Here is a 54,040-nt window from a genome sequence, read left to right on the forward strand (position 1 = left end):
GCTCGAGCCGCGCCGCCTCGGCCTCCTCGTCGGCCAGCGCGGCGCCGAGCTGCGTGGCGCGGTCCTCCGCCGCCTCGGCGCGGGCGCGCTCGCCCGTCAGCACCTCCGAGAGCCCGGCGATGCGTGCCGAGAGGGCCGCGATCTGCTGGCCGCGGCGGTCGATCTCGTCCTCCTGCTGATGCAGGCGCCTGTCCTGCCCGAGAATCGTCTCGCGCAGGCTGAACTGGACGATCATGAAGATCGACACCACGAAGATCAGGATCAGCAGCAGCGCCGTCAGCCCGTCGACAAAGCCGGGCCAGATGCTGGAGTCGAACCGTCCGGTGCCGCGCCGCGCGAGCGCCATGCTCCCTCCCCGTCAGCCGCCGTCGCGGGTGCGCACGTCGATCAGGTTGATCAGCGCACGCAGCTCCGTGCGCAGCGCCGCCGTGGTCTCGTGCCGCCCCACCGCGAGATCGTCGGCCATGGCGCGGAGCTGGTGCTCGATGCCGCGCATCGACTGCACGACCTCGCCGTCCATGCCGCCGCCGCCGGTGCGTTCGAGCCCGTGCGCCACCGCCTGCTGGCTCGCGGCGATCTGGCCCGAGGCCTGCTCCAGCCGCTTCAGCGCATTGAGCAGCGCATGGTCGCGGCTCGCGGCCCGGTCGCGCGCGGTGCGCATCTCGTTGAAGAGCTCGGAGACCATCTGCCGCTCGTGGTCGATCTGCCCCGCCATGGCGGCGACGACATCCGCCGCCTGGGCCAGCCGGTTCTCCGCCTCGACACGTGCATTCTCCGCCTTCGCGGCGAACTCGGAGGTCCGCTCCAGCCCCTCGTCGACCCGCTCGAGCAGCGCCACCAGCGCGCCGTCCGGCCCCTCGCCCTCGGAGACCAGCCCGAGGCGGGTGAAACTGGCCAGCCATTCCTCGAGCTCGCGGTAGAAGCGGTTCTGCCCGTGCCCCGCGAAGAGCTCCAGCAGCCCGACGATCAGCGAGCCGGCGAGCCCCATCAGCGACGACGCGAAGGCCGTGCCCATGCCGGAGAGCTGGTCCTCGAGCCCGGCCATCAGCCGCGCGAACACCCCGACGCCGGAAACGTCGCCATCCGCCGGCGCCAGGCTGCGGATCGTGTTGACCACCGCCGGCACGGTGTTCGAGAGCCCCCAGAAGGTGCCGAGCAGCCCGAGAAAGATCAGCAGGTTGGTGATGTAGCGCGTGATGTCGCGCGCCTCGTCGATCCGCACCGCGATCGAATCGAGGATCGACTTGGTGGAGGACGCCGCGAGGCGCTTCTTCATCCGCCCCTCGCGCAGCATCGGCGCCATCGAGGCGACCAGCCGCGGCGGGCGGGAGATGTCGTGGCCCTGCAGCCCGGCCTGCAGGTCGCGCAGCCAGTTCGTCGCGGCGATCAGCTGGCTCACCTGCCAGAAGGTCGCGAAGACCCCGATCACGAAGACCGCGAAGATGAAGCCGTTGAGATAGACATTGGCGAAGAACACGGTCTGGATCTGCGCCGCCAGCACCGTGGCGCCCGTGCTGACCAGGATCAGCACGAGGAGCATCAGGAAGATCTGCCGAGTCGGCTGGGAAAACTCGACCCTGTGCTCCAAGCTCATGCGCGCCTCCCCCCGGAATGCGCCCACAATAGCCGCTGGCGAGGCGAATTCCAGCGGTCATTGCCGCGCCGCGACACCGGCGCGGGCGCCGCGCTGGCACGGGGGAATGCGCGGCGCTGGCTCCCCGGAGGATGCGGACAACCGCCCGCGCGCTTGTTACTCTCCCCTGCCCGCGATGGCGGGTGGGCAATGCGCCGGAAACCGGCCGACAGAGGAGGAGCGCGATGCGGATCGGATGTCCGAAGGAGATCAAGACACGGGAATACCGGGTGGGGCTGACCCCGCAGGCCGCCCGCGAGGCGGTGGCGCGCGGCCATGCGGTGATGGTCGAGGCCGGCGCCGGCGCCGGCGCGGGCTTCCCGGACGACGCCTATCAGGCGGCCGGCTGCGAGATCGCCGACGGGCCGGAGCGGGTCTTCGCCGAGGCCGAGCTGATCGTGAAGGTCAAGGAGCCGCAGGCCGAGGAGCGCAAGCGCCTCTCGGCCGGGCAGGTGCTGTTCACCTATCTCCATCTCGCACCCGACCCGGCGCAGACCCGCGACCTGCTGGAAAGCGGCGTCACCGCGATCGCCTACGAGACCGTCACCGACGATGCCGGGCGGCTGCCGCTGCTGGCGCCGATGTCGGAGGTTGCCGGCCGTCTCGCACCGCAGATGGGCGCCTGGGCGCTGCAGAAGGCCAATGGCGGGCGCGGCGTGCTGATGGGCGGCGTGCCCGGCGTCGGCCCGGCCGAGGTGGTGGTGCTCGGCGGCGGCGTGGTCGGCACTAACGCGGCGCGGGTGGCCGCCGGCATGGGCGCCGAGGTCACCGTGCTCGACCTCTCGATCGACCGGCTGCGCTATCTCGACGATGTCTACCGCGATCTCTTCCGCACCCGATACGCCTCGCAGACCGCCTCGGCCGAGCTGATCCGCCGCGCCGACATGATCGTCGGCGCCGTGCTGATCCCCGGGGCCGCCGCGCCGCGGCTGATCTCCCGCGCCGATCTCGCCGAGCTGCGCCCGGGCGCGGTGCTGGTCGATGTCGCGATCGACCAGGGCGGCTGCTTCGAGACCTCGCGCCCGACCACCCATGACGACCCGGTCTACGAGGTCGACGGCATCGTGCACTACTGCGTCGCCAACATGCCCGGCGCGGTGCCGCGGACCTCGACCATCGCCCTCGGCAACGCCACGCTGCGCCATGTCCTGGCCATCGCCGACAAGGGCTGGGCCGAGGCCTGCCGCGACGACCCGAACCTGCTCGCCGGGCTCAACACCCATGCCGGCAAGCTGACCAACTATGCCGTCGGCCGGGCGCTGGGCATCGACGTGATCTCGCCAAAGCTCGCGCTTTCCATGTGAGGCTTGACCCCTTCCCGGGCGACCGCCATCCTGACGCCTGCGAAGGGGTTTGAACATGTCCGAAGAAGAAGAAGAAGGCCCGAGCGAGGAAGAACTCCAGCAGGCGATGGATGACGCCGCCGCGGATTTCGCCGCAGCATCGCCCCCGGCCGGGGCGCCGCTGCTCGCCGCCCGGATCAGCGACCCGCATGTCTGCCCGATGGTCACCGGGATCGTGCCCCATGTCGGCGGGCCGATCCTGCCGCCCGGCGTGCCGACGGTGCTGATCGCCTGCATACCGGCGGCAAACGTGGGCACCATGGCCACCTGCACCGGCCCGCCCGACACCATCGTGAAGGGCTCGACCTCGGTGCTCACCGGCGGCAAGCCGCAGGCGCGGCTCACCGACATGACCAGCCATGGCGGGATCATCGTGATGGGTGCGCCGACGGTGATGGTCGGCGGCTGAGCCGCCGCCCCCGGGACTAGGCGTCAGGTCTCGGCAAGCAGCTTCATCAGCGGCGCATGCAGCTGCGCATTGGCGGCCAGCACCTCGCCGGTATCGCGCGGCGTCCGCTTGTCCCCCGGCACGGCGCCGAGGGTGGTCACCAGCCCGCCCGCCTCGGCCACCAGGATCTCCCCGGCGGCAAGGTCCCAGGGTTGCAGCTCGCGCTCCCAGAACCCGTCGAACCGGCCCACCGCGACATAGGCCATGTCGAGCGCGGCAGCGCCCCAGCGCCGCACGCCGGCCGAGCGCGGCATCAGCCGGGCGAGGTCCTTCAGCGTCTCCGGCAGGCTGTTCTTCGCACCGAAGGGCACGCCGGTGGCGAACAGCGCCGAGCCCATGTCGCGGCGCTGCGAGACCCGGGCGCGGCGGTCGTTCATCCAGGCGCCCTGGCCCTTCTCGGCGACGAACATCTCGTCCTTCGCCGGGTCGAAGACCACCCCCGCCACGATCTTGCCCTTGTGCTCGAGCGCGATCGACACCGCCCAGTGCGGCAGCCCGTGCAGGAAGTTAGTGGTGCCGTCGAGCGGGTCGACGATCCAGCGCCGGGTCGGGTCGGTGCCGGCTTCCTCGCCGGTCTCCTCGCCGAGCCAGCCATAATTGGGCCGGGCGTTGAGCAGCTCCTCCTTCAGCACCTGCTCGGCCTTGCGGTCGGCATTGCTGACGAAATCGCCGGCGCCCTTGACGCTCACCTGCAGGTTCTCGACCTCGCCGAAATCCCGCACGAGGCCGCGTCCGGCCTTGCGCGCGGCACGGATCATGATGTTCAGCGTCGGCGACGCGGTCGACATATCAGCGCTCCCACTGGGATTGGCGCGGGGGACGGCGGGCGGGGGTGGGCGGGCGGGCCGTCCGCCGTCCCCCGCGCCTCAGGCCTGCCCCGGCTCCAGGAGTTCGGTCTCGACGAAGACGAGCTCGCCCTCGCCGGCATTGATCACGTCATGCGCGACGCCCGCCGGCCGGAAATAGGACCGGCCGGCCACCATCTCCACCCGCGACACCGCACCCGCGGCATCGACGATGTCCACCGGCTGCGAGGTCACCGGGGTGATCACGTAGTCGTGCCCATGCACGTGCCAGCCGGTCGCGGCGCCGGGCGCGAAGCGCCACTCGATCACCCGCACCCGGGCATTCTCCACCATCACGGTGGGCTGCGCCGGGGCGCGCTCAGGCTCGCTCGACATACTCGAAGGTCTCCGTGTTCACGACGATCGCCTCGCCCTCGCCGACGAAGGGCGGCACCATCACCCGCACGCCGTTGTCGAGCACCGCCGGCTTGTAGGAATTGGCCGCCGTCTGCCCCTTCACCACCGGCTCGGTCTCGGCGATCGTGCAGGTCACCTTCTCCGGCAGGGTGACGTTCAGCGCCTCCTCGCCGTAATACTCGATGGTCACGGTCATCCCGTCCTGCAGGAAGGGCCGCGCCTCGCCGAGCAGGTCCGCCGGCAGCTCGATCTGCTCGAAGCTCTCGGTGTCCATGAAGGTGAACATGCCGTCGGTCTCGTAGAGGAACTGCTGGTCCTTCTGCTCGAGCCGCACCCGCTCCACCTTGTCCGCCGAGCGGAACCGCTCGTTCAGCTTGGAGCCGTTGCGCAGGTTCTTCAGCTCGACCTGGGCAAAGGCGCCGCCCTTGCCGGGCTTGACATGGTCGGTCTTGACCGCGACCCAGAGCCCGCCGTTGTGCTCGATGATGTTGCCGCGCCGGATTTCGTTGCCGCTGATCTTGGGCATGGGGACCGCTCCGCTCTCCTCGGGTTGGGGGCGTCTATAGCCGTGCTGCGGCGGGGGGACAAGGCCGCCCGGTCAGCGGCGTCAGGGCCGCGTCACTCCGTGGGCGGCGGCGGGCAGGTGGCAGGGTCGGCCGGCGCGAGACGGTAGGCGGTGCGTTCCGCCCCGGCATCCCGCACCCAGCGTACCTCCGGCATGTCCTCGCCATCCTCCGGCGGCTCGCCGCAGCTGCCCTCGACCAGAAAGCCTCGGGTGCGCAGGATCACGTTGCCGGCAGGCTCCGCCCAGGCCTCGAAGCCGCCGCCATCGCATTCCACGAAGCAGGCCAGCGCGCCCCTGCGCCCGTCGGTGACCTCCGCCCCCTCCGGGCAGATCAGCCAGGCATGGAACAGCTCCGGCGCATCGCGGAATTCGGCCCGCACCTGCGCCGCGCGGTCGGGGCTGCCCGGCTGCATAGGCAGGATCAGCAGCTCGAGCATCCGCACCGACTGCGCCGGCTGCGCCGCGAGATGTTGCGCCGAATAGACCCGGCGATAGCAGGCGCCCGGATCGAGCGCCCCGGCTGCCGCCAGCCCGGGCAGCCCCGCAACGCAGGCCGCCAGAGCCAGGCCCCGGGCCGTTTGCAATCCCGCATGCCGCATGCCAGCCTCCCTCACCTGCGTCGATCCTCGCACGATACGCCCCGCCCGGTCACCACGCGCGCACCGGTCCGCAGCGCCGCGCGGGCGCGACCCCGCCACCGGCGATGCGGCCGACGCGCGGCCCCCGGAGGGTGCTGGAGGCAGGGGCACCGGCATCGACGCGGGGCGCGCCCCGGATCAACCGATCTCGATGCCGAACTGCGCGCCGGTTTCCAGCAGTTGCTCCCAGGCGGTCAGGGCGAAGCTCCGCAGCACCAGGAGATCCAGCGCCTCCTCGCGGCCGAGCACGATCATGCCGACCCCGTGCATCGCCGAGACCGCCACCTGCCCCGCCCCGAACCGTCCGGGCCGCAGATCCAGCGGCAGCAGCCGCGCCATCAGCTCGCCCCGCGCCGAGCCCGCGACCCGGATCACCGTGCGCGCATGGGAGAGCTCGAGCACCGTGCCGTCCTCGCCCGCCACCTCGGGCCGCGCGAGCGCCGGGGCCGGCGCCTCGCTCAGCAGCAGCCATTTCAGCGCCTCGGTGCGCAGCGCGGCCGCCGCACCGCCCGTCGCCGCCCGGCCCGGCTTCGGTGCCGCCTCCGTGCCCGCCGCCGCGGCGACGACCGCCCCAACGGCCCCGACCCGTCCGGGCCAGGCGCCGATCTGCCAGAGGCTCGAGAGCCGCCGTTCGCTCAGGGTCAGCCCCGGCCCGCCCGCGCCGACGATGCCGAGCTGCCGGGGCGCGAGATGCCCCGCAAGCGCCGAGACCCGCTCAACCATGCATCCGCTCCCCCTTGGTATCCAGCCGATGCGCAGGGAACACCCGCGCCCGCACCCGGTAGCCGCGCACCGGATCGGCGATGATCACCTCCCGGTCGGCATATCGCTCCGGCCCGCCGGCGATCATGCCGATGCCGAGCCAGCCGCCGCCGAAGGCCGGGGCCACCGTCACCCCGGTGATCCAGCCGAGCCCGTGGCCCTCGACATGCTCCGGATCGCAGACGATGGCGCCGATCCTGAACCTCTGCGCCGGGTCCACCGGCTCGAAATGCGCTAGCTGCGGGCGATCCTCGCGCGTCAGCTCCGGCCGCCCGGCCAGCACCTTGCCGATGAAGGGCTTCTTCGAGGAGGCCATGCGCCCGAGCCCGGCATCCGCGAGCGTCACGCGCCCGTCGAGCTCGGCATGGGTCACATGCCCCTTCTCGATGCGCAGCGCCCCCAGCGCCTCGACGCCATAGACACAGCCTTCCTCGGCCTTCACCCGCGCCTCGACCGCACGCCAGAGCGCCGGGCCGAAATCCGAGGGCGTGTAGACCTCGTAGGCCATCTCGCCGGAGAAGCTGATCCGCGCGATCAGCACCGGCACGCGGCCGCCCTCGACCGCCACTTCGGTGCGCAGGATGCCCATGAAGGGCAGCGCCTCGTCGCCCATGTCGTCCGCGACGATGGGCGCCAGCGCCTTGCGCGCCCGCGGCCCGGCCACCGCGATGCCGGCCCACTGGTCGGTGGTGGAGGCGACATGCACCCTGAGCTCGGGCCAGCGGGTCTGCAGTAGCAGCTCCAGCCATTGCAGCACCCCGGCGGCCTGCGCCGTGGTCGCGGTCATCAGGAAATCGTCCTCGGCGAGGCGCCAGGTGACGCCGTCGTCATAGACGATGCCGTCGTCGCGCAGCATCACGCCATAGCGGCACTTCATCACCGGCAGCTTGGCGAAGCCGTTGACATAGACCCGGTTGAGCAGCTCCGCCGCATCCGGCCCCTGCACCTGGATCTTGCCGAGGGTGGTGACGTCGACCATGCCGACGGTCTCGCGCACCGCGGTGGCCTCGCGGACATAGGCCTTGCCCAGCTCCTCGCCGTCATGCGCCGGCATGTACCAGCAGCGCTTCCAGAGCCCGGCATCGGTGAACACGGCGCCGGCCTCGGCCTGCACCTGGTGCATCGGGGTGCGCCGCACCGCGCGCCAGTGCTCGCCGCGCGCCCGCCCCGCGATGGCGCCGATCGGCACCGGCGTGAAGGGCGGGCGGAAGGTGGTGATGCCGGTCTCGGGAATGGTCTGGCCCAGCGCCTCGGCGAGGATCGCGAGGCCGAGCACGCCGCCGGTCTTGCCCTGGTCGGTGGCCATGCCATGCGTGGTGTAGCGCTTCATGTGCTCCACCGAGACATAGCCCTCCGCCGCCGCCTGCTTGATGTCGGCGCTGGTGACGTCGTGCTGCAGGTCGACGAAGCTCTTGAGCTTGCGCCCCTCGGCCTTGCTCTCCCAGAGCGGCTGCTGGGGGCCGAGCCCGCCCGGCGCCGGCGCCTCGGGCGCCTGAGGACGGCGGCCGGTCAGCCGCTCCACGGCATCCGCGGCGCTGGCGCGGGCATGGGCGACCGCCTCGGCGGTGCCGAAGACCCCGGCCGCGGCGCCGGTGAGCGTCACCCCTGCCGGCGGCTCGCCGGAGAGGAAGCAGGCCATCTCCTCGTTCCAGACCGGCTTCACCCCGCGATGGCAGACGAGATGGATCGCCGGGGACCAGCCGCCCGCGACGCCCACCGCCTCGCAGGGCAGCCTGCGCCCGGCGGCACTGCCACCGGCCGCGATCTCGAGCTGGTAGCCACCCGGCTTGCCATGCAGCTCCAGCGGCAGATGGCCCATGATGCGCTCGATGCCGGCCTTGTCGGCGGCGGCCGCGACCGCGTCGGAAGCCGCGGCACGGGAATCCACCACCACCGCCTCGAGCCCCGCCTCGGCCAGCGCCAGCGCGGCGCGGTAGCCGTCGTCGCCGCCGGTGGCGATCACCGTGCGCCGCCCCGGCGCCACGGCAAAGCGGCGGGCATAGCGTTCCACCGCGCCGGCCAGCATCACGCCCGGACGGTCGTTGTTGCCGAAGGCGGCCATGCGCTCGATGGCGCCGGTGGCGAGGATCACCGCCCCCGGCCGAACCACCCGCAGCCGCCCGCGCGGCAGCGCCGGGTCGGGGCTCGACAGATGGTCGGTAACCCGCTCGTAGAGGCCCACCACATTGCCGTCATAGAGGCCGAAGGCGGTGGTCCGCGGCATCACCCGCACGCTCTTGAGGCCGGCGAGCCGGGCGGCCACCCAGTCCTTCGCCCAGGCGCCCTCGACCTGCTCGGCCGCGCCGATCAGCCCGCCGCCGAGCGCGAAGTCCTGCTCGACCAGCATCACGTCGAGCCCCTCGGCGGCCGCGAGTTCCGCTGCCGCGAGCCCGGAGGGGCCGGAGCCCACCACCAGGAGGTCGCAATGCTCGTGCACCACCTCATAGGCGTCCGGGTCGGGCTCCCGCGCCGCCGCGCCGAGGCCGGCCGCGCGCCGGATCACCTTCTCGAACTGCATCCAGTGCGCGGTGTCCTTGGTCAGTCCGAAGAAGGTCTTGTAGTAGAAGCCGGCGGCAAAGAACCGGCTCATCAGGCTGTTGACCGCGCCGACATCCATGCGCACCGAGGGCCAGGCATTCTGACCCGAGGCGGCGAGGCCGTCGAAGAGCTCGACCTCCGGCGCCTTGGCGTTCGGCACCCGCCGCGGGCCCTTGCCGAGGGTGACCAGCGCCGAGGGCTCCTCCGGCCCGGCCGCCACGATGCCGCGCGGGCGGTGATACTTGAAGCCGCGGGCGATCACCCGCTCGCCATTCGCGAGCAGCGCCGAGGCGAGGCTGTCGCCGCGATGCCCGGCGAGCTTCTTCCCGTCCCAGGTGAAGGAGAGCTGCGCCGCGCGGTCGATCGCGCCGCCGGTGTTGAGCCTGAGCCCGCTCATGCGTCCTCCTCCAGCGCCGCGGCCATGCCCGGATGGGCCAGCCGCGCGCCCGAGATCTCGTGGGTCAGGGTGTCGCGCTCGACGATCAGCAGCGCCCGGCAGCCCTGGGTGTGGTGCCATATCTCGCTGTGCGGCCCGCGCGGGTTCTCGCGCAGGAACACCGCCTCGAACCATTCCTGCTCCGGCGCGTCGAGCGCCGGATAGGCGACGGTGGCATCGCCCTCGTAGACGAATTCGGTGTGGTCGCGCGGCCCGCAGACCGGGCAGGGGATCCTCAGCATAGCGGTTCTCCTCGCTGCGGGGCGGTGGTGGCGTAAGGCTGGGTCATCCGGCGCTCCCGTCGCTGTGGTCGGAGCGCATCCCGGTGGACCAGGCCACGAAGCCGCGCGACTGCCAGAAGTCGCGGGCATGATCGGCCGATACCTCGAGGCGGATCGGCCTCGCCGGCAGCACCTCCGCGCGTAGCCGCTGCCAGAGCGCCGCGCCCAGCCCGGCGCCGCGCTGCTCCGCCGCGATGGCATAGTTGCGGATGAAGACATGGTCGCCCAGATCGGCCCAGAGCACATAGCCGAGCGGGCGCCCCTCCGCCTCCATCAGCACCGCCTGCTGGGCCGGAACGCCGAGCATCAGCGCGAGCTTGCCCTCGGCCGCCGCAGCGGTCATCGCCGTGCCATGCGATGCCGCCATCCCGACATAGAGCTCGGCCAGCGCTGGCAGGTCGCCGCTCTCCGCCGGGCGCAGCCGCACCGCCCCGGGATCGGTTCCGAGCTGCACCCCCATCAGTGCACCTTGGCCCAGGGGCCGTGGCCCGATTCGTCGATCTGGTAACCGCGGGCATAGCGGTCGAGCGTCAGCCGGCGGTTGGCCTCGTGCGGCTCGTCCTTCGCGATGGTGTGGGCGAACACGTGCCCCGAGCCCGGCGTCGCCTTGAAGCCGCCATAGCACCAGCCGGCATTGAGATAGAGGCCCGGGATATCGGTCTTGGTGATGATCGGCGAGCCGTCCATCGACATGTCCATCACGCCGGCCCATTGCCGCAGCACCCGCACCCGGCCGAGGCAGGGCATGATCGCGAGGCAGTTGGCCATCACGTCCTCGTAGATCGGCAGATTGCCCTTCTGCGCATAGGAGCAGTAGCCGTCGAGATCGCCGCCGAACACCATCGAGCCCTTGTCGGACTGGCTGATGTAGAAGTGACCCGGCCCGCCGAACACCACCACGGTGTCGAGGATCGGCTTCAGCGCCTCGGAGACGAAGGCCTGCAGCTTGTGCGTCTCGATCGGCAGGCGGCCGAGCCCGGCCTTGTGCGCCAGCACCGAGGTGTGGCCCGCCACCGCGAGCCCGACCTTCTCCGCCATGATCTCCCGGCTCTCGCCGCCGCGCCTGACCTCGACGCCGACCACCGCACCGGCCTTCTTGACGAAGCCGGTGACCTCGGTGCCCTGCAGGATATCGACGCCGAGCGCGCTGGCGGCCCGGGCGAAGCCCCAGTTCACCGCATCGTGCCGCGCGGTGCCGGCCCGTGGCTGCACATAGGCACCGAGGATCGGGTAGCGCCCGTCATAGGCGAGATGCGGGATCCGCTTCATCAGCTCGTCGCGGTCCCAGTACTCGCCGTCGATCCCGTTCAGCCGCATGATGTTGTAGCGCCGCGCCATGGCGTCGCGCTGGCCGGGGGTGAACACCAGGTTCACATGCGCCCGCTGGCTGAACATCACGTTGTAGTTGAGCTCGTGACTCAGCGTCTCCCAGAGCTTCAGCGAGTGCTCGTAGAACTCGGTGTTGCCCGGCATCATGTAGTTGGAGCGCACGATCGTGGTGTTGCGCCCGGCATTGCCGCCGCCGAGCCAGCCCTTCTCGATCACCGCGACGTTGCGGATCTTGTGCACCTTGGCGAGGTAGTAGGCGGTGGCCAGCCCGTGCCCGCCGCCGCCGACCACGATCACGTCGTAATAGGGCTTGGGCTCGGGCTGGTCCCAGACCTTGTCCCAGATCCCGGGGCCCTTGAGCCCCGCGCGGATCACCTGCCAGACATTGTATCGCTGCATCAGCCGCGCATCCTCTCGGCATTGGCATCCCAGATGGGCGCATGCTGCACCCGCGCGGGCAGCTTTTCACCGAGCAGCTCGATTTGCCAGGGGCCATCCGCCGCGGCGTGCTCCTTGCCGACATAGCCCATGGCCATCGAGGCGCCGGAATTGTGCGCGAAGCCGCCGGAGGTGACCCAGCCCACGACGTCGCCGTTGAGATAGATCGGCTCGTCGCCGATCACGTCGGCATCCTTCGCCTCGACGACGAAGGTCTTCAGCCGCAGCTTGCCGCCCGCGGCGCGCTCGGCCTGCGCCGCCGTCTTGCCGATGAAGTCGGCCTCCTTCTCATAGGCCACGAAGCGGTCGAGCCCGGCCTCGAGCGGGCCGTAGATCGGGCGGTACTCGCGCGCCCAGCCGCCGAAATTCTTCTCCAGCCGCATGGCGTTGAGCGCACGCAGGCCGAAGAGCCTGAGGTCGAACTCCTCGCCCGCCGCCAGCAGCCGCTCGAAGACCTGGCGCTGGTATTCCGGCTTCATCCAGATCTCGTAGCCGAGATCGCCGGTGAAGCTGACGCGGCCGACCATGCAGGGCGCCATGCCCACCTCCATGCGCTGGAAGCCCATGAAGCGGAACGCCTTCGCCGAGATGTCGGAATGGGTGAGCTTCTCCAGCACCTTGCGCGCATTCGGCCCGGCGATGGAGAGGCCGCAGAGGCCGAGCCCCACCACCTCGAGGCTGACCGAGCCGTCGGTCGGCATATGCGCCTCGAACCAGCGGGCATAGTAGACCTCCGCCATGCCCGAGCCGGCGATGAAGAACTCGTCCTCGGCGAGGCAGGCCAGCGACAGGTCGCCGATCAGCTTGCCGTCCTGCTTCAGCATCGGCGCCAGCGTCATCCGGCCGGGCTTGGGGATCTTGCAGGCCAGCACCCGGTCGAGGAAGGCGCGCGCGCCGCGGCCGCGGACGAAGAACTTCGAGAAGCCCGAGATCTCCATCATGCCGACGCTGTCGCGCACCGCCTTCACCTCGGCCTTCACATGCTCGAAATCGGTCGAGCGGCGCCAGGAGAAGACGTCCTCCGTGCCGTCCGGCGAGAACCAGAGCGGCGCCTCGAGGCCCCAGCTGTCGCCGAACTGCGCGCCCATCTGCGCCAGCCGGTCGTAGATCGGCGTGGTCTTGTGCCGCCGCGCCGCCTGCAGCTCCTCGTTGGGGAACTTGATCGAGAAGCGGCGGGAATAGTTCTCCTGCACCTTGGGGTTGGTGTAGGACATCGTCGCCCAGTCGCCGTAGCGTGCGACATCCATCGCCCAGACATCGAAGCCCGGATCGCCGTCGATCATCCAGTTGGCCAGCGCCAGCCCGACGCCGCCGCCCTGCGAGAAGCCCGCCATCACGCCGCAGGCCGACCAGTAGCCCGGCAGGCCGCGCACCGGGCCGATCACCGGGTTGCCGTCGGGCGCGAAGGTGAAGGGGCCGTTGATGATCTGCTTGATGCCGGCCTTCTGGAAGGCGGGGAAATGCTCGAAGCCGACCTCGAGCGAGGGCGCGATGCGGTCGATGTCGGGCTGCAGCAGCTCGTGGCCGAACTCCCAGGGCGTCACCCGCTCCGACCAGGGCACGCAGGCCTTCTCGTAGGTGCCCATCAGCATGCCGCCGCGCTCCTGGCGGAGATAGAGCTCGCCGTCGAAATCGACCGCGTGCACGACCTCCTTGCCGGTGCTCTCGTTGATCTCGGCGACCTCCGGCATATCCTCGGTGATGAGATACATGTGCTCCATGGCGAGGATCGGGATCTCGAGGCCGACCATGCGGCCGAGCTCGCGCGCCCAGAGCCCGCCCGCATTGACGATGTGCTCGGCGCGCACGTCGCCCTTGTCGGTATGCACGATCCACTCGGCCCGGCCATCGGCCGAGGCGGAGCGCGAGAGCCCCGTCACCATGGTGTGGGTGTGGATCGCGGCGCCGAGCTTGCGGGCCGACTTGGCATAGGCATGGGTGACGCCGGAGGGATCGAGATGGCCGTCGACCACCGTGCGCAGCGCACCGACGAACTGCCGCGGATCGAGCAGCGGCATGTCGGCATGGGCCTCCTCGGGGGTGATGACCTCGGTCTCGATGCCCTGGTACTTGCCCTTTGCGGCGAGGCCTTTCAGCCAGTCGAACCGCTCCGGGGTGGAGGCCAGCATCACGCCGCCGGTCATGTGGAAGCCGGTGGCCTGCTCGGAAAGCGCCTCGATCTCCCGGTAGAGTTCGATGGTGTATTTCTGCAGCTTGGCGACGTTGGGATCGCCGTTGATGGTGTGGCAGCCGCCGGCGGCGTGCCAGGTCGAGCCGCTGGTCAGCTCCGAGCGCTCGAGCAGCATGATGTCGGTCCAGCCGGCGCGGGCCAGATGATAGAGGACGGAGCAGCCGACAACGCCGCCTCCGATGACGACGACCCGTGCGGTGGAGTTCATGGCACTTCTCCCTGAGAGCTTTCTCTCTGTTCAACCGCGAATCCGGGGCGCCCGAGGCCCGAGACGCGTCGTCGCACGTCAACTTTGCGACAGCCGTGCGACAGCACGCGATGCCGCCGGCACCTGAACCCTGCAGCAGGCGGAGGAAGCGCCGCGTCCGCGGTCGCGCCGCTGGTCGCCCGGTCTCCCGCGGCGCGCTGCAAGGGGTGCGCCCGTGGCGAGCGGGCGAAGGCCCGGCCGGGGCGGCATGACCGGGGCCGGAGAAGTGCTGCGACCTGCGCTGGGGAAAGGGCCTCCCAGGAGCGAAGGCCGGCGTCTCAGCCGCTGCGGCGTTCCTCGGCGAGCCGCTGCTCGAGGCGGTGGCGCAGATCGGTGCCGAATCGCGCCTCGAGCGGCGTCAGCCCGCGGATACGGTCGATCCGGAACATGCGGAAATCGCCGCGCAGCTCGCACCAGCCGGTGAGGGTCCAGACCGGGCCGAAGAAGGAAATCAGCAGCGGGCAGAGGGTGCGCGTGGTCTGCCGTCCGGCGAGGTCGGTATAGCCGAAGGCGACCTTCTGCCGCCCCCGGATCGCGGCGCGGAGCGCGGCGAGATCGATCTCCAGCGGCTCCGCATGATGGCGCGCGGGCGCATCGAGCGGCACCCGGGCGGCATGTTCGCGCAGATGCCCGGGCAGCGCGTCGGAGACCTTGGCGAGCGCCCGATCCGCCGCCCGCGTCAGCGCCGGATCGGCCCAGGCGGCGACGATGCGCAGGCCGAGCACCAGTGCCTCGATCTCGTCCTCGTCGAACATCAGCGGCGGCAGATCGAACCCGTCGCGCAGCAGGTAGCCGACCCCCGCCTCGCCGTCGATCGGCAGGCCGGCGGCGATCAGGCTCGCCATGTCGCGGTAGATCGTGCGCTCGGAGACCTCGAGGGCGGCGGCGATGTCGCGTGCCCGCACCACGCCGCGGCCGCGCAGGAGTTCGATGATGTCGAACAGACGGTCGGCGCGGCGCATGGGGCGGTTCCTTCGCTGGCGGTAGGCGGCGGGGCGATGGCGGCATCGGTAGCGAGCCTGGCGGAGGGCTCCTGACGCCATGCTGTCAGGAGCCCTTTGCCATCATGCCCCTGTAACGCCAGACCTGCGAATGGAGAATGCCATGGGCCCCTACTACGACACCGCGCACCGGATTGCCGAACGGCTCGGCGATCGCCGCCCGGAACGCCTGCATCCCGGGCTTTTCGGGGACACCGGGAGCCGCCATACGATGCCCGATCTCTGGACCGGACTCACCGCGCTTTCGGTGCTGCTGCTGGCCGGTGCGGTGCTGTGAGCCGGGAGGCGCCGGGGGAGCCTATTCCTCCCGGCCCTCGCGCAGCAGCCAGCGATGCAGCTCTTCCGCCCGCGAATCGCCCGACTGCAGCGCGAAGACATAGGCATGGGTGCGGTAGAAGGCGGCCGCCGCGGCATCGCCCGCCGCCTCCGAGCTGTCGCCCGCCTCGGCATAGAGGGTGACCAGCCTCGCGGTGTCGCCCGCCGCATGGGCCGCGATCAGGCGGGCATCGAGTAGCGCCCGGGCGCCCGCCGGATCGACGGTAAGCCGCTCACCGGCGAAATCGCGGTCGGCGCCGGGGGCGACGAAGTCGCGCGGCTGGTCGGGATGGGTGGCGCTGAGCGGCGCCGCCTCCGGATCGGCGGGGTCGGACATCGGCGGATCTCCTCGGTTCGGCCTCCGGCGGCGAGCCCTGGCCCTGCCCGGCGGCGAGCGCCGGGCGAGGCCGCTCCGGAGGCGGTGGTCCCGTTCGCTCAGGCCGGTTGGCGCAGCCGCTCGGCCACCCAGGCGTGGAAGCAATGGGTCGGGCTGTCCATCACCGGCGAGAAGCGCCCGCCGTCGAAGCCGCCGGCATGCCGGCCCTTCTGCATCCCCTCGACGACGAAGATGTCCTCCTCGAAGACCTCCTTCCACATCGCCGCGTTGCGCGCCCGCATCGGCGCCCAGTCCTCGCCCAGCACGGCGGTGTCGAAATAGCCGATGGCGATGCGCTCCACGGTGCGCTCCGGCCCCTGAGGGCAGAGCAGGATGGCGAAGGCGTGGTCCTTGTGCACCCCGAGCAGCACGTTGGGATAGAGCGCGACATATTCCGCGCCCTCCTCCCATTGCGCGTCGAGCCCCGCGATCACCGGGAAGCGGCGGCCGTCCTCGGCCAGCATCGGGCGATAGGCCCGCGTCCCCTGGCCGGAATGCGTCCCCGGCGCCTCGATGTTGTAGTGGTCCTCGAGCCGGGAATAGCTGTTGAGGCCGGGATGCACCCAGGGCAGGTGGTAGCTCTCGCAGTAGTTCTCCACCGCGAGCTTCCAGTTGCAGGCGACCTCCAGCTCGAAGGCCCCGTCCGGGGCAAAGGCGAGCGGCCGGTCGAAGGCGGCCCAGCGCGCACGCAGATCCGCGGCATAGGTCTCGAACTCCGGCGCCTTGCCATCGAGATTGACCCAGACCACGCCCATCCAGACATGGCTGCGCACCTCGACGAGGCCGAGCTGCGCGCGGTCGATCGCCGCGTGACGGTTGGTGCCCGGGCCGCCGACATGGGGGGTCGTGCGCAGCCGGCCGTCGAGCTCGTAGCACCAGGAGTGGTAGGGGCAGCGGATCGCCCGCGGCAGCCGTGCCGCCTCCTCGACGAGAATCATGCCGCGGTGCCGGCAGACATTCAGGAAGACCCGCAGCACGCCCTCGCGGTCGCGCGCCAGCAGCAGCGGCTGGCCGAGAAAGCGCACCGGCTTGACGTCGCCGGGCTCGGGCGCATCGGCGGCAAAGGCGAGCCCGGCCCAGCTGGCGAAGAACACGGCATCCGCCTCGCGCGCGAAATGGGCCGGGTCGGTATAGCAGGCATTGGGCAGCCCGCGGGCTTGCTCCACGGGGGCGCTGACGGCGGCGAGATCGCTGTCGGTCACGGTCATCTGGCTCTCCTGATACGCTTGCCTGACGGGGTTCACGCGGGCCCGGAAGCCCGCCGCTTGCCCCGATTCTCGCAGCCAAGGCAGGGAGATGCGCGACCGGCAGCGAACTGCCATGTCGGTTTTCGATCACCGCGGCCGCAACGGAAACGCGAACCGACGCCGGAAACCGCCGACACCTGCGTTATATTGCCGGTGTAACGGAGGAGGACCCGACAGATGACACGCGCGCAGATCACGCGGGCCGTGATGCTGGTCGCCCTCGGGCTCGGGCTCGGCGGCTGCGTCTATCCCGAGCAGGGCTACTATGCCGGCGCGGCCTATGCCGGCGCGGGTTATGTCGGGGATTACGGCCCCGGCTATGGCGACGGCTATGGCCATGTCGGCGGCGGCTACACCGGCGGAATCTACGTCGTGACGCAGCCGCCCAGGGGCTATCGCGGCCACTATCGCGGCTATTACGGCGCGCCGAAGGGCGGCCATGGCGGCTATCACGGCGCGCCGCGGGGCGGGCACAAGGGGGCGCCGCGCGGCCGGCGCGGGGGCGATCCCGGCGCTGGCGCGCATCGCCGCGGCCCGCGGGTCGATGGCGGCCCGGGGCATCGTCGGCACCGGGCGAACACCGGGCGCGGACAGCCGCGGGCCGGTGCCGGCGGCGGCGGCGCCCGGCGCGGGCAGGCCCGGCGCGACCGGCCGCGGGTCGAGGATGTCCGCGGCGTGGGCGCCGATTCGCGCTCGGTGCGCAATGGCGGGCCGCAGTCCGATTCGATAAGGAATGGCGGTGCGCAGTATGACGGGCTCGACCGCGGCGGGCGCGGCGGCGGCCAGCATTTCAGCCTCTCCGGCCGCGACGGGCCGAGCGGGCTGCGCGCCACCCGGCGGGCCAACGACCGGCGCGGCGGCAAGCGCTGAGGCGCGCCGCTCAGCCGGCCACGACGTTGCGCAGGGGCTCGCCGGCCCGCCAGCGCCCGAGGTTCTCCGTGAAGAGATCGGCGAAACGCAGGGGCCAGTCGGCCACGCTGTCGGCCGAATGGGGCGAGATCAGCAGGTTCGGCACATCCCAGAGCGGGCTCTCCGGCGGCAGCGGCTCGGTCTCGGTGACATCGAGATAGGCGCCGCGGAGCTGCCCCGAGGCCAGCGCCGCGACGAGATCCGCCTCCACCACATGCCCGCCGCGCGCGGTGTTGAGGAACATCGCCCCCGGCTTCATCGCCGCGAAGAGCGATGCGCCGAACATGCCGGCCGTCTCGGGCGAGAGCCTGAGATGCACGCTCACCACATCCGCCTCGGCGAGGCTCGCGCGCAGCGCATCGGGCGGGCGCACCTCCGCCGCGCCCGGCACCGGCGCGCCGGAGCGCCGGATCGCGATCACCCGCATGCCCAGCGCCGCCGCGCGCCGTGCCAGCTCGCCGCCGATCGCGCCTGCCCCGACCACGACCAGCACCTGCCCGGCGATCGGCCGGAACAGGATGCCCTCCCAGCGCCGCGCCTTCTGCCGGTCGCGATAGGCGATCAGCCCGTTGTTGAGCGCGATGATCGCGCCGATGCAGGTCTCCGCGAGGAAGGGCGCCAGAACGCCGACGCAGTTGGTCACCGTCACGCGGGCCGGATCCCAGTGCCCCGCCACATGCTCGTAGCCCGAGCCGCCCACCTGGAACCAGCGCAGCGAGGGCGCGCCAAGCACCCGCCGATGATCGGCCTCGGGCAGGCTGCGCGCCTTGATGGTGAAGGCGATCTCCGGGGTCTCGGCCAGCGCGGCGCCGAGCCCCGCCGGCCCGGTCACCGGCAGCAGCCGCTCGCCCGGCAGCCGCGCCGCGAGATGGGCGGCGATCTCCGCCGCCTCCTCGGCATAGATCAGGACGGGCGCCGCGCTCATGCCAGCGTCTCGAAGCCGCCGAAGATCAGCCGCCTGCCCTCGAAACATTCCCGCGCCACCGGGTCCTGCATCCGCGGATCGGCCATCATCTTCGGCAGCGCCGCATCGCGGGCCGCCCTGTCGGGCCAGCGCGTCCAGCCGACGACCACGGTCTCGTCCTCGGAGCATTGCACCGCACGGGGGAAGGAAGTCAGCTCGCCCACCGGCACCTCCGTGCCCCAGCAGACCTCCATCTCCCCGCCGAGCTCGCGCATCAGCGCGCCCACCCGGGCGCAGAGCGCCGCGTAGTCCGCCCGCCTCGCGGTCTTCACCGCGACGACGAAGACATCGACAAAGGCCATCGCGCTCTCCCCGGTCTCAGGCCGCCGCCGCCTGCCCGAAGCGACCATAGAAGCTCTCGCCCCGGGCCGCCATCTCGGCCAGCAGCGCCGGTGGGGCGAAGCGGCCCCCGTGCTCCGCCGCGAGCCGTTCGGCCAGCGCCAGCGCCTCGGCCGCGCCGATCCGGTCGAGCCAGGAGAACGGCCCGCCCGACCAGGGCATGAACCCCCAGCCGAGGATCGCGCCGACATCGCCCTCGCGGATGTCCTCGAGCACGCCCTCCTCGAGCGCGCGCACCGCCTCGAGCGCCTGGATCATCTGCAGCCGCGCGCGCACCGCCTCCGGCGCGGGCTGCGGCTCGGCCGGCGGCCAGATCCCCGCGAGCCCCGGCCAGAAGCCCTGCCGCCGGCCGCGCTCGTCGTAGTCGTAGAGCCCGGCGAAGGCCTTGCGGCCGAGCCGGCCCTCGCCGACCAGACGTTCGAGCAGATCGTCCGCGCCGCCGCGGAGATAGGCCGCGCCCGCCGCCGCGGCGGTCGCCTTCTGGATGCGCAGGCCGAGCTCCAGCGAGGTCTCGTCGACGAGCTGGAGCGGCCCCACCGGCATCCCCATGCCCTTGGCCACATTGTCGATCAGCGGCGGCAGCACGCCCTCGGTGACCATCTGCAGTCCCTCGTTGACATAGGGGATGATGCAGCGGTTGGCGTAGAAGAAGCGGGCGTCGTTGACCACGATCGGCGTCTTTCGGATCTGGCGCACGAAGTCGAGCGCGCGGGCCACCGCGGCGGGGCCGGTCTGGCGGCCCTTGATGATCTCCACCAGCATCATCTTGTGCACCGGCGAGAAGAAATGGATGCCGATATAGCGCTCCGGCCGGGCCGAGGCGCGGGCCAGTTCGGTGATCGGCAGGGTCGAGGTGTTGGTGGCGAAGATCGCCTCCGGCCCCAGCACCGCCTCGGCCTGCGCGGTGACCTCGGCCTTGATGCCGGGGTCCTCGAACACCGCCTCGACCACCAGATCGGCCCCGGCAAGCGCGGCATGGTCGGTGGTGGCGGTGATGCGGGCGAGCGTGGCGTCGCGGGTCTCGCCCGAGATCCGGCGCTTGGTCACCGCGTCGTCGAGGATCTTCGCCACGGCATCGCGGCCGCGCCCTGCGCTGGCCTCGTCGCGGTCGATCAGCACCACCTCGATGCCGGCCTGCGCCGCGGCATGGGCGATGCCGGCGCCCATCATGCCGGCCCCCAGCACGCCGAGGCGGCGGACCTGTGCATCCGGCTCGCCCTCGGGGCGGCTCGCGCCCTTCTCCAGCGCCTGCTTGGAGAGGAACAGCGAGCGGATCATCGCCTCCGCCGTCGGCTCCATCAGCACCCGGGTGAACTGCCGTGCCTCGATGCGGATCGCGGTGTCGAAGGGCACCAGCGCGCCCTCGTAGATCGCCCGGAGCATGGCCTCCGCCGCCGGGTAGACCCCCTGCGTCCTGCCATGGGTCATCGCCGCCGCGCCGAGGAAGAGCTCGAAGCCCTGGGCCGTGTAGGGCGCACCGCCCGGAATGCGGAAGCCCTTGGCATCCCAGGGTTTCACGGCATCCGCCTCGGTCGCCTCGGCGAGCCAGGCGCGGGCCGCCGGAAGCAGCTCACCGGGCGCCACCACGTCGTCCACCAGCTTGGCGGCCCTGGCCTTCTTCGGCTCCGGGGTCTTGCCCTCGAGCAGGAACGGCGCCGCCGCCATCAGCCCGAGCATGCGGAAGAGCCGGGTGGTGCCGCCGGCCCCGGGGAAGAGCCCGACCTTGATCTCCGGCAGGCCGATCTTCGCGCCCGGGCGGTCGGCGGCGATGCGCCGGTGGCAGGCCAGGCCGATCTCGACCCCGATGCCCATCGCGGTGCCGGGGCAGGCCCAGACGAAGGGCTTGCCGCCCTTGCCGGTCCTCGGATCCGCGCCGCCCCGCTCGATCTTGCGCAGGAGCCCGTGCAGCGCCATCACGAAGCCGAACAGAACCTCGGCCGGGCGGCCCTCGGCCGCGGCCTTCTCCCGCAGCGATGCCAGCACGTTGAGGTCCATGCCCCCGGCGAAGTCGGGCTTGGCGGAGGTGATGATCGCGCCCCTGACGCCGGGATCGGCCAGCACCGCCTCCACCGCCGCATCGAGCTCGCGGATGCCTGCCTCGGTCAGCACGTTCATGCGCGCGCCGGGCAGGTCCCAGGTGATCGTCGCGATGCCGTCCGACACCTCCAGATGGAAGATCTCGCTCATGTCCCGGCTCCTCCTTGGCTCCCCGCCGGCCGGCCCGAAGGGCCGGGAGCGGCGTGTGGATATGGTATGGTTTCGGTATCGGTCCGGCATGGCAAGCGGTCAGTTCCGCCGCCGTTCCCGCACCCCGATCAGCCTCCGTCCGTCACCCCGGCCCGGCGCAGGATCTCCGCCAGCATCGCCGCCGGCCCGGCCGCGGCGACCGCCTCCCCGAGGCGGATGAACTCCGCCCCGTCGGCCTCCGACCAACGGTCCAGCATCGAGCCGTCCTCCGCCGCGATCATGATCCAGAGCCGGCGCTCCGGCTCCCCGCGCCGCGCCCGGACCCGGCCCTTCAGCCGCACCGCCGAGCCCGGCCCGTGCTCGACCAGCCGGAGCGGCAGCCGCCCGTCGGCCTCGGCGAGCCGCGCGACCTCGGCAAGGGGATGCGGCCAGGGGATTGCCCGCACCGCGCTCAGACCCGCTCGATCACGGTGGTCGCCCCCATGCCGGAGGCCACGCAGAGCGTCGCGAGCCCGGTGCCCTGGCCGGTGCGCTCCAGCTCGTCGAGCAGCGTGCCGAGGATCATCGCCCCGGTCGCCCCCAGCGGGTGGCCATAGGCGATCGCCCCGCCATTGACATTGACTCGCGCCGGGTCGGCGTCGAAGGCCTGCAGGAAGCGCAGCACGATCGAGGAGAACGCCTCGTTGACCTCGATCAGATCGATATCGCCGATCGCCATGCCGGCGGCCTTCAGCGCCTTCTCGGTGGCCGGCACCGGGCCGGTGAGCATGATGGTCGGGTCGGTGCCGACCCGTGCGGTGGAGACCACCCGCGCCCGCGGCGTCAGCCCGAGCCGCTCGCCGGCCGCGCGGCTGCCCACCAGCACCGCCGCGGCGCCGTCGACGATGCCGCTCGAGTTGCCGGCATGGTGGACATGGTGGATGCGTTCGAGATGGGGGTATTTCATCAGCGCCACCGCGTCGAAACCCGGCATCACCTCGCCGAGCTCGCGGAAGGCGGGCTTGAGCGCGCCGAGCGCCTGCATGTCGGTGCCCGGCCGGGGATGCTCGTCACGCGCGAGGATCTCGATGCCGTTCGCATCCGTCACCGGCACCAGCGAGCGGTCGAGCCGCCCCTCGGCCACCGCCGTGGCGGCGCGGGCCTGGCTCTCCACCGCATAGGCGTCCACATCGGTGCGCGAGAAGCCGAATTCCGTCGCGATCAGGTCGGCGGCGATGCCCTGCGGCACGAAATGGCCCTTGAAGGCGAGCATCGGGTCCACCGCCATCGGAAAGCCGTCGGAGCCCATCGGCACGCGGCCCATCATCTCCACCCCGCCGGCGACATAGAGCTCCCCGACCCCGGCGCGGATCTGCGCGGCGGCGAGGTTCACCGCCTCGAGCCCGCTGGCGCAGAACCGGTTGATGTGCAGCCCGGGGATGCGCTCGTCCCAGCCGGCGGCGAGCACCGCGGCGCGGGCGATGTTGCCGCCCTGCTCGCCCACCGCGGTGACGCAGCCCCAGATCACGTCCTCGATCTCGGCCGCCCCGAGGTTGTTGCGCGCGGCCAGCGCCTGCAGCACCCCCGCCGAGAGCGCCACCGAAGTGACCTCGTGCAGCGTGCCGTCCTTGCGGCCACGGCCGCGGGGGGTGCGGATCGCGTCGAAGATATAGGCGTCGGTCATCGGTCCTCCTCAGGCGCAGGGGTTCCGGGGGCGGGGATGGCGGCCTGCCGGCTGGCGATGCGGGCCGGCCCGGTGCCGGAGAGCCCGCCGGGGCGGGTCTCCTGCGCCGGCCAGCCATCGGCGAGCTGCAGCCAGGGCACGCGGCTCTCCACGCCGTAGTGCAGCTCCGGCGTCACCGCGCCGGGATCGTCGAGCGCGCCGATCATCAGCTCCACCACCTCCGAACCCAGCGGCGCGTAGAACAGCGGCGTGCCGCAGGCGGCGCAGAAGCCGCGCTCGGCGACATCCGAACTGGCAAAGCGCGCCGGCGTCCCCTGCCACTCCACCCCGCGGGCGCCGACCAGCGGCGCGAAGGCGCCCCCGGTGGCCCGCTGGCACATCCGGCAGTGGCAGATACTGGCCCGGCCGAGCCCGCCGGTGACGCGGAAGCGCACCGCGCCGCACTGGCAGCCCCCGGTCACCGCGCCGGCCATCTCAGCCGGCCCCCGGCAGCGGATGGCCGGGCATCAGGTCGTAGGGATGCGCCCAGCCGGGTTCCGCCTTCAGCCGCTCGCGCCAGGCGGCGAGATTGGGATACTCGGACCAGTCCACCGGGTATTCGCCCTCGTAGAAGAGGTAGCCCGCGCAGGAGAAATCCGCCGTCGAGAGCCAGTCGCAGGCGACCCAGTCGCGCCCCTTCATATGCGCGTCGAACACGCCCAGCGCCTTGCGTGCCCGCCCCTCGCAGAATCCAATCACCGCCGGGTCGCGCTTCTCCTCCGGCAGGAAGCGGGTCAGGAAGCGCCAGGTGCCGAGCATGCCGGAGAGCCGCTGGTTGTCCCAGATGATCCAGCGCAGCGCCTCGCGGGCATTCTCCGGGCCGGGATCGAAGACCCCGAGCGAGAGCGCCAGATAGTCGAGGATCACGCCCGACTGGCTGAGCACCTGCCCGCCCATCCGGTCGTGCTCGAGCACCGGCACCTCGCCCATCTCGTTCAGCGCCAGGAATCCCGGCGTCCGGGTCGCGCCGTTGAAGAAATCGACCCAGACCGGCGCCCAGTCGGCCTTCGCCATCGCCAGCATCAGCGCCGCCTTGTAGGCATTGCCCGATTGGGCGAAGCAGTGCAGTCGGTACTCGGCCATCGCTGTCCCCTCAGTCTCGCTCGGGTTTCTCCGGCGCGCCGTATTCGGCGATGAACTCCCGGAACGCCGCGTCGAGCCGCGCCGCATCGGCATAATCGTCCAGCCGCTCGAGAAGCACCACCAGGAGATAGCTGTTCGAGAGCCCGTATTCGGCATTGAGCGCCCGCAGCCGGGCATGGGCCGCCCCGGTGAGGCTGGCCTGGAACCGCTTCGGCTTCTCCAGCCGCTTCGCCATGGCGCGCCTCCCTCCTTGTCTCGTCCCGCACCCGGCGCCGGGTGGGCGATGCCCGGTCCCGGCGCCAGGGCGGGGCGGGCGCGGCATCAGAACGACGCGGCCGGCAGGTCCATCACCGGCTCGGCGCCGGTCTCGATGCGCGCGAGGTGCAGCTTCGTCGCCGGCAGCACCCGGCTCATGTAGAACCGCCCGGTGGCCAGCTTCGCCTCGTAATAGGCGGTGTCCTCCGTGCCCTCGGCCAGCGCCGCCGAGGCCGCCTTGGCCATGCGCGACCAGACCAGCGCCATGCAGACATGGCCGAAGAGGTGCAGGAAATCCACCGCCCCGGCGAGCGCCGCATTGGGGTTCTTCATCCCCGCCTGCATGAAGAACATCGCCGCGCGCTGCAGATCCTTCGAGGCCTCCTTCAGCGGCCCGAGGAACTGGTGCGCCAGGTGCAGGTCATCCTCGTTGTCGCGGATGTAGCCCTTCACGTAGTCGAAAAAGGTCATGATCGGCTTGCCGCCCTTCAACCCCAGCTTGCGGCCGACGAGATCCAGCGCCTGCACCCCGGTGGTGCCTTCGTAGACCATGGCGATGCGCACGTCGCGCACCAGCTGCTCCACCCCGGCGTCGCGGACATAGCCGGCGCCGCCGAGGACCTGCTGCGCCACGGTGGCGCTGCGGAAGCCCTCGTCGGTGAGGAACCCCTTCACCACCGGGGTCAGCAGCGCCACCATGTCGGCGGCGCGCTCGCGCTCGGCGGCGTCCGTGTGGCGGTGCTCGGCATCGTTGAGCATGGCGACCCAGGAGAGGAAGCCGGTGCCGCCCTCGGTGAAGGCCTTCTGCTCGAGCAGCATCCGGCGCACATCGGCATGGACGATGATCGGGTCCGCCGGCCCGTCCGGGTTCTGCGCCCCGGTGACCGCGCGGCCCTGCAGCCGCTCGCGCGCGAACTGCACCGCCTGGTCAGAGGCCGCCTGGGCCACCGCGAGCCCCTGCATGCCGACGAGCAGCCGCGCCTCGTTCATCATGGTGAACATGTTGCGCAGGCCCTTGGTCTCCTCGCCGACCAGCCAGCCGGTGGCGCCGTCATAGGCCATCGCGCAGGTGGCGCTGCCATGCAGGCCCATCTTGCGCTCGACCCCGGTGCAGCGGACCGCGTTGCGCGCGCCGGGTCTGCCCTCGGCATCGGGCAGGAACTTCGGCACCACGAACATCGAGAGCCCGCGGGTGCCCGCCGGCGCGCCGGGGGTGCGAGCGAGCACGAGATGGACGATGTTTTCAGCGAGATCGTGCTCGCCGCTGGAGATCCAGATCTTCTGCCCGGTGATCGACCATGCGCCTTCCGACCCCGGCTCGGCGCGGGTGGTGATCAGGCCGAGATCGGTGCCGCATTGCGGCTCGGTGAGGTTCATCGTGCCCATCCAGGCGCCGCTCGCGAGCGGCGGCAGATAGGTCCGCTTCTGGGCCTCGGTGCCATGGGCGTGCAGCGCCTTGTAGGCGCTGTGGGTGAGCCCGTGATACATCATGAAGGCCATGTTGGCGGCGGAGTTCAGCGTGCCGACCGCGAGGCCGAGCACCGAGGGCAGCCCCTGCCCGCCATAGTCCGGGTCGCATTCCAGCGCCGGCCAGCCGCCCTCGCGCAGCATGTCGTAGGCGGCGCGGAACCCCTCCGGCGTGGTCACCTCGCCATCCTCGCCGAGGCGGCAGCCCTGCGCATCGCCCACCGCGTTGAGCGGCTGCAGCACCTCGCGCGCGATCCGTCCCGCCTCCTCGAGCACCGATCCGGTGAAATCCGGCGTCAGCTCGGCATAGCCGGCGATGCCGGTCTCCTCCTGGAGCTTCAGCACCTCGTGCAGGACGAAGCGGTAGTCGCGCAGCGGCGGGCGGTACTCGTACATCGCGATCTCCCCTGGCGGCATGGCGCCGGCCGTGTCCGCAATGGCCCGGGTTGGCCCGGTGCCCCGGCAATCATGCCGTGTCGTTGGCCCGCCCGGGGCGCTGGCGGATGGCTGGCCCCGGGGCGCGGGCGGCCGGCGTGTCGGGAAACCTCGCCGGATGGGCGCCGCCTTGGCGCCCGACGGGCGTCAGGGTGCGGTCTTGCGCGCGGTCTTGGCGGCGAGCAGCGCCTCGATCTGGTCCATCTGCGCGTCGAGATCGACCAGCGCAGCCTCCAGCTCGTCGCGCTTGGCGGCGAGCTCGGCACGGTGGCGCTTGGCGGCGGACAGGGTCGCGGAGAGCTGCGCGACCTGGCCGTCCTCACGGTCGTAGAGGTCGAGCAGGTCCTTGATCTCGGCCAGCGAGAAGCCGAAGCGCTTGCCGCGCAGGATCAGCTTCAGGCGTGCCCGGTCGCTGACGGTGAAGAGCCGGCGCTGACCCTGGCGATGCGGCGCCAGAAGCTCCTTCGACTCGTAGTAGCGCAGGGTGCGCGGGGTGACGTCGAATTCGTCGCACAGCTCCCGGATACTGTAGGTGCGATCGGGCATGTCGTTGGGTCTCCTTGTCCTCGATTGGCGCTGACATGGGACCCGCTGACGCCAGGGTCAAGCGGGCCGCCGCCCGATGTCGGCGCGAAATTAACATTACGTCGCGTGATCCAGCACAGACAAACTTTACCATGCGTCTAGTATGCGAACTGCCGCGACGACGGCAACCATTACGTGAGCGCCACCGTGCTGGCCAGAGCAAGGCAGCCATGCTACCGGGGCCCCTTCAAAACCACGGAGGCCGCAATATGGCGGATCGCGAGGAGGACACGCTCGCCGCGTTCATCGGCGCCGGCGGCAGCTTCGAGGACGAGGGCGAGTTGCTCACCGCCCTGCCCCACAGCCGCGAGATCGGCATGCGCCTGCACGGCGCGAAGGACGGCGTGGCGCTGCTCTCGATCCCCTATGACGAACGGCTCGTGGGCGATCCGGAGACCGGCGTGCTGCATGGCGGCGTGATCACCGCGCTGCTCGACACCGCCTGCGGGCTCGCGGTGATGGCCTCGCGAACCCGGCTGACGGCCACCGCGACGCTCGACCTGCGGATCGACTACATGCGCCCGGCGACCCGCGGCTCGGCGGTGCGCGCCCGGGCCGAATGCTACCGGCTGACCCGCTCGATCGGCTTCGCCCGGGCGGTCGCCTTCCACGAGGACCCGGCCGATCCGGTGGCCTCCGCCGCCGGCGCCTTCATCCTCGAGCGGCCGAAGGAGGACGCGGCATGAACGGCCTGGCCGAACGCGAGGCGGCGCGCGCCCAGGCGCTCGCCCGGCTAACCGAGGCGGTGCCCTACAATCGCCATCTCGCGGTGCGCTTCGACCGGCTCGGCGACGAGCTGACCGCGCGGCTGCCGTTCCGCGACGACCTGGTGGGCAACCCGCTGCTGCCGGCGCTGCATGGCGGGGTGATCGGCGCCTTTCTCGAGATCACCGCGCTGATGCAGCTGGCCTGGGACCAGGCGCTGGCGGCGATGGATGCCGGCGGCGACACGGCGGCCGAGATCGCCGCCGGGCGCTTCCCGCCGATGCCGAAGACGGTGGACATCACGGTGGACTACCTGCGCCCCGGCCGCCCGCGCGAGAGCTTCGCCCGCGCCCGGGTGCAGAAGGCCGGGCGGCGGGTCGCGCATCTCCATGTCGAGGCCTGGCAGGAAGAACGCCTGCGCCCGATCGCCATGCTGCGCGGCAACTTCCTGATGCAGGACTGATCGCAGAGGCGGCGGCGGCGCCGCGCCGAAACGCCTCCGCTGACAAGCCCCCGCGCCGGTGCTATGGCTCGGCCCCGGATCCGCGCGCAGGAGGAGGAGCCCATGGCCGCACAGCCCCAGATCGAGCTTCGCAACATCTTCCCCACCCCCATCGCGATCTTCCACATGCCCGATGCCGCGCGCCTCAACGACGCGCTCGAGGCCGCGATCCTCGCCAAGGAGGCCGAGACCGCCTCGGTGCACCACTCCAACTGGGGCGGCTGGCAGAGCCCGCACGACCTCGATGTCTGGGGCGGGCCGGAGGCGGTCGCGGTGATCGAGACGGCGCAGCAGATCGCCGGCAAGCTCACCTGCGACCGGCAGGGCCGGCCGGTCGCGCCGCGCTGGGCGATGAACGCCTGGGCCAATGTCAACCGGCAGGGCCAGGGCAACGAGTTCCACACCCATCCCGGCGCCTTCTGGTCGGCCACCTACTACGTGCGCGACGGCGGCGTCGCGGCCGATCCGTCGCTCGGCGGCGAGTTCGAGATCGCCGATCCGCGCGGCATCGCGCCGGCCATGCTGGCGCCGCAGCTCACCATCGCCACCCGCGGCGCCGGCTCGATGGGGGTGAGCGAGACGGTGCGCCCGGTCGAGGGCATGCTGATGCTGTTCCCCTCCTGGCTGTCGCATGGCGTGCGGCCCTACAACGGCGACCGGCTGCGCATCTCCATCGCGCTCAACCTCACCCCGATGCCGTGACCGCGGCGGCCGGCCCGGCCCCCGCCGAGCGGGGCGCCATCACCCATCGCCGGGTCGCCGCCATCGCGCTGCCGGTGGTGCTCTCGAACGCCACCGTGCCGCTGCAGGGCGCAATCGACACCGCCATCGTCGGCAATCTCGGCGAGACCGCCTTCCTCGCCGCGGTGGCGATCGGCGCGGTGATCGTCTCGCTGCTGTTCAACTCGTTCAACTTCCTGCAGATGGGCTGCTCCGGCCTCACCGCGCAGGCGCTCGGCGCCGGCGACTTCGGGCGGGTGCTCAACACCGGGCTCCGCGCGCTGCTGCTGGCGGCGGCCATCGCGCTGCTGCTCAACCTCGCGCGGCCGCTGATCCTGCCGGCCGGGCTGGCGATCTTCGAGGGCTCGGCAGAGGCCGAGCGGCTCGCCGGGGCCTATGTCTCGATCCGGCTCTGGGGTGCGCCGGCCGAGCTCGCCAATCTCGCGCTGATTGGCTGGTTCACCGGGCAGGAACTCACCCGGCGGCTGTTCGAGCTGCAGGCGGTGGTCTCGGTGGTCAACGTGGCGCTGAATTTCCTCTTCGCGGTCGGCCTCGGCTGGGGGGTGGAGGGGATCGCCCTCGGCACCGCGCTTGCGGCCTATGCCGGGCTCGCGGTCGGGCTCTGGCGGCTGCGCCGGCGCGCCCGCGAGATCGCACCGGCAGGCTGGCGGCCGGATCCCGCCCGGCTGGCCCGCCGCGACGAGCTTGCCCGGATGGTGGCGCTCAACCGCGACATCTTCATCCGCACGATCTGCCTCACCGGCAGCTTCGCCTGGCTCGCCCGGCTCGGCTCGACCCAGGGCGATGCGGTGCTCTCGGCCAATGGCGTGCTGATGCAGTTCGTCAACATCGCGGCCCATGCGCTCGACGGGTTCGCCATGGCGGCGGAGACGCTGGTCGGCCAGGCGCTCGGCGCCGGCGACCGCGCCAGGCTGCGCCGGGCGGTGGTGGTGAGCGGCACCGCGGCGCTCGGCCTGGCGGCGCTCTATGCCGCCGTAGCCACGCTCGGCGCGGAGTCGATCATCGGGCTCTTCACCAATGTGCCGGAGGTGCGCGAGGTGGCCCTCGCCCATGCCTTCTGGGCCACCTGCCTGCCGCTGGTGGCGGTGCTCGCCTACCAGCTCGACGGGGTCTTCATCGGTGCCGCCGAGGGCCCGGGGATGCGCAATGCGATGCTGATCTCGACGCTCGCCTTCGTGCCGCTCGGCTGGGGCCTCACCGCTGCGCTCGGCAATCACGGGCTCTGGCTGGCGCTCTGGATCTACATGGCGATGCGCGCCCTGACCCTCGCCCTGCGCTATCCTGCGCTTGAAATGCGGGCTGAAGGCGTTCACCTTTCCCCATGACTGGTATTCCAATTTGCGCTGGCATACACTCGCGCAAAAATCTGGGATGTAAGGCGGGGTGCATCATGAAATGGATCGTCATGCCAGCAATGCTGGCGGGTGTTTTTGCGTTTTCAGTCCCGGCCGCCGGCCAGCCGCTGAATGGCTGCTGGCATTACAGCGATGGCAGCGTTTTCTCCACCGTGTGCTTCAATGGCAGCGCCGGCGGAACGTTCAATCTCGAATATGCTCTCGAGGATCCGAACCAGGGGCTGGTCAAGGGCTCCTGCAACGGCGTCATCGAGGTCAGCGAGATGGCCGATCCCCGGGTGGTCTTCTCCGTGCCCTATCAGGAGGACGCCTGCCGGCAGGAGGATCAGGTGTTCCGCGTCGCCAAGCGCGACTACACCTGCGAGCGGACCGACGCCCGCAAGATGCTCTGCAACCTCACCGTCTATTACGACGACGGCACGATCTTCAGCGAGGCCGTGGATATCGAATACGCCCGCTGAGCCCCGGCTCCCGCCCCTGCCGCACCCGGCGGCCAGGGTTCAGGCATCCCGGCCCACCGCATCCGCCAGCGATCCGACGCCATCGGCCTCCAGCAGCCCGGCGAGGTCGCGGGCAATCTTCCCCGCCAGCGACAGCCCCTCATAGGCGAGCGCCGTGTAGAGCTGCACCGCACTCGCGCCCGCGCGGATCTTGGCATGGGCATCCGCCGCGCTGGCGATGCCGCCGACGCCGATGATCGGCAGCCGCCCGCCGGTGAGCCGGTAGAGCGCCCGCACCACCTCGGTCGAGCGCGCCATCAGCGGCCGGCCCGAGAGCCCGCCGGTCTCCACCGCCAGCGGGCTCGCGAGCCCCTCCCGCGCGGTGGTGGTGTTGGTGGCGATCAGCCCGTCGAGCGGCAGCGCCCGTGCCACCTCGGCGATGTCGGCGAGTTCTGCATCGGCGAGATCCGGCGCGATCTTCAGGAACACCGGCTTCGCGGGCCCCAGCCCGGCGCGGCGCTCCAGCACGCCCTCGAGCAGCCGCTCCAGCGCCGCCCGGCCCTGCAGTTCGCGCAGCCGCTCGGTGTTGGGCGAGGAGACGTTGACGGTGAAGAAATCTCCGAAGGGATAGAGCCGGGCCAGCACCGCGGCATAATCCGCCGCACGGTCGTCGCTGTCCTTGTTGGCGCCGAGATTGACCCCGATCACGCCGGTCACGCCGGCGCTGCGGGCGGCCTCGAGCCGGCGCGCCACCGCTTCCATCCCGTCATTGTTGAAGCCGAAGCGGTTGATCGCCGCGCCGTCCTCGCGCAGGCGGAAGAGCCGCGGGCGCGGATTGCCGGGCTGCGGCCGCGGGGTGACGGCGCCGATCTCGGCAAAGCCCGGCCCGGCGCGCAGGATTGCACCGATGGCCGCCGCGTTCTTGTCGAAACCGGCGGCGATGCCCACCGGGTTGGGCAGCTCGAGCCCGGCCAGCCGGGTCGCCAGCCGCGGCGCCGTCACCGGGCCGCCGGACGGCCCGAGCCCCGCCGCCAGCGCCCGCAGCGCCAGCCCGTGCGCCCGCTCGGCATCGAGCAGGCCGAGCGCCCGCAGCCCCGCCCGCTCGAGCGCGCTCATGCCGTCCCGTCGCGCGCGCTGGCCCAGCCGGGAATCGCGTGGCGGCCGTCCGGCCCCAGCGGCAGGGGCTCGGCACGGGCCACCGCCTCGGCCCGGAGCGCGCCATAGAGATGCGGGAACAGATCGCCGCCGCGCGCCGGCTCCCATTCCAGCGCCGCCTCGACCGCCGCCACCGGCACCGCGAGGAGCCAGAGCCCGTCCTGCCCGGCGAAATGCTTCGCCGCCGTGCCCGGAAGCTGCGCGGCGGTGCTGAAATGGATGAACCCGTCGGCAATGTCGGCGGCGGAGCCCTGGAAGGCCCCGAGCCGGCGCAGCTCGTCGTGTTCGTCCTCGGTCAGGATCTTGAAGATCTCGGTCATCGCGGGTCTTAGATTACGACGCGGGGCGGCAGGTCAACCCTGCAATCCGGCGCAGGCCCCTCAACCCTGCGGCGTTATGCCGGGGCGCGCCTTCGCCTTGGCCGCCAGCAGACCGAGCCGGCGCTCGCGCTCGAGGATGAAGAGCCCCGCCGCCACCACGATCGCGGCACCGGCCAGCACCATCGGCTCGGGCACCTCGTCGAAGATCAGCCAGCCGATCAGCAGCCCGTAGAGCATCGAGGAATAGTCGAAGGGCGCGATGGTGGAGGCATCGGCATGTCGGTAGCTCTCGGTGACGAAGATCTGCGCCACGCCGCCGAACATCCCCGCGGTGACCAGCAGCGCCCAGCCCGCCGCGGTGGGCCATTCCCAGCCGAAGGGCAGCGTCGCGAGGCTGGCCAGGCTGCAGCTCACATGGAACCAGAACACGATGGCCAGCGTCGGCTCGGTGCGGGTGAGCCAGCGCACCTGGATCTGCGCAAGCGCCATCAGGAAGGCGGCGACGAGCATGCAGGCCGCCCCCAGCGCCGCGCCCTCGGCCAGCCCGTCGAGCCCGTCGGCCCGGATGATGGTGAGCCGCGGCCAGACCATCACCACGACCCCGGCGAGCCCCACCGCCACCGCCGTCCAGCGGTAGAGCCGCACCACCTCGCCGAGCAGCAGCACCGCCAGCCCGGTGGCGATCAGCGGTGCCGCGAAGCCGAGCGCGATGACCTCCGGCAGCGGCAGCAGCCCGAGCGCGGCGAAGGACAGCCCCATCGCCGAGCAGCCGATCAGCCCGCGCCAGAAATGCCCGCGCAGGTTGCGGGTGGTGAGCGCGTCGCCCATCCGCCCGGTCCAGGCGGCATAGGCGAGCACCGGCGCCAGCGCCACGAAGGCGCGGAAGAACACCGTCTCGCCCGCCGGCACCTCGACCCGCGCCGCCTTGATGCAGGCCGCCATCACCGAGAACAGCGCCACCGAGGCAAGCTTGAAGAGGATGCCGCGGACCGGGCGGACCTGCGCCGGCACGACCACGGATTGCTTGTTCATGGCCGCGCCTCCCCGGTGGCGGCCTGCCCCGCGGCGGCCTGCACCTGCGCCGCCTCTCCCGTCGCGGCCCGCGCCGGCCCGAAGGCGACCCACCAGCCGAATCGGCCGGCCAGCGCGCCATAGAGCGCGAAGACCGCCGGCGTCAGCAGATGGCGATAGGGCAGCGCCAGGAGCTCCACCGTCTCCGGCGCCATGCCCCGCTCCAGCAGCCAGAGCACCGCGGCGCCCGGCGGGCCTGCCTGCAGCAGCGCCATCCAGAGGAACACCACCCCGCCATAGGTCGCCGCGCCGAAGCGGGTGGCGCGGGCGCGCGTGACCGGCCCCTGCCGGGCGATGCGCGCGAGCAGCGGCGCGACCACCGCAAAGGCCAGGATCAGCGCCACCGGGAGCCCCACCAGCAGGCCCTGCCAGACCAGCACGGCGCCGAAGCGCGGCAGCAGCCCCCAGCCGCCGACATGCATGACGAAGAACCCAGCCGCCGCCAGCGCCGCCGCCGCCAGCCCGCGGGCGACCCGACCGGGCACCCGGCGCCAGGTCCATTTGCCGCGCCAGTGCGCGATGGCCACGTCAGAAGAGCGGGACATCGCCGGCCTCCGGACAGCGGACGAAGGTGACCCCGCCGGCGCCGTCGACGCGCTCGAGCACATGGGCATCGCGCGTGACATAGCGCAGCCGCTGGTCGCGGCCGAGACGCTCGTTGAAGATCCGCACCGAGCCGTCGCCCTCATAGGCGAGGATGCGCCCGCTCGCCCCCGGCACGGCATTGCCATAGGTGACGGTCAGATGCTCCACCCGGCCGCCCTCGACGCGGATCCGCACCCAGACCACGCCGCAGCGATGCAGCCGCGGATCCGCCCAGTCCCCCGCGATCCAGGCCGCGAAGGCGGCGGCGGGCTCGGCGGCGCGGGCTGGCGCCGGCGCCAGCGGCAGCGCCGCCAGCAGAACCAGCCCGAGCATCGCCGCGGGCCGCCGGCCGAAGGCACAGAACCAGCCGGTCTGCGCGCCCATGGCGCCGATCAGCGCGGCCCCGGCCAGCGTTACAAGGATGCTCAGCGGCATGGCCAGCCAGAGCGGCAGCACCAGCCCGGGCGGCGCCGCCTCCCCGGGAACACGGCCCCCGTGGCCGAGGAGGAGCAGGGCGAGGATCACCGCCCAGAGCCCGAGCCCGACCCGCAACATCCCGCGCGCGCCCCAGCGCAGCACCGCCGCGCGGGTCAGCCGGCCCTCCGCACCGCGCCGGCGCAGCATCCGCGGCGCGCAGAACAGCGCGGGCAGGACGGCGGCCGCGGCCGCCATCACGCCGAACCCGAAGGGATCGCCAAGGGTTTCGAACAGGCTCACCGCCATCACCACCGGCACCCACGCGCCGAGGAGGATGCCGCCCCGGGGCAGCCGCCCGAGCGGCGTCGGCCCGGACGCGCCGGTCGCTCCGGGGCGCGGGGTGGGCGGGTGGGCGCGCCCCCGGAGCGATGGCGCGTCCGGGCCGGTCATGCCGGCAGGTGACCCTCGGCGCGGGCCCAGGCATGGGTGGCATCCAGCGCCTCGGGCAGCGGCGCCATCATCTCCTCGATCTCCGCCTCGGTGATCACCATCGGCGGGCAGAAGGCCAGCGTGTCGCCGAGGCTGCGCAGGATCACCCCGCGCGCCAGCATCTCCTCCATCAGCCGCGCGCCGACCTTGCCGGGCTGGGCGAAGGCGGCCGGGCGGCCGGGCTCGGGGCTGAGCTCGAGCCCGCCCATCAGCCCCGCCCCGCGCGCCTCGCCGACGAGGGGATGGTCCGCCGCCGCCCGCAGCCGCGCCTGGAAGACCGGCGCCACCCGCCGCACATGGCCGACGATGTCGCGCCGCTCGTAGATCGCCAGCGCTGCCAGCGCCACCGCGCAGCCCGCCGGGTGCCCGCCATAGGTGAAGCCGTGGCCGAGCGCCGGGTTGCGGCTCGCGCCCTCCTCCACCGCCTCGGCCATGCGCCGGTCCATCGCCACCGCCGAGAGCGGGAAATATCCCCCGGTGAGCTGCTTCGCCATGCTCATCGAGTTGGGCGCGATGGAGAAGGTCTCCGAGCCGAACCAGTTCGCCGTCCGGCCGAAGCCGCAGATCACCTCGTCGGCCACCATCTGCACGTCGTATTTCCGGAGCACCGCCTGCATCGCCGGGAAATAGCCCTCCGGCGGCACGATGACGCCGCCCGCGCCCATCACCGGCTCGGCGATGAAGGCGGCCACGGTCTCCGGCCCCTCGGCAAGGATGGTCTCCTCGAGCTCCGCCGCGAGGCGCGCAGAGAACTCCGCCTCGGTCTCGCCGGGCTCGGCCTCCTTCCAGTGATGCGGGCAGCGCAGATGCCGCACGAATTCGAGCGGCAGGTCGAAATCCTCGTGGTTGAGCGGCAGCCCGGTCAGCGAGGCGGTGGCCAGCGTCACCCCGTGATAGCCGCGCTTGCGGGAGAGGATCTTCTTCTTCTCCGGCCGGCCGAGGACGTTGTTCATGTACCAGATCAGCTTGATCTGGCTGTCGTTGGCCTCCGAGCCCGAGCAGCCGTAGAAGATCCGCGCGGCCTCCATCGGCAGCAGCTCCTTGAGCTTCTCGGCAAGCTCGATCGCCGGCTCGTGCGTGCGTCCGCCGAAGAGATGGTAATAGGGCAGCCGGGAGAACTGCGCCTGCGCCGCCTCCACCAGCTCGGCATCGCCGAAGCCGAGCCCGCAGCACCAGAGCCCCGCCAGCCCCTCGACATAGCGCCGGCCGGCCTCGTCGGTGACATAGATCCCCTCGCCCGAGGCGATCATGTGCGCGCCGGTCTGCCTCAGGCTGGCGGCATGGGTATAGGGGTGAACGAGCGCCTCGATGTCGCGCATCTGGGCGTTGGTGAGCGTGTCATGGGCCATGGGCGATCTCCTTCGCCACCGGTTCTACGCCCGCCGCCTTGCCGCGCCAAGGCGCGCCCACGTGATGGATGCCATCACGGATTGTCATGGGCGCCTGCGCATGCCACGGCTAGGATGCCGGAAAGGGGAGGCCGCCATGGCGCAGAAACCGAAGCTCGTCGGCATCAACCACGTGGCGCTCGAGGTCGGCGACCTCGACGAGGCGCTCGAATTCTACGGGCGGTTCTTCGACTTCACGCTGCGCGGGCGCAGCGAGACCATGGCCTTCATCGACATGGGGGACCAGTTCCTCGCGCTCAGCCAGGTCGCCGCCCCGACCCGCGACGCCGAGCGCCATTTCGGCCTGGTGGTCGACAACCGCGAGGGCCTGCGCGCCCGGCTCGAGGCGGCCGGGGTGGAGATCGTGACGGAGAAGCGGCTCGATTTCCTCGACCCCTGGGGCAACCGGGTGGAGATCGTGCCCTATGCCGACATCCAGTTCCTGAAGGACCGGGCGGTGCTCGCCGCCCTGGGCACCGGCATTGCCAAGACCGAGGCCGCGAAGGCCGAGCTGGCGGAGAAGGGCATCACCGCGCCGGACGACGCGTGACACCCTGAGCCGGGGCGCATGCGCTACTCCAGCGCCCCGGCCAGCGCCTCCAGCGCCGCCTGCGCCGCCACCGAGTTGCCGAAGCGGTCGAGCGGCGGCGACCAGGCCACCGCCACGAAGCCCTGCGGCAGCGCGGCGCTCATCCCCGGCGGCTGCACCGCCACGATGCCGCCGCCGACCCCGGATTTCCCCGGCAGGCCGACCCGGAACGCGAACTCGCCGGACTGGTCGTAGAGCCCGCAGGTCCGCATGATCGCGCGCAGCCACCTGGCATGGTGCCCCGCGGCGCAGGCGCCCTCGCCCTGCGGCGACACCAGGAACCCCGCCGCCCGCGCCAGGTCGCGCGCCGAGATCGCCAGCGAGCAGGCCCGGAAATAGGTGTCCGTCACCGCCTGCGGGTCCTGCCGCAGGTTGCCATAGGCGCGCAGCACATAGGCGATCGCCCGGTTGAGATCGCCATGCATGCGCTCCGAGGCCGCCACCTCGGCGTCGTAATGCAGCTCGGGATTGCCCGCCAGCAGCCGCATCTGCGCGCGGAACGCCGTCTCGAGGTTCCAGCGGTGGGTCATCAGCGCGTCGGTCACCACGATCGCACCGGCATTGATGAAGGGGTTGCGCGGGATGCCCGCCTCGGTCTCGAGCTGGATCAACGAGTTGAAGCGCATTCCCGAGGGCTCGCGCCCGACCCGGCTCCAGAGCCCGTCCGGCCCGTCCGGCTCGAGCCACTCCATCGCCAGCGCCAGCGTGAAGAGCTTGGAGATCGACTGGATCGAGAAGGGCGCATCGGCCTCGCCCGCGACCCATTCCTGTCCGTCCGCGCTGCGCAGCACCAATGCGAAGCGGCCGGGATCGACCCGCGCCAGCGCCGGGATGTAGTCCGCCACCTTGCCCTCGGCGGCGCGCGGGCGGGCCTCGGCGGCGATGCGGTCGATCAGCTCCTGCATGGGGGCCTCCGGGCAGCAGGGGGCGGGGCACGGTGCGCCCCGGCTCCGAGAGATCGCATGTCGCCCCGGCCGGCACAACCGGGCCGGCTCAGCCCCGCTTCAGCGCCTCGAAGGGCGCGTCGAACACCGCCCGGCAGAGCCGGCTGTCGCGGCTCGCGCCCCAGCGGTCATAGACGGCGTTGGCGGCGGCGTTCTCCGGCCCGGCGACCCACCAGAGATAGCGTGCGCCCACCGCCTCGGCGCGGCGCGCGAGCTCGGCCACCAGCGCCTGGGCAATGCCCTGCCGCCGGGCCGGCGCGGCGACGTAGAGATCGGAGAGATAGAGCCCGCGCGTGGCATAGGCGGTCTCGTAGGACGCGGTATAGAGCGCATAGCCGATCGCCGCGCCGCCCTCTTCGGCGACGATGAGCCCGATCCCCGGCTGCCCGATCAGGTCGCGGCAGACCGCATCCGCCGTCATCAGCCCCGGCCCGCCCTCGGTGATCGCGGCCAGCGCATTGGCCATGGCGGCGATGCGCTCGGCATCGGCCGGAACGGCGTCGCGGATGATGCGGCCAGCGCCGGGGTTCTCCTGCATCGCTCCGGGATAGCGCATCGCCGGGCAGGGTCAAAGCGGCAGCTGCCGCGGCGCGCCGATGCCCGCCGCCATCACGCCGGCGGAGACGAACTCCATCCGCCGGTGCCGGCGCTGCGCCGCGGGTTCCTCCGCCGGGGCATGCGCGAACACCTCGCCATGACCACCCGCCCCGAGGGCCGCGGTCACCCCGGCCGGCAGCGCCCGCGAGCCGCCCCGCCCGCGATGCTCTCCATGAACAAGATGGTGGTCGACAGCGCGGCCCAGCGGAGAGATCCGATGGAATCTCCTGTTCCCTCTCCATCGTCCAGGACGAGGACGGTCCCGTCCCGCAGCCGGCCCTCCACGGCCGGCTCGGAGCACTCCGGGTCGCGCCTCGCAATATGGCCAGATCCACCGCAGTTCAGGCCGAACGATCCGGTCCGACCCCGCGGCTCGCGCCAGCCCTCCACCGGGAGACGACGCCGCGATGAGCGCGCCGAGGCCAACCCCCAGCGCCGAAGCGATCCGCTCGAGCTGCGCCAGCGTCCGCGCCGCGCCCTCGATGCGTAAGATCGAGGCACAGGACGTCCGGCCAGTTCGCCGCGCCGCTCCTGCGATGGCCTGCGCGCCTCCCGCAATTCCCGGATCCGAAGCCGCCTCCCGCGCTGCCCCCGGACGGCCGCCCCGCGAAAGAGCATCGCCCCGGCGCATACCGGCCGCAACCGGGCAGGCGCGGCCCCCGGGCCGCGCGACGCGGGCATGGCAGTGCGGGGTGGGCGGGCGGGAGCCGGGCCATGCCCGCGTTCCCCCCCGGCACGCGAAACGGGCCGCCCCTTCCGGAGCGGCCCGCCGCGTGTCCCTCGGATCTCCCGGGGCGGCGGGCTCTGATGGCCCGCACATCCCCGCCGCGTCCCGGGCCCGAAGGCCCGGGCGCAGATCACATCATGCCGCCCATGCCGCCCATGGCGTCCATGCCGGCACCCGCGTCCTTCTTGTCCTCGGGCTTGTCGGCGATCATCGCCTCGGTGGTGATCAGCAGGCCGGCAACCGAAGCGGCATCCTCGAGCGCGGTGCGCACGACCTTGGCCGGGTCGATGATGCCCTTCTCCATGAGGTTGCCATACTCCTCGAGCTGCGCGTCGAAGCCGAAGTTCGGATCGGTCGACTCGAGCACCTTGCCGGCGACCACGCCGCCGTCGAGGCCCGCGTTGATCGCGATCTGGCGCAGCGGCTGCTGCAGCGCGCGGCGGACGATGCCGATGCCGGTGGTCTGGTCGGCATTGTCGCCGGTCAGGCCGTCGAGCGAGCGCGAGGCATGGATCAGCGCCACGCCGCCGCCCGGCACCACGCCCTCCTGCACCGCGGCGCGGGTGGCGTTGAGCGCATCGTCGACACGGTCCTTGCGCTCCTTCACCTCGACCTCGGTGGCACCGCCGACGCGGATCACCGCGACGCCGCCCGCGAGCTTGGCCAGGCGCTCCTGGAGCTTCTCGCGGTCGTAGTCCGAGGTGGTCTCCTCGATCTGGCTGCGGATCTGGGCGACGCGCGCCTCGATCTCCGACTTGTCGCCATGGCCGTCGACGATGGTCGTCTCGTCCTTGGTGATGCGGATCTTCTTGGCGGTGCCGAGCATCTCGGTGGTGACGTTCTCGAGCTTCATGCCGAGATCCTCGGAGATCACCTGGCCGCCGGTCAGGATCGCGATGTCCTGCAGCATGGCCTTGCGGCGATCGCCGAAGCCCGGGGCCTTCACGGCCGCGACCTTCAGGCCGCCGCGCAGCTTGTTGACCACGAGGGTGGCCAGGGCCTCGCCCTCGACATCCTCGGCGATGATCAGCAGCGGGCGGGAGGACTGGATGACCGACTCGAGCAGCGGCACCATCGGCTGCAGCGACGAGAGCTTCTTCTCGTGCAGCAGGATGTAGACGTCATCGAGCTCGGTGATCATCTTGTCGGAGTTGGTGATGAAGTAGGGCGAGAGGTAGCCGCGGTCGAACTGCATGCCCTCGACGACCTCGGTCTCGGTCTCCAGGCCCTTGTTCTCCTCGACGGTGATCACACCCTCGTTGCCGACCTTCTGCATCGCGTCGGCGATCTGGCGGCCGATCTCGGTCTCGCCATTGGCCGAGATCGAGCCGACCTGGGCGACCTCGTCGGAGCCGGAGACCTCGCGCGCCTGGGCGCGGATGCCCTCGATGGCCTTCTTGACGGCGAGATCGACGCCGCGCTTCAGGTCCATCGGGTTGGCGCCGGCGGCGACGGCCTTCAGGCCCTCCTTCATGATGCCGTGGGCCAGCACGGTGGCGGTGGTGGTGCCGTCGCCGGCCTCGTCATTGGTGCGCGAAGCGACTTCGCGGACCATCTGCGCGCCCATGTTCTCGAACTTGTCCGAAAGCTCGATCTCCTTGGCGACGGTGACGCCGTCCTTGGTGATCCGGGGGGCGCCGAACGACTTGTCGATGACCACGTTGCGGCCTTTCGGGCCGAGGGTCACGCGAACCGCGCTGGCGAGGGTCTCGACGCCGCGCATCATACGCTCACGGGCGTCGGTATGGAATTTCACGTCTTTCGCAGCCATGGGTCTCTCCGTTTCAGAGAACAGTCTCGATGTTCAGTGGTCTGATCCCGGCGGGGCTCAGGCGGCTTTCGCGGCGGCCGTGTCGGTCATGATGCCGAGGATGTCCGACTCCTTCATGATCAGGAGCTCCTGGCCGTCGATCTTGACCTCGGTGCCCGACCACTTGCCGAACAGGATGCGGTCGCCGGCCTTGACGGCCATCGGGATCAGCTCGCCGCTGTCCTTGCGGGCGCCCTCGCCAACGGCGATGACCTCGCCCTCCTGGGGCTTCTCCTTGGCGCTGTCGGGGATGATCAGGCCGCCGGTGGTCTTCTCGTCGGACTCGATGCGGCGGACCAGCACGCGGTCATGAAGCGGAGTGAAGTTCATCTGAGTTGCGCTCCGTGTTGCAGATGGCATTGGCTTGGCCGGGCCGGGGCTCCGGCCCTGTTAGCACTCACCGATGATGAGTGCTAACATCGCTGGCCTAGGTACGGATCGTGCCCCGGGGTGTCAAGGGTCAAGCGGCGCAATCATGGCGTTTTTCGTCGATACGCCGCGGCCGGCCCCGCGCCTCCGCGCAGCCTCGGCACGAAGGCGGGACCCGTGCGGAGCTAGGCAGCCGCAACTGCCGGCGCAACCCCGGCAGGGCGAATCGGCCGCCTGCACCTCGCGGCTCGCGCATGGCGCCCGGCGCTGTTAGACTTCCCCGGCTTGCATCCTGTGCCGACCAGTGGAGCCCGTGTCATGCGTCTCGCCCGTCGCTTCTCCATCGCGCGCGCCGCGCTGGCCGGTCTCGCCATGCTCGCCGCGGCGCTGCTGCCGGGAGCGGTGGCCGCGAAATGCGGCGGCACCGACCTGATGGCGGCGCTCGCCCGCGAGGACCCCGCCGCCCATGGCCGCATCCTCGCCCGCGCCGCCGAGGTGCCGAACGGCGAGGGCCTGTTCTGGCGCGTGGTGGCGCCCGGCGGCGCGGTCTCGCATCTCTATGGCACGCTGCACAGCACAGAGGCGGCGGCGCGCTGGCTGCCCGGCCCGGCGATCTCGGCACTCGGCGATGCCCGGCTGGTCATGGTCGAGCTCACCCCCGAGGAGCAGCAGCGGCTGGAGCGGCGGATCTCCAGCGACCCGCGCTTCGCCGTCGACATGGAGGGGCCCGGCCTCTCCGAGCGGCTGGCGCCGGAGGACCTGGTGCAGGCCGAGGCGGTGCTGGCCGAGCGCGGCATGTCGATGTCGGTGGCCGAGAAGCTCAAGCCGTGGCTGCTGATCTCGACGATCTCGGTGCCGCTCTGCGAGAAGGCCGAGCTGGCCAAGGGCAAGCGCCTGCTCGACGACGCGATCGCCGCCGAGGCGCGGGTCTGGGGCATCCCGCTGCGGGGGCTCGAGAGCTATGAGGAGACCTTCGCCGCCTTCGACGAGCTGAGCGATGCCGAGCTCACCGGGCTGCTCGTCGACGGGCTCGCCTCGAGCGCCGACGAGGAGGACCTGCGCCGCACCCTCGAAACGCTCTATGCCGAGGGCCGAATCGCCGCGATCCTCGAGTTCAACATCTGGCATGCGAGCCGCCACGGCCGCAGCGACAACCCCCGCGCCGCGGCCGAGGCGCTGACCCGCGCGCTGATCTTCGGGCGCAACCACAACTGGATGCGCCGCCTGCGCCCGGAGCTCGACCGCGGCGCGGTCTTTGCCGCCTTCGGCGCGCTGCACCTGCCCGGCAGCGAGGGCATCGTGGCGCTGCTGCGCAGGGCCGGCTACCGAGTCGAGCGCCTCGACCGGTGACCGCGGCGCACGCCGGTCAGACCCCGGTCAGGCCATCGCGCCGAGCAACAGGCTGAGCACGGCCCCCAGCGTCAGCGGCCACCGGAGCCGCGGCCACCAGCGCGGTGCGCCGCCCTCCTGCGCCAACGCCAGATCCGCCGCCAGCAGCAGCGAGAAGCCGAGCGCCAGCGCGGCGCAGGCCATCGGCACGTCGAAAAGCAGCGCCACCCAGGCATAGAGCGCCGGCACGACCGAGACGACGAGCTTCTTCGCCGTCGGCTCGGGTGCCGCGCGAATCGATTCGAAACCCCAGCGGCAGCCCCCCATGAAGGAAAGGATCAGCGCGGCATAGCTCGCCAGCGCCGGCCCGGTCCGGAAGGTCAGCGGCATCGGCAGCAGCCCGCTCTCCACCGCCCAATGCGCCGCGGCGAGCCCGAAGAAGGGCAGCAGCCCGGCGCCGCCCAGCCAGGCAGCCGAGGCCGGCACCCTGTCGGACACGTCCTGCGAGCCTTCCGCCGGGCGGGAGACGCCGCCCCCGCCGTTGCGTTCGTCGGCCTGCCGTCCGTTCCGCATCTCAGCACCCCTCGTCCTGCACCGCCGCCTCGCCCTGCTGCGCCGGTCCGTCACCCCCCAGTTCGCCGGCTTGAACCACACGCCGGCCCCCTCAGATTAATCCGCAGGGCCGATGTGTCGACAGGAACCTCAACCATGATGAAACCCGATTCGCGGGCCGCCCGCATCGTCTACTACGACGGCGATTGCCCCGTCTGCCGCCGCGAGATCGGCTGGTACCGGGCGATGCGCGGCGCAGGCGGCATCGCCTGGATCGACATCGCCCGCGCCGATGCGGCGCTGCCCGAGGGGCGCGACCGGGCGGCGCTGCTGCGCCGCTTCACCATCGCCCGCCGCGACGGCCGCCTGGTCAGCGGTGCCGAGGCCTTCGCCGCGCTCTGGCGGGGGCTCGGGCCGACGCGCCTGCTCGGCCGCCTCGTCGATCGCCAGCCGTTCCGCGGGCTCGGCGAACGGCTCTACCGGCTGTTCCTGCGGCTGCGCACCGCCTGGCGCTGAGGCGGACCGCGGCAGCGCGCGCGGCGGATGCGCCGGGGGCGCTTGCGGATGCCGGCCCGCTCCCCCATTCTCTGTCTGCGGCCGGATGCCGGCCCTGGGCCGGGAGACCGCCCGTTCGCAACCCGCCCGCAGCCCCCGGGAGACCGACATGCGCCGCATGGCCCGCCTCTTTTCCAGCCTCGCGACCCTCACGGCGATCCTCTGGTGCGCGCTCTGGTTCTGGGGGCGCGACGCGATCAGCACCCAGATCGAGGGCGAGATCGACCGGCTGCGCGCCGGGGGGCTGGGGATCAGCGTCGGCGAGCGCTCGATTGCCGGCTTCCCCTTCGCCTATGCCGCTCGCTTCGAGAACCTGACCTTCACCGACCGCGCCACCGGGCTGCGCACCGAGCTGCCCGAGATCACCTCGATGGTGGCGATCGCCGATCCGGGCACGCTGGTCACCGAGCTGCCGGCGGAGATGACCGTCACCGTCGCCGTGCCGCCAGGGCTGCGCGACCGCTATCCGGGGCTCGGGGCGGAGCTGGCGCTGGCGATCACCTCCGAGGGGCTCGCGGTGGAGACCGATCTCGCCGGCGACGGTGCCGGCGGCCCGGGCGCGCGCTCGTCGATTCGCGCGGTCCGGCTCGAGATCGCCCCGGCCGTGGCGCTGGAGGGGCTCGACTTCGCGCTGCGGATCGAGGGGCTCGCCGGTTCGCTCGGCCGGGCTGCCGCCGATGGCGGCGACGGCCCCGGCGCGGCAGAGCTCACCGCCCGGCACATGGCGCTGCACATGGTCGAGACGCCGCCGGGCGCCGCTGCGGAAACGCTGACCGCCGATCTCGCGCTCGCCGATGTCACGCTCAAGGGCGCGGCGCGCCGGGCCGATCCGGCGGCGCTCGGCGCGCTGTTTGCGGGGCTGCGCCCGGGCGAGGCGGCGCTCGAGCTGGTGGCGGGCGCCGTCACCGGCGCGCTGGAGATGGCCAGCCCGCCGGTTGCCGCGGCCGGGGCCCGCGCCGCGGATGGCCGGATCACGCTCGATGCCGGGCGGTTCGCCGGCCGGCTGACCGTGCAGGGGCCGGACATCTCGACCGAGCTGGAGACCGAAGCCCTGAGCCTTGCCCTGGCACCCGCCATGGCCGACGATCCGCGCCGCGGCGAGATCCGCGCCAGCCGGCTGCGAATCGCTTCCGATGCGCCGCAACAGGCGGGCACCGGGCCGCGGCCGGTGCGCGTGCTGGTCGAGGCCGAGGGGCTGGAGCCCGCGCCGGCGCTCTGGAACCGGATCGACCCCGAAGCCGTGCTGCCGCGCGAGCCGGGCCGCATCGCGGTGGAGATCGACGGCACCGGCCGCCTGCTCAGGCCGCACGAGACCGTGCGCCCGGGCGAGGCGACGCCGCTCGAGATCGGCAATCTCTCGGTCCGCCGCTTCGACGTGGCGGCGCTCGGCGCGCATGCCGCGGCCGAGGGCGACATCGAGTTCCTGCAGCCGATCTACGAGCCGCGCGGCGCCGTCACGCTCCGGCTCTCCGGCGCGCTCGGGCTGATCCGCCGGCTGCACGGGGCCGGGCTGCTCGACGAATCCGAGGTGCAGTGGCTGGCCACCATGGCCGCCCTCTACACCCGCGGCGGCGCGGGCCCCGACGAGCTGGTCACCGAAATGGTGTTCGACGCGGAGGGCACCCGGATCAACGACAGCCGGATCGACTGAACCGCGCGCGCCCGCCCTGCCCTCTGCGCCCTCTGCCGGCCGCGCGCGGTCGGCCTAGCTCTCGAAGCCCTGGCGCCGCGCATTGGCCTCGGCCTCGGCGCGGGTCGCGAAGCCGCGCGAGGCGGCGCCGACGACCCGCCCGTTGCGGGCATAGCGGCGCCAGCGAAATGCGCCCCGCTTGTCGATGTAGAAATCCCATTTGTCCGAAGGCACCGGCCCCCGGTTCATGTTTGCCTCGCAATCGCTGCGGGACACGTACCCCTCCGACGATGCGCCGACGACACCGCCTTCGCCATCGATCCGCCGCCAGCGGTAGTTCCCCCGCTTGTCCCTGAAGATCTCGAATCTATCCTCCCCGGCCGCCATCAAATCCCCCCGGATTGCCGATTACTACCTTTATTACTTCTGGCAAGAACCATACACCGATTCGCCCGGTTTCGGCCTGCCGAGAGTCAAGGACGGACCCCGCCCGGCAGGCCCTCAGCCCGCCGCCAGCGCCTCGATCTCGGCATGCAGAACGGATGGCAGATCGACCCCCTCGGCCAGGCTCCGGGCCCGGTTGGCGAAGCGGCGCTGGCCGGGAAGGCGCGCGCCCTCCTGACCGGCGATCGCGGCCAGCAGCGCCTCCGCGCCGTCGCTCCGGCCGCCGAGGCGTACCGGGTCGAGCGCCAGGATCAGCTCGCCGCCGGGCTGCGGCCCGCCCATGGTCGCCGCGGCGCCGCATTCGAGGCTGGTGACCTCGCCGAACAGCGGCCCGGCCAGCAGATCGACCATCAGCGCCACCAGCGCCCCCTTGTAGCCGCCGAAGGCAAGCTGCGCGCCGCCATCCAGCACCGCTTTCGGATCGGTGGTGGGCCGGCCCTCGGCGTCGATCCCGGCGCCTTCCGGCAGGGTGTGCCCGTCGCGCGCATGAAGCATGATCTCGCCGCGCGCCATCGCCGCGGAGGCCTGGTCCCAGACCAGCGGCGGGCCATCGGGCCGCGGCCAGGCGAAGGCCATCGGATTGGTCCCGAAGACCGGCACGCGCCCGCCCGCCGGCACCACGTTGGGCGGCGAGGAGGTGAAGGCCAGCGCCACCAGCCCTTGGTCCGCCAGCGCCTCGACCTCCGGCCAGAGCGCGGCGAAATGCACCGTGCGGGTGAGGGTCAGCGCCGCCACCCCCTGCTCCCGCGCCGCCTCGGCCAGTGCCGGCAGCCCGAGCGCCAGCGCGAGCGGCGCGAAGCCGAGCCCGGCATCGACCCGCACCGCGCCCGGCGCCGGGCGCGAGAGCACCGGCTCGGCCCTTCCGTTCACCACCCCGCCCTTCAGCAGGTCGACATGCCCCTTCAGGCGGAACACCCCGTGGCTCGCGGCGCCGTCGCGTTCGGCGGCGGTCATGTTGTCGGCCACCGCGCCGGCCATCGCGGCGCTGCAGCCGTGGCGCTCCAGAACCTGCACCGCCAGCGCCCGGAGCGCATCGAGGCTCAGCCGCACCGTCTCTCCCGCCGTTTCCGTCATCGCCCGGTCCCTCTTCCTGCCGATACCGCGCCCGAGCCTAGCCCCGGCCCGCCGGCAAGGGTAGCCCCGGCGCCGGGTGATACCGGGGGTTGCGATGCCCGCCAGATCGGCTATGACGGATGCCATGTCCGTCCCGGCGCAACAGCTCGCCCTTCTGGCGCTTCTTCTTACCGGCCCCTGAGCGTGCCCGGACTGTCGGCGCGCGCGCTCGGGGGAGTGTTGGACGCGCCGCGAGACACCCGAAGCCAGAGAGCTCAGACATGACCGATAACGTGACCCCCGAAACCGGGACCCAGGGCGAAGGCCCGTCCGCGGATGCCGATGCGCGTGCCCGCGTGAAGATCTTCGACACCACGCTGCGCGACGGCGAGCAGTCGCCCGGTGCCTCGATGACCCTCGAGGAGAAGATGGAGATCGCCCGCCTGCTCGACGAGATGGGCGTGGACATCATCGAGGCCGGCTTCCCGATCGCCTCCGAGGGCGATTTCGAGGCCGTGACCGAGATCGCCAAGGCCGCCGAGCGCGCCGTGATCGCCGGCCTCGCCCGCGCCAACCGGCGCGACATCGACCGCGCCTGGGAGGCGCTGCAGCACGCCAAGCACCCGCGCATCCACACCTTCATCGGCACCTCGCCGCTGCACCGCGAGCACCAGCTCTCGATGTCGAAGGCCGAGGTGCTGGAAAAGATCCGCGAGACCGTGACCCATGCCCGGAGCCTCTGCGCCGACGTGCAGTGGTCGCCGATGGACGCCACCCGCACCGAGCACGACTATCTCTGCGAGTCGGTCCGCGTCGCCATAGAGTGCGGCGCCAGCACGATCAACATCCCCGACACCGTGGGCTACACCGCGCCGCGCGAATCGGCCGAGCTGATCGGGATGCTGCGCCGCGAGGTGCCGGAGATCGACCGCTGCACGATCTCGACCCACTGCCACAACGATCTCGGCATGGCGACCGCCAACGCCCTGGCCGCGGTGGAGGCCGGCGCCCGGCAGATCGAATGCACCATCAACGGCCTCGGCGAGCGCGCCGGCAACACCGCGCTCGAGGAGGTGGTGATGGCGATGCGCACGCGGGCCGACATCCTGCCCTATGCCACCGGAATCGACACCCGGCGGATCATGGCGGCGAGCCGGCTGGTGGCGCAGGTCTCCGGCTTCCCGGTGCAGTACAACAAGGCGATCGTCGGCAAGAACGCCTTCGCGCACGAGTCGGGCATCCACCAGGACGGCATGCTGAAACATGCCGGCACCTTCGAGATCATGGCGCCGGAGGATGTCGGCCTGACCACCTCCAACCTCGTGATGGGCAAGCATTCCGGCCGGCACGCCTTCCGCACCAAGCTCTCGGAGCTGGGGGTCGAACTCGGCGAGAACGCCATGGCGGATGCCTTCGTGCGCTTCAAGGCGCTGGCCGACCGCAAGAAGGAGATCTTCGACGACGACATCTTGGCGATCGTCGAGCAGTCGGCGGCGGAGGCCCATGCCGAGCGCGTCAAGCTCAAGTTCCTGCGCGTGATCTGCGGCACCGAGGCGCCGCAGAGCGCTGACATCACGCTCGAGATCGACGGGACCGAGCATCGCCACACGGCCACCGGCGACGGCCCCGTGGATGCCTGCTTCAACGCCGTCTCGGCGCTGGTGCCGCACGAGGCGGCGCTCGAGCTCTACCAGGTGCATGCCGTGACCGAGGGCACCGACGCGCAGGCCACCGTCAGCGTGCGGCTGCGCGAGCATGGCCGCTTCGCCACCGCCCAGGCGTCGGATACCGACACCGTGGTGGCCTCGACGCGGGCCTATGTGCAGTGCCTCAACAAGCTCATGGTGCGCCGCGCGAAGAGCGCCCCGGGGGAGAGCGTCGCGGTCTGATCCGCGGCGCGCCCGCGGCGCGGAACCGCGATACGGATTCGGTGCGGGCGGGAGGCGATCTCCCGCCCGTTGCCGTTCCGGGCCCGGAATTCCGCGGAAGCGCGCATCGTGCTAGATTTCCGTTAGGTTAATTCGGATTGGAGACCGCCATGGCATACAAGCCCTCCGACCACCCGAAGAAGTATGACAGCCGCAACAAGCAGTTCGCCAGCGCACAGAAGGCGACGAAGGACCTTGTCACCACGGCCACCGACAGTGCGGTGAGCCTCGACAGCTGGGTCACGCAGATGGACACTTGGCTGAAGGCCAACCGCAAGAAGCCGAAGGAAGCCCGCGACGCCGCCAAGGCGCTGAAGGATCTCGACGCGACCGATGCTACGCTGTTCGAGGGCTATGCCAAGGTCGTGTCGCAGATCATGGCGACCGAGGGGGAGATCGAGAACCTCGGCGACCCCGGCGACGACAAGGACAAGCAGAAGAAGCGCAAGAAGCTCGAGCAGAAGCACAAGCAGCTGGTGCAGCAGGCCGATGCCTCGCGCAGCGCGCAAAACGTCAATCTGTCCGCAATGAAGGCGGTGCGCGAGATAATCCTGGCCTGTACGGCGATCACCGCGCCGAAGCTCTGAGCCGGGCGCTGCCCCCGATCCCCCGGAACATTGGGGGCGCCGCCTCGATGCGGAACGACCGGCCGCGAGCGCCGGAAACACCATCCCTCTCGAAAGGCCGGGTCTTGACGCGGCCCCGCCTCGGCAGGCCGCCCGTGCACGGGAACCGGCCCATCGGCACCACCCCTGCCGGATGCCCCCGCGGCGCCGGAGCCGGCCCGCCGGTCCCGGATCTGCCCAGCATCCCACAGCCCCTCGGCATGAATGCGGCGGCTTGGCAGATCGTGAAACTGTTTCTAATCTGGACTTGTATGCAGCCTTGAGAAACGAGTTTCCCGATGTCCGACCTTGCCTGTCCTGCTCGCTCCGCAGCCTTGCCCGGCCGCCTGCGGAGCGCTCTCGCCGTGCTTGGCCTCGGTCTTGCGCTGAGCGCGCCTCCCGCCGCCGCGAACGTGCTCTACAGCTTCACCGAACTGCCCGAGGGGGTGCGCGTCGAGGCCAGCGGCAGCCTCGAGCTTTCGGTGTTCGGCCCGCCGAGCCGGCAGAACAGCTCGCTCACCGGCACCGCGCTGTTTCCGAATTCCGGCATCCTGCTCGGCCCTTCGGGTACCGCGGCGCAGGATCTCTACCTGCTCGGCGACGTCTTCGAGAGCTTTGGCACGAGTGGCTTCACCACGGGCAGCTTCCTTTCCGGCATCGCGTTCGAGATCGCCGACAATGGCTTGCAGGACCAGCTCCAGGTCCCGGCCGACTTCAGCTCCGGCGACCCGATCTTCGCCGCCGGGCTGTTTCCGGGGAGTTTCGCGACGCTCGGCATCACCGCCACCGAGGATGTGGTGATGACGCTCCCCGGCGCGCAGACCATCACGCTCCGCTTCAACTCGAGCGAGGCCTCGGTGCCGCTGCCGGCAACGCTGCCGCTGCTCATCGCCGCATTCGGCGCCGCGGGGCTGTTGGCCCGTCGCCGGCGCTGACCGCCGCCCTGCCGGCAGTGGCAGCGGAGAACCTCCCGGCGCGAAAGCTGCCGGTTCCGCACCCTGCCGGGACGGAAGGCCGCATTTCCGGGCCGGATTGGGTTTGCAGCGACCCTTCATGAGTCCTATAAGCGCGGTCCAAGGCGCGGAGGACGGCGCCGCAGGCACATGAAGGCCAGGAGCCAGACAGGCATGTTGAGCGGGCTGTTCAACGTTTTCTCGAACGACATGGCGATCGATCTCGGGACCGCCAACACCCTTGTCTATGTCAAGGGCAAGGGCATCGTGCTCAACGAGCCCTCGGTGGTGGCCTACCAGACCATCAACGGCAAGAAGGTGGTCAAGGCGGTCGGCGAGGACGCCAAGCTGATGCTCGGCCGCACCCCCGGCTCGATCCAGGCGATCCGCCCGATGCGCGACGGCGTGATCGCGGATTTCGACGTCGCCGAGGAGATGATCAAGTATTTCATCAAGAAGGTGAACGGGAACTCGCTCTGGCCGCGGCCGCAGGTGGTGGTCTGCGTGCCCTTCGGCGCCACCGCGGTGGAGGAGCGGGCGATCGAGCAGTCGGTGCTGAGCGCCGGTGCGCGCAAGGCCTATCTGATTCCCGAGCCGATCGCGGCGGCCATCGGCGCCGGGCTGCCGATCACCGAGCCCACGGGCTCGATGATCGTCGATATCGGCGGCGGCACCACCGAGGTGGCGGTGCTCTCGCTCTCCGACATCGTCTATGCCAAGTCGGTCCGCGTCGGCGGCGACAAGATGGACGAGGCGGTGATCTCGCACATGCGCCGGCAGCACAACCTGCTGATCGGCGAGGCCTCGGCCGAGAAGATCAAGAAGACCATCGGCACCGCGCGGATGCCGGCGGACGGCATCGGCCAGTCCATCGTGATCCGCGGGCGCGACCTGCTCAACGGCGTGCCGAAGGAGCAGGAGATCACCCAGGCGCAGATCGCCGAGGCGCTCACCGAGCCCGTGCAGCAGATCGTCGAATCGGTTATGGTGGCGCTCGAGGCGACGCCGCCGGATCTCGCGGCGGACATCGTCGATAACGGGGTGATGCTGACCGGCGGCGGCGCGCTGCTCGGGGATCTCGACCTGGCGCTCCGGGAGCAGACGGGCCTCGCGATCTCGGTGGCGGAGCAGCCGCTGCACTGCGTGGCGCTCGGGACCGGCAAGGCGCTGGAGCATCTCGACCGTCTGAACCATGTGATGAAGATCAGCGTCTGAGGCAGGAGCGCCCGCTGCAGGGGCTTCGAGGAGGAGCGAGTTGCGCCGGACCGAGCGCGGGCAGGGCAGCGATCCGAGCGAAGGGCTGAACCGCGCCATCCAGCGCACGATCTTCGGCGCGGTAATCATCGCCGGCATCGTCCTCTTCGTGCTGTGGCGGACCGACAACCCCCGCGTCGAGCAGATGCGACTCACCCTGATGGATGCCGTGCTGCCCTCGATGGGATGGGTCACCGAGCCGCTCGCGGTGATGACCGAGATCGCCCGCGACTACGAGGCGGTGGTCGACATCTACGAGCAGAACCGGGCGCTGCGGCGCGAGATCCAGCGGCTCCATGCCTGGCGCGAGACGGCGCGCCAACTCGAGGAGGAGAACGCCCAGCTGCGCGCCCTCAACAACCTCAACCAGCCGCCGCGGACCACCTTCGTCACCGGCGACATCATTGCCGATTCGGGCGGGCCGTTCCGCGAATCGGCACTGGTCAACGTCGGCGCGCGCGACGGCGTGGTGGACGGCTCGGCGGCGGTGGACGGGGTCGGGCTGGTCGGCCGGGTCTCCGGCGTCGGCGAGCGGGCGAGCCGGATCCTGCTGCTGACCGATTTCTCCTCGCGCATCCCGGTGATCCTGAAGCCGCGCGGGCGCCGCGCCGTGCTGGCCGGCGACGGCACCCCGGCGCCGCGGCTCGAGTTCCTCGACGCCTCGGAGCAGGTGAAGCCCGGCGATCTGGTCAAGACCTCGGGCGATGGCGGGGTGTTCCCGCCGGACATCCCGGTCGGCCGGGTGATCGTGACGCCGAGCCAGGAATGGCGGGTGGTGCTGCTCTCGGACTATTCGCGCCTCGAATTCGTGCGGCTGCTGCGCTACCGGCCCGACACCCGGATCGACCGGCCCGGCGGGCTGGTGCTGCCCGACGGCGCAGCGCGCGACCCGCGCCCGGCCGAGCGCCTCGGCGCCGGGGGGACCGGCCGGCCGCCGGCGCTGACCGAATGAGCGCGGGCCGCGAAACCGGGCTGCGGCGAGCGCTCCGCATGGCGGCGCTGGCGGGGTTCGGCCTGCTGGCGGTGACGCTTGAGGCCGCCCCCCTCGGGCTAAGCCCGGCGGCGGTGACCTCGCCGGATCTGGTGTTCTGCATCGTCGCGCACTGGGCGCTTCGGGTGCCCGGGGCGGCGCCGGTGCTGCTGGTCTTCGCCCTCGGCCTCGCGCGCGACCTGCTCACCGACCTGCCGGTGGGGCTCGGCGCGCTCGGGCTGGTCTTCGCCGCGGAATGGCTCAAGACGCGCCGGGCGCTGCTGGCGCGCCAGCCCTTCGTGCTGGAATGGCTGGCGGTCGCGGCCGCGGCGGCGGCGATGGCGGCGGCACTCTGGCTCGCGGTGCTGCTCAGCCTCGCCCAGCCGCCCTTCGCGGCGGCGCTGGCCCGGCATACCGCGGCGACGATCCTGGTCTATCCGCTGGTCACCGCCTGCCTCGGCTGGGTGCTCGGCATCGGCAGCCTGCGCGACCTGCCGCGCGCCGCCGGAGAGGCGCGATGAGCCGGCCGCGCGGCGAGGCCCCGCGCAACGGCATGCGCATCCGCTTCGGCGACCGGGCGCGGCCCGACCGCGCCGAGGGCCCGGGGGTGACGCGCCGCGGGCTGGTGCTGCTCGGCGCGCAGCTCCTGGTCGCGGGCGGCCTGGCCTGGCGGATGCGGCAGTTCCAGATCGTCGAGGGCGAGCACTACCGCCTGCTGGCCGAGGAGAACCGCATCAACATGCGGCTGATCGCGCCGACCCGCGGCCAGATCTTCGACCGCAAGAACCAGCCGCTGGCGATCAACCAGCAGAATTTCCGCGTGGTGATGATCCGCGAGCAGGCCGGCGACCCGGAGGCGGCGCTCGACCGGCTCGGGAGAATCGTCGAGATCTCGCCGCGGGCGCGGGAGCGGGTGCTCGACGAGATCCGCTCGAAATCCGCCTTCGTGCCGGTGGTGGTGGCCGAGCATCTCGACTGGGACACCTTCGCGAAGATCAACGTCAACGCCCCGGCCCTGCCCGGCATCCTGCCCGAGGTCGGGCTCTCGCGGCATTATCCGGCAGGGCCGGAGACGGCGCATGTCGTCGGCTATGTCGGGCGGGTGACGCAGAAGGACCTCGACCAGGCCGACGACCAGGACCCGGTGCTGCAGATCCCGGAGTTCCAGATCGGCAAGCGCGGGCTCGAGCGCGGGCTCGAGCGCAAGCTGCGCGGCCAGGCCGGCACCCGGCGGATCGAGGTCAACGCCCTCGGCCGGGTGATCCGCGAGCTCGACCGGGTGGAGGGCCAGCCGGGGCCGGACCTGCACCTGACCCTCGATCTCGCCCTGCAGGACTATGCCAACTGGCGGCTGCGCGAGGAATCCGGCGCCGCGGTGCTGCTCGATCTGCGCCACGGCGACGTGCTGGCGATGGCCTCCACCCCCTCCTTCGAGCCCAACCTCTTCGTGCGCGGCATTTCGGGGCCGGACTACAAGGCCCTGCTCGAGCACGAGTACCGGCCGCTGCACAACAAGTGGGCGAGCGGCATGTATCCGCCGGGCTCGACCTTCAAGATGGTGGTGGCGCTGGCCGCCCTCGAGGACGGGGTGATCGCGCCGGAGGAGACCGTGTTCTGCAATGGCGGCTACGAGCTCGGCAACCGGCG

At 71.7% G+C, this 54,040-nt stretch carries 58 protein-coding genes and 1 pseudogene (1 of these 59 cut by a window edge); 20 read left to right on the plus strand and 39 right to left on the minus strand.

Going from position 1 to position 54,040, the window contains the following annotated elements; all coding sequences use genetic code 11:
- Together QSJ97_RS16260 and QSJ97_RS16265 are read right to left on the minus strand one after the other, a co-directional pair.
- Window positions 1-346: pseudogene (locus tag QSJ97_RS16260) on the minus strand (peptidoglycan -binding protein); the annotation flags it as partial.
- 12 nt (window positions 347-358) lie between these two features.
- A complete protein-coding gene (locus QSJ97_RS16265) occupies window positions 359-1,594 on the minus strand; it encodes a biopolymer transporter ExbB (RefSeq protein WP_285672991.1) in 1,236 nt (411 codons plus the stop codon).
- Window positions 1,595-1,818: 224 nt separating this feature from the next.
- On the opposite strand from QSJ97_RS16265, the gene ald reads away from it, so the two are divergent.
- Window positions 1,819-2,937, plus strand: a complete 1,119-nt coding sequence (gene ald, locus QSJ97_RS16270; protein WP_285672992.1) for an alanine dehydrogenase — start codon at window positions 1,819-1,821, stop codon at window positions 2,935-2,937.
- Between the two features lie 55 nt (window positions 2,938-2,992).
- Complete coding sequence (locus QSJ97_RS16275; protein WP_285672993.1) at window positions 2,993-3,385, plus strand: PAAR domain-containing protein; 393 nt, start codon at window positions 2,993-2,995, stop codon at window positions 3,383-3,385.
- 23 nt (window positions 3,386-3,408) lie between these two features.
- On the opposite strand, the gene QSJ97_RS16280 is transcribed toward QSJ97_RS16275, so the two are convergent.
- The 11 genes from QSJ97_RS16280 to QSJ97_RS16330 all read right to left on the minus strand — a co-directional run bounded on the left by QSJ97_RS16280 (window position 3,409) and on the right by QSJ97_RS16330 (window position 15,013).
- Window positions 3,409-4,212 carry an inositol monophosphatase family protein gene (locus QSJ97_RS16280; RefSeq protein WP_285672995.1) on the minus strand — a complete coding sequence of 268 codons (804 nt, stop codon included), beginning with the start codon at window positions 4,210-4,212 and terminating at the stop codon, window positions 3,409-3,411.
- Window positions 4,213-4,290: 78 nt separating this feature from the next.
- Complete coding sequence (locus QSJ97_RS16285) at window positions 4,291-4,605, minus strand: cupin domain-containing protein (RefSeq protein ID WP_285672996.1); 315 nt, start codon at window positions 4,603-4,605, stop codon at window positions 4,291-4,293.
- Complete coding sequence (gene efp, locus QSJ97_RS16290) at window positions 4,589-5,152, minus strand: elongation factor P (RefSeq protein ID WP_285672997.1); 564 nt, start codon at window positions 5,150-5,152, stop codon at window positions 4,589-4,591. The genes QSJ97_RS16285 and efp overlap by 17 nt, the downstream gene beginning before the upstream one ends.
- A gap of 92 nt (window positions 5,153-5,244) precedes the next feature.
- The gene (locus tag QSJ97_RS16295) at window positions 5,245-5,790 is read right to left on the minus strand and encodes a hypothetical protein (protein ID WP_285672998.1); all 546 of its coding nucleotides are present in this window, start codon (window positions 5,788-5,790) and stop codon (window positions 5,245-5,247) included.
- A gap of 177 nt (window positions 5,791-5,967) precedes the next feature.
- Entirely contained in the window at window positions 5,968-6,552 is a 585-nt protein-coding gene (locus QSJ97_RS16300) for an aminomethyltransferase family protein (protein WP_285672999.1), read from the minus strand.
- Window positions 6,545-9,526: a 2Fe-2S iron-sulfur cluster-binding protein gene (locus tag QSJ97_RS16305; RefSeq protein WP_285673000.1), complete on the minus strand. Its 2,982-nt coding sequence runs from the start codon at window positions 9,524-9,526 to the stop codon at window positions 6,545-6,547. The genes QSJ97_RS16300 and QSJ97_RS16305 overlap by 8 nt, the downstream gene beginning before the upstream one ends.
- Window positions 9,523-9,807, minus strand: a complete 285-nt coding sequence (locus QSJ97_RS16310) for a sarcosine oxidase subunit delta (protein WP_285673003.1) — start codon at window positions 9,805-9,807, stop codon at window positions 9,523-9,525. The genes QSJ97_RS16305 and QSJ97_RS16310 overlap by 4 nt, the downstream gene beginning before the upstream one ends.
- Before the next feature lie 43 nt (window positions 9,808-9,850).
- Window positions 9,851-10,306: a GNAT family N-acetyltransferase gene (locus QSJ97_RS16315; RefSeq protein WP_285673005.1), complete on the minus strand. Its 456-nt coding sequence runs from the start codon at window positions 10,304-10,306 to the stop codon at window positions 9,851-9,853.
- Window positions 10,306-11,574 (minus strand): sarcosine oxidase subunit beta family protein, encoded by a 1,269-nt coding sequence (locus QSJ97_RS16320; RefSeq protein ID WP_285673007.1) that lies wholly within the window; start codon window positions 11,572-11,574, stop codon window positions 10,306-10,308. The genes QSJ97_RS16315 and QSJ97_RS16320 overlap by 1 nt, the downstream gene beginning before the upstream one ends.
- A complete protein-coding gene (locus QSJ97_RS16325; protein ID WP_285673008.1) occupies window positions 11,574-14,012 on the minus strand; it encodes a GcvT family protein in 2,439 nt (812 codons plus the stop codon). Before QSJ97_RS16325 ends, QSJ97_RS16320 begins: the two co-directional genes overlap by 1 nt.
- Before the next feature lie 317 nt (window positions 14,013-14,329).
- Window positions 14,330-15,013, minus strand: coding sequence for a helix-turn-helix transcriptional regulator (locus tag QSJ97_RS16330; protein ID WP_285673009.1), 684 nt, complete (start codon window positions 15,011-15,013; stop codon window positions 14,330-14,332).
- Between the two features lie 142 nt (window positions 15,014-15,155).
- Between QSJ97_RS16330 and QSJ97_RS16335 the strand changes: the two genes are divergently transcribed.
- Entirely contained in the window at window positions 15,156-15,329 is a 174-nt protein-coding gene (locus tag QSJ97_RS16335; protein WP_285673010.1) for a hypothetical protein, read from the plus strand.
- A 21-nt stretch (window positions 15,330-15,350) separates the two neighbouring features.
- Here QSJ97_RS16335 and QSJ97_RS25025 read toward each other — a convergent pair whose 3' ends face one another.
- Together QSJ97_RS25025 and QSJ97_RS16345 are read right to left on the minus strand one after the other, a co-directional pair.
- Window positions 15,351-15,704, minus strand: coding sequence for a hypothetical protein (locus QSJ97_RS25025; protein ID WP_352231103.1), 354 nt, complete (start codon window positions 15,702-15,704; stop codon window positions 15,351-15,353).
- A 98-nt stretch (window positions 15,705-15,802) separates the two neighbouring features.
- Entirely contained in the window at window positions 15,803-16,951 is a 1,149-nt protein-coding gene (locus QSJ97_RS16345; protein WP_285673012.1) for an aromatic ring-hydroxylating oxygenase subunit alpha, read from the minus strand.
- Window positions 16,952-17,167: 216 nt separating this feature from the next.
- Between QSJ97_RS16345 and QSJ97_RS16350 the strand changes: the two genes are divergently transcribed.
- Entirely contained in the window at window positions 17,168-17,860 is a 693-nt protein-coding gene (locus QSJ97_RS16350) for a hypothetical protein (protein WP_285673013.1), read from the plus strand.
- A gap of 10 nt (window positions 17,861-17,870) precedes the next feature.
- On the opposite strand, the gene QSJ97_RS16355 is transcribed toward QSJ97_RS16350, so the two are convergent.
- From QSJ97_RS16355 to QSJ97_RS16400, 10 genes are all read right to left on the minus strand, one after another.
- A complete protein-coding gene (locus QSJ97_RS16355) occupies window positions 17,871-18,824 on the minus strand; it encodes a D-2-hydroxyacid dehydrogenase (RefSeq protein WP_285673014.1) in 954 nt (317 codons plus the stop codon).
- Entirely contained in the window at window positions 18,821-19,165 is a 345-nt protein-coding gene (locus QSJ97_RS16360) for a DUF1428 domain-containing protein (protein ID WP_285673016.1), read from the minus strand. Before QSJ97_RS16360 ends, QSJ97_RS16355 begins: the two co-directional genes overlap by 4 nt.
- 16 nt (window positions 19,166-19,181) lie before the next feature.
- On the minus strand, window positions 19,182-21,389 hold the full coding sequence (locus QSJ97_RS16365; protein ID WP_285673017.1) for a 3-hydroxyacyl-CoA dehydrogenase NAD-binding domain-containing protein: 2,208 nt from the start codon (window positions 21,387-21,389) through the stop codon (window positions 19,182-19,184).
- Between the two features lie 128 nt (window positions 21,390-21,517).
- Entirely contained in the window at window positions 21,518-21,835 is a 318-nt protein-coding gene (locus QSJ97_RS16370; RefSeq protein ID WP_285673018.1) for a hypothetical protein, read from the minus strand.
- A 5-nt stretch (window positions 21,836-21,840) separates the two neighbouring features.
- A complete protein-coding gene (locus QSJ97_RS16375; protein WP_285673019.1) occupies window positions 21,841-23,052 on the minus strand; it encodes an acetyl-CoA C-acetyltransferase in 1,212 nt (403 codons plus the stop codon).
- Window positions 23,049-23,525, minus strand: coding sequence for a GFA family protein (locus QSJ97_RS16380; RefSeq protein WP_285673020.1), 477 nt, complete (start codon window positions 23,523-23,525; stop codon window positions 23,049-23,051). Before QSJ97_RS16380 ends, QSJ97_RS16375 begins: the two co-directional genes overlap by 4 nt.
- 1 nt (window position 23,526) lies before the next feature.
- Window positions 23,527-24,174: a glutathione S-transferase family protein gene (locus QSJ97_RS16385; protein ID WP_285673021.1), complete on the minus strand. Its 648-nt coding sequence runs from the start codon at window positions 24,172-24,174 to the stop codon at window positions 23,527-23,529.
- Window positions 24,175-24,184: 10 nt separating this feature from the next.
- Entirely contained in the window at window positions 24,185-24,409 is a 225-nt protein-coding gene (locus QSJ97_RS16390) for a hypothetical protein (RefSeq protein WP_285673022.1), read from the minus strand.
- Between the two features lie 86 nt (window positions 24,410-24,495).
- Window positions 24,496-26,292 carry an acyl-CoA dehydrogenase C-terminal domain-containing protein gene (locus QSJ97_RS16395; protein WP_285673023.1) on the minus strand — a complete coding sequence of 599 codons (1,797 nt, stop codon included), beginning with the start codon at window positions 26,290-26,292 and terminating at the stop codon, window positions 24,496-24,498.
- A 186-nt stretch (window positions 26,293-26,478) separates the two neighbouring features.
- Window positions 26,479-26,877, minus strand: coding sequence for a MerR family transcriptional regulator (locus QSJ97_RS16400; RefSeq protein WP_285673024.1), 399 nt, complete (start codon window positions 26,875-26,877; stop codon window positions 26,479-26,481).
- Between the two features lie 248 nt (window positions 26,878-27,125).
- Between QSJ97_RS16400 and QSJ97_RS16405 the strand changes: the two genes are divergently transcribed.
- The 5 genes from QSJ97_RS16405 to QSJ97_RS16425 all read left to right on the plus strand — a co-directional run bounded on the left by QSJ97_RS16405 (window position 27,126) and on the right by QSJ97_RS16425 (window position 30,680).
- The gene (locus QSJ97_RS16405; RefSeq protein WP_285673025.1) at window positions 27,126-27,602 is read left to right on the plus strand and encodes a PaaI family thioesterase; all 477 of its coding nucleotides are present in this window, start codon (window positions 27,126-27,128) and stop codon (window positions 27,600-27,602) included.
- Window positions 27,599-28,084, plus strand: a complete 486-nt coding sequence (locus QSJ97_RS16410) for a PaaI family thioesterase (RefSeq protein WP_285673026.1) — start codon at window positions 27,599-27,601, stop codon at window positions 28,082-28,084. The genes QSJ97_RS16405 and QSJ97_RS16410 overlap by 4 nt, the downstream gene beginning before the upstream one ends.
- 102 nt (window positions 28,085-28,186) lie before the next feature.
- Window positions 28,187-28,825, plus strand: a complete 639-nt coding sequence (locus tag QSJ97_RS16415; RefSeq protein WP_285673027.1) for a TIGR02466 family protein — start codon at window positions 28,187-28,189, stop codon at window positions 28,823-28,825.
- Entirely contained in the window at window positions 28,822-30,189 is a 1,368-nt protein-coding gene (locus tag QSJ97_RS16420) for an MATE family efflux transporter (protein WP_285673028.1), read from the plus strand. Before QSJ97_RS16415 ends, QSJ97_RS16420 begins: the two co-directional genes overlap by 4 nt.
- 65 nt (window positions 30,190-30,254) lie before the next feature.
- Window positions 30,255-30,680, plus strand: coding sequence for a hypothetical protein (locus QSJ97_RS16425; protein WP_285673029.1), 426 nt, complete (start codon window positions 30,255-30,257; stop codon window positions 30,678-30,680).
- 39 nt (window positions 30,681-30,719) lie between these two features.
- Here the strand turns inward: QSJ97_RS16425 and QSJ97_RS16430 are convergent, their stop codons facing one another.
- The 6 genes from QSJ97_RS16430 to QSJ97_RS16455 form a co-directional block, all read right to left on the minus strand.
- Window positions 30,720-31,775: a quinone-dependent dihydroorotate dehydrogenase gene (locus QSJ97_RS16430; RefSeq protein ID WP_285673030.1), complete on the minus strand. Its 1,056-nt coding sequence runs from the start codon at window positions 31,773-31,775 to the stop codon at window positions 30,720-30,722.
- Window positions 31,772-32,134, minus strand: a complete 363-nt coding sequence (locus tag QSJ97_RS16435; RefSeq protein ID WP_285673031.1) for a DUF952 domain-containing protein — start codon at window positions 32,132-32,134, stop codon at window positions 31,772-31,774. The genes QSJ97_RS16430 and QSJ97_RS16435 overlap by 4 nt, the downstream gene beginning before the upstream one ends.
- Window positions 32,135-32,194: 60 nt before the next feature.
- Window positions 32,195-33,166, minus strand: coding sequence for a DMT family transporter (locus QSJ97_RS16440; RefSeq protein WP_285673033.1), 972 nt, complete (start codon window positions 33,164-33,166; stop codon window positions 32,195-32,197).
- Window positions 33,163-33,750, minus strand: a complete 588-nt coding sequence (locus QSJ97_RS16445) for a hypothetical protein (RefSeq protein WP_285673034.1) — start codon at window positions 33,748-33,750, stop codon at window positions 33,163-33,165. Before QSJ97_RS16445 ends, QSJ97_RS16440 begins: the two co-directional genes overlap by 4 nt.
- Complete coding sequence (locus tag QSJ97_RS16450; RefSeq protein WP_285673035.1) at window positions 33,734-34,507, minus strand: hypothetical protein; 774 nt, start codon at window positions 34,505-34,507, stop codon at window positions 33,734-33,736. Before QSJ97_RS16450 ends, QSJ97_RS16445 begins: the two co-directional genes overlap by 17 nt.
- A 146-nt stretch (window positions 34,508-34,653) precedes the next feature.
- Window positions 34,654-36,045, minus strand: coding sequence for an aminotransferase (locus QSJ97_RS16455; RefSeq protein ID WP_285673036.1), 1,392 nt, complete (start codon window positions 36,043-36,045; stop codon window positions 34,654-34,656).
- Window positions 36,046-36,181: 136 nt separating this feature from the next.
- Between QSJ97_RS16455 and QSJ97_RS16460 the strand changes: the two genes are divergently transcribed.
- Complete coding sequence (locus tag QSJ97_RS16460) at window positions 36,182-36,634, plus strand: VOC family protein (protein WP_285673037.1); 453 nt, start codon at window positions 36,182-36,184, stop codon at window positions 36,632-36,634.
- A gap of 23 nt (window positions 36,635-36,657) precedes the next feature.
- Here the strand turns inward: QSJ97_RS16460 and glsA are convergent, their stop codons facing one another.
- The 5 genes from glsA to groES form a co-directional block, all read right to left on the minus strand.
- Window positions 36,658-37,578 (minus strand): glutaminase A, encoded by a 921-nt coding sequence (glsA, locus tag QSJ97_RS16465; protein ID WP_285673038.1) that lies wholly within the window; start codon window positions 37,576-37,578, stop codon window positions 36,658-36,660.
- An 88-nt stretch (window positions 37,579-37,666) separates the two neighbouring features.
- Complete coding sequence (locus QSJ97_RS16470) at window positions 37,667-38,155, minus strand: GNAT family N-acetyltransferase (RefSeq protein WP_285673039.1); 489 nt, start codon at window positions 38,153-38,155, stop codon at window positions 37,667-37,669.
- A 30-nt stretch (window positions 38,156-38,185) separates the two neighbouring features.
- Window positions 38,186-38,341 (minus strand): hypothetical protein, encoded by a 156-nt coding sequence (locus tag QSJ97_RS16475; RefSeq protein ID WP_285673041.1) that lies wholly within the window; start codon window positions 38,339-38,341, stop codon window positions 38,186-38,188.
- Between the two features lie 730 nt (window positions 38,342-39,071).
- Entirely contained in the window at window positions 39,072-40,712 is a 1,641-nt protein-coding gene (gene groL / locus QSJ97_RS16480; protein ID WP_285673042.1) for a chaperonin GroEL, read from the minus strand.
- 57 nt (window positions 40,713-40,769) lie between these two features.
- A complete protein-coding gene (gene groES / locus QSJ97_RS16485) occupies window positions 40,770-41,081 on the minus strand; it encodes a co-chaperone GroES (protein WP_285673044.1) in 312 nt (103 codons plus the stop codon).
- A 357-nt stretch (window positions 41,082-41,438) separates the two neighbouring features.
- On the opposite strand from groES, the gene QSJ97_RS16490 reads away from it, so the two are divergent.
- The gene (locus QSJ97_RS16490; RefSeq protein ID WP_285673046.1) at window positions 41,439-42,470 is read left to right on the plus strand and encodes a TraB/GumN family protein; all 1,032 of its coding nucleotides are present in this window, start codon (window positions 41,439-41,441) and stop codon (window positions 42,468-42,470) included.
- Between the two features lie 27 nt (window positions 42,471-42,497).
- Here QSJ97_RS16490 and QSJ97_RS16495 read toward each other — a convergent pair whose 3' ends face one another.
- Window positions 42,498-43,022: a DUF3429 domain-containing protein gene (locus QSJ97_RS16495; RefSeq protein WP_285673047.1), complete on the minus strand. Its 525-nt coding sequence runs from the start codon at window positions 43,020-43,022 to the stop codon at window positions 42,498-42,500.
- Between the two features lie 135 nt (window positions 43,023-43,157).
- On the opposite strand from QSJ97_RS16495, the gene QSJ97_RS16500 reads away from it, so the two are divergent.
- Window positions 43,158-43,517 (plus strand): thiol-disulfide oxidoreductase DCC family protein, encoded by a 360-nt coding sequence (locus tag QSJ97_RS16500; protein WP_285673049.1) that lies wholly within the window; start codon window positions 43,158-43,160, stop codon window positions 43,515-43,517.
- A 148-nt stretch (window positions 43,518-43,665) separates the two neighbouring features.
- Window positions 43,666-45,207: a DUF2125 domain-containing protein gene (locus QSJ97_RS16505; protein ID WP_285673051.1), complete on the plus strand. Its 1,542-nt coding sequence runs from the start codon at window positions 43,666-43,668 to the stop codon at window positions 45,205-45,207.
- A 54-nt stretch (window positions 45,208-45,261) separates the two neighbouring features.
- Here the strand turns inward: QSJ97_RS16505 and QSJ97_RS16510 are convergent, their stop codons facing one another.
- Both QSJ97_RS16510 and QSJ97_RS16515 read right to left on the minus strand, forming a co-directional pair.
- Entirely contained in the window at window positions 45,262-45,573 is a 312-nt protein-coding gene (locus tag QSJ97_RS16510) for a YegP family protein (RefSeq protein WP_285673053.1), read from the minus strand.
- A 114-nt stretch (window positions 45,574-45,687) separates the two neighbouring features.
- Window positions 45,688-46,704: an Ldh family oxidoreductase gene (locus tag QSJ97_RS16515; RefSeq protein ID WP_285673056.1), complete on the minus strand. Its 1,017-nt coding sequence runs from the start codon at window positions 46,702-46,704 to the stop codon at window positions 45,688-45,690.
- Window positions 46,705-46,964: 260 nt separating this feature from the next.
- On the opposite strand from QSJ97_RS16515, the gene QSJ97_RS16520 reads away from it, so the two are divergent.
- The 7 genes from QSJ97_RS16520 to mrdA form a co-directional block, all read left to right on the plus strand.
- A complete protein-coding gene (locus tag QSJ97_RS16520) occupies window positions 46,965-48,572 on the plus strand; it encodes a 2-isopropylmalate synthase (protein WP_285673057.1) in 1,608 nt (535 codons plus the stop codon).
- A 149-nt stretch (window positions 48,573-48,721) separates the two neighbouring features.
- On the plus strand, window positions 48,722-49,198 hold the full coding sequence (locus tag QSJ97_RS16525; RefSeq protein ID WP_285673058.1) for a hypothetical protein: 477 nt from the start codon (window positions 48,722-48,724) through the stop codon (window positions 49,196-49,198).
- A 317-nt stretch (window positions 49,199-49,515) separates the two neighbouring features.
- Window positions 49,516-50,151, plus strand: coding sequence for a PEP-CTERM sorting domain-containing protein (locus QSJ97_RS16530; RefSeq protein WP_285673059.1), 636 nt, complete (start codon window positions 49,516-49,518; stop codon window positions 50,149-50,151).
- 192 nt (window positions 50,152-50,343) lie between these two features.
- Window positions 50,344-51,384: a rod shape-determining protein gene (locus QSJ97_RS16535; protein WP_285673060.1), complete on the plus strand. Its 1,041-nt coding sequence runs from the start codon at window positions 50,344-50,346 to the stop codon at window positions 51,382-51,384.
- Window positions 51,385-51,424: 40 nt separating this feature from the next.
- Window positions 51,425-52,375 (plus strand): rod shape-determining protein MreC, encoded by a 951-nt coding sequence (gene mreC, locus QSJ97_RS16540; protein ID WP_285673061.1) that lies wholly within the window; start codon window positions 51,425-51,427, stop codon window positions 52,373-52,375.
- Window positions 52,372-52,914, plus strand: a complete 543-nt coding sequence (locus QSJ97_RS16545) for a rod shape-determining protein MreD (protein ID WP_285673063.1) — start codon at window positions 52,372-52,374, stop codon at window positions 52,912-52,914. Before mreC ends, QSJ97_RS16545 begins: the two co-directional genes overlap by 4 nt.
- Window positions 52,911-54,040, plus strand: partial view of a penicillin-binding protein 2 gene (mrdA, locus tag QSJ97_RS16550; protein ID WP_285673065.1) — the 5' portion only. The gene runs 862 nt beyond the window's last position; 1,130 of the gene's 1,992 nt are visible here — the first part of the coding sequence; the start codon lies at window positions 52,911-52,913; its stop codon lies off the right edge, out of view. Before QSJ97_RS16545 ends, mrdA begins: the two co-directional genes overlap by 4 nt.

This window comes from Paralimibaculum aggregatum (genome assembly GCF_030270585.1).
GTDB lineage: Bacteria > Pseudomonadota > Alphaproteobacteria > Rhodobacterales > Rhodobacteraceae > Thermohalobaculum > Thermohalobaculum aggregatum.

Bases quoted from the DNA above. Each gene is read 5' to 3' on its own strand.
- QSJ97_RS16265 (WP_285672991.1), bottom strand. From the start codon at position 1,594: ATGAGCTTGGAGCACAGGGTCGAGTTTTCCCAGCCGACTCGGCAGATC.
- ald (WP_285672992.1), top strand. From the start codon at position 1,819: ATGCGGATCGGATGTCCGAAGGAGATCAAGACACGGGAATACCGGGTG.
- QSJ97_RS16275 (WP_285672993.1), top strand. From the start codon at position 2,993: ATGTCCGAAGAAGAAGAAGAAGGCCCGAGCGAGGAAGAACTCCAGCAG.
- QSJ97_RS16280 (WP_285672995.1), bottom strand. From the start codon at position 4,212: ATGTCGACCGCGTCGCCGACGCTGAACATCATGATCCGTGCCGCGCGC.
- QSJ97_RS16285 (WP_285672996.1), bottom strand. From the start codon at position 4,605: ATGTCGAGCGAGCCTGAGCGCGCCCCGGCGCAGCCCACCGTGATGGTG.
- efp (WP_285672997.1), bottom strand. From the start codon at position 5,152: ATGCCCAAGATCAGCGGCAACGAAATCCGGCGCGGCAACATCATCGAG.
- QSJ97_RS16295 (WP_285672998.1), bottom strand. From the start codon at position 5,790: ATGCGGCATGCGGGATTGCAAACGGCCCGGGGCCTGGCTCTGGCGGCC.
- QSJ97_RS16300 (WP_285672999.1), bottom strand. From the start codon at position 6,552: ATGGTTGAGCGGGTCTCGGCGCTTGCGGGGCATCTCGCGCCCCGGCAG.
- QSJ97_RS16305 (WP_285673000.1), bottom strand. From the start codon at position 9,526: ATGAGCGGGCTCAGGCTCAACACCGGCGGCGCGATCGACCGCGCGGCG.
- QSJ97_RS16310 (WP_285673003.1), bottom strand. From the start codon at position 9,807: ATGCTGAGGATCCCCTGCCCGGTCTGCGGGCCGCGCGACCACACCGAA.
- QSJ97_RS16315 (WP_285673005.1), bottom strand. From the start codon at position 10,306: ATGGGGGTGCAGCTCGGAACCGATCCCGGGGCGGTGCGGCTGCGCCCG.
- QSJ97_RS16320 (WP_285673007.1), bottom strand. From the start codon at position 11,574: ATGCAGCGATACAATGTCTGGCAGGTGATCCGCGCGGGGCTCAAGGGC.
- QSJ97_RS16325 (WP_285673008.1), bottom strand. From the start codon at position 14,012: ATGAACTCCACCGCACGGGTCGTCGTCATCGGAGGCGGCGTTGTCGGC.
- QSJ97_RS16330 (WP_285673009.1), bottom strand. From the start codon at position 15,013: ATGCGCCGCGCCGACCGTCTGTTCGACATCATCGAACTCCTGCGCGGC.
- QSJ97_RS16335 (WP_285673010.1), top strand. From the start codon at position 15,156: ATGGGCCCCTACTACGACACCGCGCACCGGATTGCCGAACGGCTCGGC.
- QSJ97_RS25025 (WP_352231103.1), bottom strand. From the start codon at position 15,704: ATGTCCGACCCCGCCGATCCGGAGGCGGCGCCGCTCAGCGCCACCCAT.
- QSJ97_RS16345 (WP_285673012.1), bottom strand. From the start codon at position 16,951: ATGACCGTGACCGACAGCGATCTCGCCGCCGTCAGCGCCCCCGTGGAG.
- QSJ97_RS16350 (WP_285673013.1), top strand. From the start codon at position 17,168: ATGACACGCGCGCAGATCACGCGGGCCGTGATGCTGGTCGCCCTCGGG.
- QSJ97_RS16355 (WP_285673014.1), bottom strand. From the start codon at position 18,824: ATGAGCGCGGCGCCCGTCCTGATCTATGCCGAGGAGGCGGCGGAGATC.
- QSJ97_RS16360 (WP_285673016.1), bottom strand. From the start codon at position 19,165: ATGGCCTTTGTCGATGTCTTCGTCGTCGCGGTGAAGACCGCGAGGCGG.
- QSJ97_RS16365 (WP_285673017.1), bottom strand. From the start codon at position 21,389: ATGAGCGAGATCTTCCATCTGGAGGTGTCGGACGGCATCGCGACGATC.
- QSJ97_RS16375 (WP_285673019.1), bottom strand. From the start codon at position 23,052: ATGACCGACGCCTATATCTTCGACGCGATCCGCACCCCCCGCGGCCGT.
- QSJ97_RS16380 (WP_285673020.1), bottom strand. From the start codon at position 23,525: ATGGCCGGCGCGGTGACCGGGGGCTGCCAGTGCGGCGCGGTGCGCTTC.
- QSJ97_RS16385 (WP_285673021.1), bottom strand. From the start codon at position 24,174: ATGGCCGAGTACCGACTGCACTGCTTCGCCCAATCGGGCAATGCCTAC.
- QSJ97_RS16390 (WP_285673022.1), bottom strand. From the start codon at position 24,409: ATGGCGAAGCGGCTGGAGAAGCCGAAGCGGTTCCAGGCCAGCCTCACC.
- QSJ97_RS16395 (WP_285673023.1), bottom strand. From the start codon at position 26,292: ATGTACGAGTACCGCCCGCCGCTGCGCGACTACCGCTTCGTCCTGCAC.
- QSJ97_RS16400 (WP_285673024.1), bottom strand. From the start codon at position 26,877: ATGCCCGATCGCACCTACAGTATCCGGGAGCTGTGCGACGAATTCGAC.
- QSJ97_RS16405 (WP_285673025.1), top strand. From the start codon at position 27,126: ATGGCGGATCGCGAGGAGGACACGCTCGCCGCGTTCATCGGCGCCGGC.
- QSJ97_RS16410 (WP_285673026.1), top strand. From the start codon at position 27,599: ATGAACGGCCTGGCCGAACGCGAGGCGGCGCGCGCCCAGGCGCTCGCC.
- QSJ97_RS16415 (WP_285673027.1), top strand. From the start codon at position 28,187: ATGGCCGCACAGCCCCAGATCGAGCTTCGCAACATCTTCCCCACCCCC.
- QSJ97_RS16425 (WP_285673029.1), top strand. From the start codon at position 30,255: ATGAAATGGATCGTCATGCCAGCAATGCTGGCGGGTGTTTTTGCGTTT.
- QSJ97_RS16430 (WP_285673030.1), bottom strand. From the start codon at position 31,775: ATGAGCGCGCTCGAGCGGGCGGGGCTGCGGGCGCTCGGCCTGCTCGAT.
- QSJ97_RS16435 (WP_285673031.1), bottom strand. From the start codon at position 32,134: ATGACCGAGATCTTCAAGATCCTGACCGAGGACGAACACGACGAGCTG.
- QSJ97_RS16440 (WP_285673033.1), bottom strand. From the start codon at position 33,166: ATGAACAAGCAATCCGTGGTCGTGCCGGCGCAGGTCCGCCCGGTCCGC.
- QSJ97_RS16445 (WP_285673034.1), bottom strand. From the start codon at position 33,750: ATGTCCCGCTCTTCTGACGTGGCCATCGCGCACTGGCGCGGCAAATGG.
- QSJ97_RS16455 (WP_285673036.1), bottom strand. From the start codon at position 36,045: ATGGCCCATGACACGCTCACCAACGCCCAGATGCGCGACATCGAGGCG.
- QSJ97_RS16460 (WP_285673037.1), top strand. From the start codon at position 36,182: ATGGCGCAGAAACCGAAGCTCGTCGGCATCAACCACGTGGCGCTCGAG.
- glsA (WP_285673038.1), bottom strand. From the start codon at position 37,578: ATGCAGGAGCTGATCGACCGCATCGCCGCCGAGGCCCGCCCGCGCGCC.
- QSJ97_RS16470 (WP_285673039.1), bottom strand. From the start codon at position 38,155: ATGCAGGAGAACCCCGGCGCTGGCCGCATCATCCGCGACGCCGTTCCG.
- groL (WP_285673042.1), bottom strand. From the start codon at position 40,712: ATGGCTGCGAAAGACGTGAAATTCCATACCGACGCCCGTGAGCGTATG.
- groES (WP_285673044.1), bottom strand. From the start codon at position 41,081: ATGAACTTCACTCCGCTTCATGACCGCGTGCTGGTCCGCCGCATCGAG.
- QSJ97_RS16490 (WP_285673046.1), top strand. From the start codon at position 41,439: ATGCGTCTCGCCCGTCGCTTCTCCATCGCGCGCGCCGCGCTGGCCGGT.
- QSJ97_RS16495 (WP_285673047.1), bottom strand. From the start codon at position 43,022: ATGCGGAACGGACGGCAGGCCGACGAACGCAACGGCGGGGGCGGCGTC.
- QSJ97_RS16500 (WP_285673049.1), top strand. From the start codon at position 43,158: ATGATGAAACCCGATTCGCGGGCCGCCCGCATCGTCTACTACGACGGC.
- QSJ97_RS16505 (WP_285673051.1), top strand. From the start codon at position 43,666: ATGCGCCGCATGGCCCGCCTCTTTTCCAGCCTCGCGACCCTCACGGCG.
- QSJ97_RS16510 (WP_285673053.1), bottom strand. From the start codon at position 45,573: ATGGCGGCCGGGGAGGATAGATTCGAGATCTTCAGGGACAAGCGGGGG.
- QSJ97_RS16515 (WP_285673056.1), bottom strand. From the start codon at position 46,704: ATGACGGAAACGGCGGGAGAGACGGTGCGGCTGAGCCTCGATGCGCTC.
- QSJ97_RS16520 (WP_285673057.1), top strand. From the start codon at position 46,965: ATGACCGATAACGTGACCCCCGAAACCGGGACCCAGGGCGAAGGCCCG.
- QSJ97_RS16525 (WP_285673058.1), top strand. From the start codon at position 48,722: ATGGCATACAAGCCCTCCGACCACCCGAAGAAGTATGACAGCCGCAAC.
- QSJ97_RS16530 (WP_285673059.1), top strand. From the start codon at position 49,516: ATGTCCGACCTTGCCTGTCCTGCTCGCTCCGCAGCCTTGCCCGGCCGC.
- QSJ97_RS16535 (WP_285673060.1), top strand. From the start codon at position 50,344: ATGTTGAGCGGGCTGTTCAACGTTTTCTCGAACGACATGGCGATCGAT.
- QSJ97_RS16545 (WP_285673063.1), top strand. From the start codon at position 52,372: ATGAGCGCGGGCCGCGAAACCGGGCTGCGGCGAGCGCTCCGCATGGCG.